Source organism: Peribacillus sp. TH14 (genome assembly GCF_016651145.1).
Taxonomy (GTDB): domain Bacteria; phylum Bacillota; class Bacilli; order Bacillales; family DSM-1321; genus Peribacillus; species Peribacillus butanolivorans.
Genome location: NZ_JAEKEK010000001.1, coordinates 5,783,643 through 5,830,573, shown reverse-complemented (window position 1 = coordinate 5,830,573; position 46,931 = coordinate 5,783,643). Strand labels below are relative to the sequence as shown.

Here is a 46,931-nt window from a genome sequence, read left to right as displayed (position 1 = left end):
TACATCAATTATTCTATTGATGTATTTTTCAAACTTGTCCATGTTTGTCTTTTCTATCTTTTTGCTTATATGTGCGTTAACATCAAAAGTTATAGCAAGGCTGCCATAACCTAATCTTTCCTGAATATATTTCATATCTGCTCCAGCTTTAAGTAGGGGCACCGTATGTGTATGACGTAAGGATAGGCAGAGAAGGCAACTCAGATTTTTTTAATATACGACTGAATGCATTAAATAAAATAGACTTTGGCATGAAGCTACCACCATCTATGCAAAGTACTAGATTTAAATCATGGTGGTGTAAATGATTCAAGGTTAGTTTTTATTGATTTTGATGCATATGATGATGTTGAATTACTTGAGTAAGTGTTTGGCTAATTTTTGGTTTACCCCTAATATAGTAATAGCATAGAAGTTTTGAAAGAGACCTCTAATATTATGGGGAATTATGAGATCGGAAAAGTGGGGATAATTACTAAATCTTTAAAAAAATCTGGGGGCAGGTTAAGAACTGATATAAGAAGTCCACTATCGTGGAACCGTTTTTCTAAAAATACTAATTTGTTAAAAATGAGGTGATGAGATGATGAAGCACATATTATTATTTGTTGTTTTATTAATGGTTTCCTATTTTATTTTAGACTTCACTTTTATTAAGGCTGTTCTTTATTCAATTATTATGGTGATTATTGTTAGTTTGATTTATTTTTTTGATAAGCATAGAAATATGGATTCGCATTAAAAAAATAGAAATTGAGATTAAAAGTAAAAATTTAGAGGGTGATACAAGGCATAGATAAACTTGTCTGTCCAAAATCCTCTAGCCATTGAAAAAACCCCGATTTCACAATTTACCTAATAAAGATTCTCCATTCACTCAAACATATTTGCTTAAGTGTGAACCGACGACTGGAAAACTATAACACACTGTAAAAAGTTATTTCTCTTTGCCTGTAAGTTGACCTCAATTAATGATCATGTTCTATCACCTAAATAAAATTCAAATAACTCCTCACATCTATTTCTCAATCAAGGGTTAAAACTAACAGGACCTCTCCTACCGAGAGGGGGTATTATATTTCTTGATAAATGTAGTTAGTAACAAGAAGTAAAACTCCACGAATGTACATATTTCTAGGTAATGAACCTAAACATCTTCTTTATCTTTACATAATCTAAATCAAATAAAGAATTGAGGGGGATTTACTAAAAATGTATGATTTAATAAAAAACGAAGATATAAATGCAATTGATTTAAGAAGAATTGGTTTTGGTGGTGGGGGTCACTTTGGAGGTTTTGGGAGACCATTTGGTTTTGGGAGACCATTTGGATTTGGGAGGCCATTTGGATTTGGGAGACCATTTGGTTTTGGATTTCCTTTTCTAGGAGGTCTTGCTGCAGGAGCGTTGCTTGCAGGGCCCTATTATGGTGGTGGATATGATGGCTATTATGGATATGATTATGGATATCCAGGATATGCTCCATACCCAGCCCCATATTCATACTACCCTTATTGAAAAAGAAGTTAGTGGCTAATAGAAACTTTGAGAGCGCCTATATGAAATTGTACAGATACTTCTTATTTTAAAGCCCTTATCTTTTAAGAAGGGCTTATTTTTATTTAAAAAGGTAAATCATCCTGAATTATAGGTGTAACCTTCTTAACTAACTCCGTAATATTATTATCTCCGTTAAAAACACTTTTTTTCCTGAAATCCTAACTAGATCCGTATTCACTTTGAATCTGCTGAATCCATTCGTAGGCGGTAATTGCAGCTGTACAATCTGGATCATTCTTGTAGTGTGAACCGACGACTGGAAAACTCCACTCTGTAAAAAATATTTCCCTTTGCGTGTAAGTTGACCTCAATATTAATGTTCATGTTCTATCACCTAAATAAAATTTTAATAACTCCTCACATCTATTTCTCAATCTAGGATTAAAATAATTATGTATTTCTTCGTATCCATACCGACTAATTAGACTAGTGATCTTACGAGAGATATAGCTATTTATAATGCTGATCAGTAATTTGATAGAGCTGTCAGGAGGAAATAAGCAGGAAATTATCTCCTAATATCGAACTGTTAGATAAAGGAGATGGTAAAAATGAATCTGAGAGTTAAATATAGGCTTTTTATTCATGTTGACGGAGGTCTTACTCCCGAGAAATATGACCGATACGAGATACTAAACGTCAGAGAAGATATTGATCCTGATGATACTAAGGATTACCAAGAACTTAATATAAAGTTAGGAAAGTCGATTAATCGGCCTGTAAATGAATTTAAAATGAAAAGCTTTGAACCAATGTAGGAGCATCCTTGCGATGGTGTTTTTTACTTGCAGGAAATTATCTCCTTTAGTCGAAATGTTGTTTGATTAAGGCATAGAAAATTTATAATAAGCAAAGGGACGGCACTCATGAAGAGAGAGTCGTCTTTTTATGGATAAAGAAGGAAATAACCTGTCGTTTGGAGAATATGACGAGAGGGGGTGGGATAATTGCGACAAAATAGTGAACTGGTTTTAACTAAAGAGGATATTTTAAGAATGATTGTTAAACACCTTGATGTATTCCCGTTAACTAGTCTAGAGGCTATTAGAGAAGTGATTAGGAGTTCTTTAAAACAACAAGGCTTAATATTTGGGGTAACTGAACATTCAGGTGGCGGTACTATAACCAATAGAGAAAGAATATCAGATGAAGATACCCTTTTAATTAATGATTGTATTTATGACCTTTTATATACTCGTGTTATCACGCCTGGTATTAATGATGATAATCTTGATTTACCTTGGATTCATGTTTCTGATAAAGAGAAACTCAAAACATACCTAAATGAATAGTAATCATTTTAGTTCAAAGCACTCATTTCATTGGGTGCTTTTGCCTTTTTTAATAAAAGGGGATTATCTCTTTTGTCAAATTGAGTAGGCGACAGGAGTTGATGACACGAATACATTGAAACTTATTTATGTAATATTAAATGATCTTGAAAAAAACGAGGAGGAACGACCAAACTTAATAAATTATTAATGTTGCGTGAATCAGTAATAATCAAACTTGGTGTCGGTTTGGGCTAGGCTATACCTACGTTAAAAGGATGCAAGTCTAGAAGAGAATATTTAATAAATTTAAAATTATGGCTAGAGAAATGAGAGACTTTTTAAAATGATAATTCGAAAGCATAATAATGGGTGCTTTTCATTTGCAGGAAATTATCTCCTTGTGCCGAATTTATAGGACAAAGGGAGTTGATAAAATGGATAGTAGTCAATTATCAATTTTTACATTGGAAACACTAAAAAATCACAAAACAAGTACAGGTGTTAGTGTAACCCAATTTTTAAAACAAAAACATCCTAATGGTGATTGGGTAGTAAATAAGGATGAAATAGGTTATTACGTAAAAGTAGCACATTTAACAATGAAATATCGATGGAAAATAGTTGGTGAAGTTATAGAGGCTATTAATGGTAGAGCTGTACAACTTACACCAGATTTACATCCAAATAAAGTTAATATAGACGCTAAAAGAGAAAAGGTCCAATTAATGATCTATGATTTTGTTAGAAATACCTTTGGAGAGATTGAAAGCATGGAAGAATCCATTAAAAAAGCTTCTGTAAAATTCAATCTTACTGAAAAAGAGGTTGAGGCAATATATCTATCCAGAGAGGTTTAAACTTAAGTTATACTTATACCTTTTAGAAGCAAGTGCAATTATAACTAAATAAAACTGCTCCCTAAGTAAGGGAAGGTAAAAAGATGTAGGATGATTTAGTCTATGTTTTCACAAACTTTTCTAGGAACCACTTAGAATTACAAGGTGCTTTGTAAGTACTAGCTAAGGAAAAATCGAGATTGCAAAAGCTCTAAATTCAAAGGGGATTTCGAAATAGTCAATGGATTAAACCAAGTACACTAGAAGTCTTCTTAGCAACAATGAATCTAATGTGAAATGAGATTCACAAGCAGTTCGCAGCTCATACATCCCGATTTCATTTATAAGCGACCATACTAATTGGGTATGGCCGCTACTATTCCCTTTTTATTTTTTAGGGATTGTGAAGGGTGGTTAATGTTTTGTAACCCGTAATAATTCTTAAAGCTCTTCAATTTCCACTTCAGAGTAACCTCTAAAGATTAAAAATCTTCTTTTCTATTTGAATTTTTACAAGTATCTAATATCGGCTTTTTCCTTTATAGCAGGTTTTCAATAACTCTTTAGCGCGTTTAGCAGATATCTCATATTCAAATTCACATACATCAATATCATCTTCAATGTGTTCGTAGAGGTAATTAATCATTTCTATGAAAGACCTAAAGATTACAGTTGTTTTATTCGCTTCGATGTCTTATAAAAGTTATTTCTGGTTTAATTTTATTTTTTCTATACAATCCACGTATGTCTATCTCCCGAGATGGTAAAGAAATTTTCTTCTTTTATCTCCCATTTGTTTAATAAATATTTTGATTCATATATTCCTTCATTCTTTTAAATTCAGTATAAAAAATCAATGGCAATATGATCATAAAAATATACGAATTTGCATGACTATTATTCATGGAGGTATCAAAATATGGAGGGAATTACCACTTAAAAGAACTACACTAGAAGACTTTCCCTCTACTAAGTAAACAAAGCTTAGGTCTTCTCGTTCTCTAAAGTCGAGGGTGATTTTTTAAGAATACTAAATTGTATTCCATCATAATATGCATTAGTTAAAAATATGGAGTAGGTGGCCATGTAAATGGGTTTTGTGGAGATGATACCAGGACGATTGTACATTGGAGGACGAATTTCTTCCGATGATTGGGGTTTTGTTCAGAGAAATATATCAGTCATCGTGAACCTACGTACGAAACCTGATCGTCCTCCATTTGATTTTTCAAGAAGAATAATGATATGGGTTCCTATTACTATATGGGTAACTCCTAGTTTAGAATTGGTCGATAACTTGATCAAACAGCTTAATCAATTGTTTGACCAGGGCTATCGAATATTAATTCACGATACTTTAGGAATACAACGATTGGGCTTTATCATTACTGCATTTTATATGCAAAAATATAGATTAAATCGAGAAGAGGCCCTTTACTTGGTTAAACAAAAAAAACCTGATATAAAACCCACTGAAAACTATCTGCAATTGCTAACTCAGTATGAAAATTATTTAAACCTGTAAGAAAAAGACCCATGTATGTACTTATCACTGTCAAATAGACAGTTATAAAAAAAGACTATATTCAATCGGAGCTCGATCATTTAGTCGTTTTTGGAACTTGTATGATAAAAAACTAGAAGCTCTTGGTATTATCCGCCAGATAGCAATGAGGAGAAAAAATATGCTGCAGATTGCTAATGCCATTATTATTCAACCAGTGAAAGTTGAAATGTCCGGTCTTTAAAACAACTACACTTGTGAATCTTAATTTAGATAAATCTTTAGATGCAGCTTTTTTCACACTGAAGCTGCCTTATTTACTGTTGATTTCCCATGCTTTTTTATAGCGTTTTGTATATCAATCAGGCAATTGCAAATGAAAACTAAAGATCTTTCATAAAAGTTGAATAAAATATAGGGATGGGATTTTTTTATTCATAAAAGAACGTTTGTTCGTGTGTGTATTTGATGAAATTCAGCATTTTTTCATTAGAGAAAAAGAGCTAAATAGCAAAAACTCCTTATGAAAGGAGTATAATAATTTATTAAATATATAAAGGTTTTTTAGGGACGAAATATAATTGCTATATACAAAGGGAACTGCCCATTATGTCGAATATTCATTATAAATTTCCTACAAACTGATAGCTATTTATATTATCACGTTTTGTTGAACACAAAATGATTGTTATTGGTGATAATTAGGATAGATGACGTTTTGTAAGAAAATCACTTCTCTTTTTAGGGATTCGGAAACTTGGAGTAATGAGTTCACATCCTTTTGCAATGAGGTGATTTGATTTTCCATTTTCCTCATTTTCCTACTTTGTTCCTTTGCTTCTTGTTCTTCTTTTTTTTCTAATATAGCGGATTGTTCTATTTCAATCGCGACACCACTTGATGAAACTAAGTCACCAATTGTAATTATAATGGCACCTATTAAAGCTAATGCAAAGCCTACATTTGATTCTGAACCTGAATCTGAATCTGAATCTGAACCTGAACCTGAACCTTTTCCTTTTCCTTTTCCTTTTCTTGAACTTGTTCCTGAACCTGTTCCTGCTCTTGATGTATCGGGGTTTTCTAAACCCTCTACTTCTTCAATTTCTTCTACCTCTTGAGCTTCAACTGCAATCCCAAGAACAGTAAGAATGTTTCCTATGTTAACAATCAATGAACCAAATAAATCAATCTTATCTCCAATATTAGTAGGTAAGGAATTTAAAATATGATCTTCTTCGGGTTTCCACTGGTTCAAAACTTCTCACCTTCTTGGCTGTTACTTTATTTTTTTAAATAAGCTCAATGTTGCCACATTTAGCTCTTGTTCGATGTCTTTTAATTTGGAAATTGCATTTTGTATATCGTCTTCATTCAATTCTGTTAGGGTTTCATTATCAATTCTCCATAATAAATTATTCAAACAATCTAAAATTTCCTTGAATGATTTTATTAATAACCCATGTTCCCCATCCAAAATATATGGGGGAACAATAGTCTCTAGAGATTGGACACTACACTGTCCTACACTAATCGCATTTTTTAAATCTATACAGTACTGGTCATAATCAGAAATTATTCCATCAATATAAGTAGGATGTACCATATTAGAGATATAAACTAAATTTCCTCCCACCAATTGTAGAGTTTGCCCGTATTTCTTTAAATTTCTTCTCATATAATTTCCTCCTGATAACCAAAACACATTGGGCTTTTATCTTTGATAATGTATGCGATGGAAATAAAATGGTTCAAATAAAAATAAGGGTTCATTTGTATAAAATAATGATAAAAACTCTTCTCATTTGTGAGGGCTATTTATGCTAATGTTCCCCTGTAAAAATGGGGATTTTCCCCCTACAGCATGTTAATACCTTTCATCACTGTTTGAAACATGGATGGGGAGTTTTCAAGGAATCGCGACAAAGTATTCGGATAACTGCTCCTATTGATACCGTTGGCCCGAATTGGGTAAGAACTTGGTTTTCATCAGTTAGCTAATGCAAATTCAATGGGGTATGTTCGTTGATGCGATAAATAAATAATATTGGGCACTGGTTTAGATACATTTAAGAAAATAATGAATATTGGATGTATACGATAGGTGGCAAATGAAGTATTAATTCATTTGAACGAAGCTAAAGAACATTGGGAAAAAAGTAGTTTTTGAGACAATTCTTATTCAGTTAACGGGTAGCGTAATTAAATAAGGAACACGAAAATTATCAATCTTTTTTATTAAAGAATATTCGATTAAATATTATAAGAGCAGGTTTTGAACAATCATTTTTCAAAACACGCTCTTTTCTATGTTCGTTTATTAAGGGAGCATTAATTTAAAATAAATTTTATTTCAAAACTAAAAATTTTACTCACTTACATTAGTAATATATGGTATTATTTAAAATGGTATTATTTTCTAAAATATGCAATCTGGGGTGGAATTTACATGGAGTTTTTTACTAAGTGGTCGTTTAAGAACAAGGCAGCTGTTTCATTAGTAACCATTTTTATTTTGTTGATAGGAGTTGTTAGTTATTTTAAACTGCCTATGGAATTTTTACCATCTGCTGATAATCCACAAGTTACGATTGTCACAATGGGGCAGGGCACTGATTCGAAAACGATGGAAACGCAAGTTACAGATCCGATAGAAAGGGTTGTTACAGGAGTAAAAGGAAAGAGTTCAGTATACTCCACTACTGGAGATGGATTTTCAAAAGTAGATCTATTCTTTGAATCGGGATCTGATATGAAACAAGCAAAACTTGATGTTCAAGAGGCTTTAGACAATGTAACATTGCCTCAAAATATTGCAAAGCCTACTGTTACACAGCTTAATACCTCAATGATTCCTATTTCATTTATTGCTGTGACTTTTAAGGAAGGATTAACAGCTGAAAATCTAGACTTTGCTAAGAAAGAATTAGAGCCTCTATATAAAGATATTAAAGGAGTTTCAGATGTACAGACATTTGGAGTTTCTCAATCTGTTCTTTCAGTTAAAGTGGATAATAAACAATTGGCTAAAAAGAAAGTCTCCATTCAAGATGTAATGAGCGTCCTTAACGGTCAGAATACAGCTCTAGCCGTTGGCGAGAAGGTGATTGATGGGAAGACAAGTAATATTAAGGTTATCGGTGATTTAACGAGTATTGAAAAATTAAAAGCGCTAAAGGTCACTTCAAAGGTCACGCTAGGAGAGATAGCAAAAGTTGACGAAGCGAAGAATGGTAACCTCATTAGTCGTTTTAACGGAAAAGAAAGCATTGATATAAGCATTATTAAGGACAGCCAATCAAATGCTGTCACAATCAGTAAAGAAGTTGAAAAAGTATCAAAAGAAATTAATGAAAAGTATCCTGACCAGAAATCAACTATCTATTTATCTACAGCTGATATGGTGGAGACTTCTGTTCAGACGATGGTTAAAGAAGTGCTACTTGGTGCACTATTCGCCACTATTGTGATTATGGTCTTTTTACGAAATGTACGGTCTACATTTATTACAATCGTATCCATACCGTTATCTCTTGGCTTCACGTTATTTTTGCTGTCATTGTCAGGAGTGACGTTAAATATATTGACGCTAGGCGGTGTCGCTGTAGCGATTGGTCGCTTGGTGGACGATAGTATTGTTGTTATTGAAAATATTTTCCGGAAAATGCAACAAGAGAAGATTTCAATCCAATTGGTTATGGATGCAACAAAAGAAGTAGGAGTGGCGATAACAGCTTCAACACTTACTACTGTAGCCGTCTTCTTGCCAGTAGCTTTATTGAACGGAGGGCTTCAAGAATTTCTACTGCCTTTTGCTTTAACGGTCACTTATTCTTTGCTAGCTTCTTTAATTGTAGCATTAACTGTTGTTCCGTTAATGAGTGCAGGATTGCTGAAGAAAGCGAAGTTGCCAAAACATCGACCAGCTAAGCGTTTTACTAAGTTGGTTACTTGGTCATTAAACCATAAATGGATGGTCTTGATTGTTGCATTGCTGTTGTTTGTCGGTTCAATTGGCACATATTTTGCTATGCCAAAAGGAGCAATTGATAATTCTTCAGCTGACTATGTCTCCGTGACGTTAACTTATCCAAATGATCAGCCCTTTGATAAAGTAAAAGAAAAAGCGATTGAACTCGAAGAAACGATTCAAGATATGAGTGAAGTGGATAATGTGTTCATGCAATTAGGAAACTCTGCCGAAGCGGCTCAATATGGCGCTGTCACATCACCTACAGAAGCGACTTTTGGTATCTTAGTGAAGGATAAAGCAAACATAGATACAATCTTGGGGGAAATCGAAAAGCAAAAAGAAAACTATCCTGATGCGAAGCTTACTGCCACCGCTTCTTCATTTATGATGGGGGCATCAAAGACGAACATTACGATAGACGTGATTGGCAGTAATGTTGAAGATTTGGAATCGACAGCCAATAAGATCAAACAAAATATTCAAGATATTAAAGGAATTGAAGATGTTACAACGAACCAAGACGAAAAGAAAACCATTTATTCATTCAAGGTAGATCCGGCTAAAGGCAACACAGAACAAATAGGGCAACAACTTGGTATCATGCTTAATAGAACCCCAATAGGCAATATTACCTTGGAGGATAAGCAGACACCTGTAGTCCTTGAACCAATCTTAGATCCTAAAAAACCAAAGGATTTAAAGAATATTCCTATTATGACAGATGGTGGTTTAGTCCCGGTGTCAAAAGTTGCTTCTTTAAAGAGTGAAGAGAGTGCAACTACCCAGTTCCATAAAGACGGAGAAACGTATCTTCAATTAACTGCAACCGTAGATCCGGCTAAGCTTTCTGATATTGCAAGCAAAATAAATCTTGAGATTTTTGGAGACAAGGAGAACAAAGGCCTTGCTATTCCGAAAGATGTAGATATATATGTTGGAGGAGCTAGCGCTCAGCAAACAGATGATTTTACTGATTTGTTCCTTACCATGTTAATATCTATAGGCATTGTCTTTCTAATCATGGTTATAACATTTAAATCAATTAAAGCACCGGTCGCGATTTTATTTTCATTGCCGTTCGCTGCTATTGGAGCAGTGTTAGGATTGGTTATCAGTCGAATTCCAGTGGATATTACAGCACTGTTGGGTGCGCTTATGTTAATTGGAATTGTGGTGACAAACGCGATTGTGCTTCTGGATCGAGTCAAACAAAACGAACAAAAAATGATTATTCGTGATGCAATTATTGAAGCAACGGCTACAAGATTCCGTCCGATTATTATGACGGCTGTAGCAACCATTTGTGCAATGCTGCCTCTTTTATATAAAAAGGCAGAAACAGGAAGTCTGGTTTCACAAAGCTTAGCCATCGTTGTCATTGGCGGGCTAGCTGTTTCTACACTGCTCACACTTATCGTCATTCCATGTATATACGAATTGCTACACTATAAAAAATCGAAAAAACAGAGAAAGAAAAAGAGAGAACCCGTTAACGAACACATCGAGATGTAAGGAAGCTTAATAAAAAAGTTTGTAGAGAAAGCGACGCTTTCTTTACAAACTTTTTTTTCTGTAAAATGGATATAAAACTTACAGTTACAAGAGCCAGTCAAAGAATAGGGAAGATGGCCTTTAGATTCTTTGTCTGTTTTTCCTGTAGTCCTTTAGATTCAGCGTAGATATATATCAAAATACATATGATCATCTCATGCTTTTTAAATTTTATTTAAAAAATAGTTGACTTCCGTTCAACCTGTAACTAAAATAGTTACAGCAGAGGTGATAAATAAAACAACCGCAAGAAGCAATGGAACAAGTAGTTACATCACTACTAAATCAAATAATGCTGCACAGTGAATGTGTAGTTAATCAATTGCATTCTATATTGTAGAGAAAGCATATTTTTTTACCTTTATTGTAACTAATTAAGTTACAAGTGGAAACTATTGATAAAAAGAGAGGAATATAATATGAATGTAAAAATTAAAGCTTATTCTGATTTCATATGTCCATTTTGTTTTTTAGGAAAAGGTCCTTTAGATGAAATCGTAAAGGAAAAAGATGTAGAAGTAGAATGGATGCCATTTGAATTGCGTCCGAGTCCATATTCCAAAATTGATCCATGGCAAGAGCCTGAAAAATTGAATTCATGGGATTCTTATATTCTTCCTACTGCGAAAAAGCTCGGAGTCGATATGCGTTTACCACGTGTTTCTCCACATCCATATACACATTTGGCTTTTGAAGGGTGTCAGTTTGCAAAGGAGCATGGAAAAGGGAATGAGTTCCACAGCAGAGTGTTTACGGCATTTTTTCAAGAGGAACAAAATATTGAAGATATTGAAGTATTAACAAAATTAGCAGGTGAAGTTGAACTGCCTGAGGATGCTTTTAGAGAAGCGTTAGTGTCACGTAAGTATCGCGAAGTGCATCAAGAAGCTCTAAAGCATGCTTACGAAGAAGCTAACATTATGGCTGTTCCAACGTTTATTATTGGTGATGAAGTTATTCAAGGACTAGCTAGCAAAGAAAGGTTAGCACAAGCCATTGAGAACGAAGCAGAAAAAAATAAACAAAATGAATTTGATGGCTTGCAATGTGATATGAAGGGAAATTGCTAATAACGGTTTAAACTATTAGAAAAAATCTATGAATATATAATTTTAACATTAAACATAATTTGGAGGAATCAAAATGTCAGTAACTAAAACAAATTTAAAAGACGCAATCATCAATCGTCGTTCCATTCGAAAGGTGAAAAAGAACGAAAATATTACGAAAGAAAGAATCAATGAAGTATTAAAAACCGCAATACATGCACCATCTTCATTTAATATGCAAAGTGGACGTATAGTGGTAGTGATGAATGACGAGCATGAAAAGTTTTGGGATATTGTTAAAGAAACACTTCGTTCTCGTGTTCCAGAAGAGAACTTTGGAGCGACTGTAGAACGATTACAAGGATTTCGTGATGGAGTAGGTACAATTCTATTCTTTGAAAACCAAGAAACAATAGAGCAAATGCAAGATAAAGCACCATCATATAAAGAACAATTTCCATATTGGTCCCATCAAGGAAGTGCAATGTTGCAGTATGCAATATGGATGTCTTTATCAGCAGAAGGTATTGGGGCATCTTTACAACACTATAATCCAATTATTGATGAAGAAGTAAAGAAAACTTGGGATATTCCAGGAAAATGGAGTTTAGTAGCCCAAATGCCATTTGGTGAGCCGAATGAACAACCGGGAGAAAAAACCTTCTTACCTTTCGAAGATGTTGTGAAATTTTATTAATACAAGCAAGTATATGAAGGAAAAAACATGTCAAATTTACAATTTGAAGTCTTTACAGAATCTACGTCAGCATATCAAGCAGATTTTGGTACATGTTTAGGAACTTCAAAATAAGAAAATAGTGAAATTTAATCAATATGTGGATAGTCATGTTGTTCAAAAGGCTATTACAGTCTAAAAATATCAAGTTTCTTAATTTAACATTCCAACCATTAAATAAAAAGAGCCTGTTTACTTTTAACGTAGTAAAAACTGGCTCTTTTTTTGTCGGCATTTGCTAAGCTGGATAGTAAATTAGTAGGGAATTTTAAGAACTGGTGATCTATCAGCTGAAGAAAGGCATCTCATAATTAAATTAATAGTAAACAGACCACCATTTAAATTTTAGATGGTGGTCTGTGCTTATCATTGATAAGAGTTATTATCCAAATTTTATATAGTTAGTTTCAATTGTCTGAGATATATCGTATGGCCCCTCATCTTTATTTGAAGGTATGACCGTTGTAATTCCAGACTGCGGATAATAAGAAGAGTTAAAACTGACACCTGGGTCATAACCCATGACATGATATTTACAAATTGTATTATCCTTCTTACTTATCCAAATCCCGTATCCATAATATTCTTCGTCCTCCTCACAAATGTGAGGGGTCAAAAGTAGATGGGTTGTCTCTTCATTTAAAAGTTTATAGCTAAGTAGAGCTTCCCAAAACTTCATCATATCAGGAGCCGTAATAAATGCTCCTCCATCTGCCCCACCTTGAATTGGGACGGCATAATTATTGGTTTTCCATGTTCCAGCGTCCTCTAAATCTATATAACCAATTGCGGTATTTTTAGGTAGTCTATCTAAAGAGAAATAACCAGAATCATGCATATCACACTTTGTAAAAAGATTCGTTTCTATATATTTAGTAAAACTTATACCTGTTTGTTGCTCAATAATTAGTCCTAATAGAATATAGCCAGCATTATTATAATGAAACCTTTCTCCAGGAGTAAACATCATCTTATTATTTTGAAACATAGGTAAAAAATCAGATAAACTTGTTAGTAGGTACATCGGTTTATCTTTCCAAAGGTCTTCAAAATTCTCCATTACAGCTTCATCAAAATAATCAGGTATCCCTGAACTATGTGTTAGAAGGTGGTGGATCGTTATATCTTCATCGAAATTTGGAAAATTAAGGTCTAAACAATCTTTAAGCCTTGTTTCGAAAGCAATATCTCCTTTTTCTACTAACTGACAAATCGCTACCGCTGTAAACAATTTGCACCCAGAAGCGATTCCAAACTTAGTGCTAATTTTATTTTTTATTTCATCAGCTCTGTTAGAAAAACCAAAGGCTGACCTCATAAACGCAATTATTTTTATTATTTATTAAAATAACACCAGAAAAGTCTATCTTACTTGTTAAATCTACTATATCTTTATTTATATTTATCATAAAAACACATCCTATATCTGATTTACCAATCTTTTTTACTGAGTAATTATTAGCTACTATTTTAATTAACTGTTCCAGGACTCCTAATAATTTTATCACATTATTTTTATCGAATGGAATTATTTACTAAATTAATGAGATATCCTAGCGATTTAACTAATACTAATAAAGGAGGGTTTATTGAAAAGTTCAAGTGAAAATCTACTAGGATTGCTTGAGGTGGTTGAGTCTGTGTTGCACCATGATAGTTGAAGCCAGACATATTTTTAGTTGTTATCGTAGTTAACCTATTGTCCATTGATGATACTTTAGCAAAGAACCTTGAAGATCATGGAGTGTTATGTCTTCCTTTTTTTGTTGTAGAAATATTATTTCAGTTTTGATGTTCTTTCTGCATAGAATTAGTTTGGAGATAAATAATTGACAATGAGAATCATTTTCATTTATATTAAGTGTATACTGAAAGTGATTCTCAATTAGGTTGGTGATATAGATGAAGGTATTCATTGGCTACGTAAGTTTATCAGATAATACCGAGAAAATGGCTGTAATCATAAAGTTTATAGAATGAAGGCTGCAGGCTGTAAGGTATATATGGAAAGATTGGATACGGTAGAAGTAGATACCTTAAAGGATTTTGATTTGGCCATTATTGGATTATATACATGGAATAAAGAAGATTTGCCATATGAAGCAAACGAACTTTATGAAGAAATAGAACAAGTAGATTTTCAAGAAGTAAAAGTCGCATTTTTGGGTGCCGGCGACTTGACCCAACAAAACCTTGCGCCGCAATAATTATTCTTTCCGATAAAATGAAGGAATATGGTTTTCATGTATTTGAGAAAATATTAAAAATTCATCAAGAAAGCTCTACATATGATCAAATAAAGAAATGCGAAGATTTTGCAGTTTATGCTTTTATATGGGGAAACAAGAGGAAAAAATGGCGATTTCTCTCGTGGAATCGGGTGCTAAGCATCCCGAAATGCCAAAAGTCTGCATATTTGTAAAGGAGGCCGCTTGATGAATACGCAATTAAGTATAAAAGGAGAAGTAAAAAAAGATCAGCTTATACAAGAACTTCTGAAATTTGGGATATTTAAAAAATATAATAAACAACTATATGAACTTCCAATTGTTGTCCTCCAAAAAGAATTCAATCACTTAAGAGGTGAATAAAAAATGTCCAGAAAAAGGAAATCTTTTAATGAACTACTCAAGGAAAACCGCGAACATTTGTTGCATGACAAAAGTGAGTTGGAACGAATTTTTACAAAAATAGATCAAAAAGCGATTGTTGAGTTAAAAAAAGATCAAGTACAATCATAATAGACAATGACTTAAACATCGTTTGATAAATAGTTAAACAGTTTATAAAAATGATTAACCGAAATCAAAATGTGATTTCGGTTCTTTTACTTATCGTGCATTTTTTCATGAATCCTAATACATATACCAACTGCTCGATAAATCTCCGGAAAAAATCCTCTATAAATTATTTAAGGGCTAACTGAGTATGTCGTTTAGGATCTTTTTTAACTACGTATCAGTTACGTCGTTAAATCAAAAAATCATTGTTTAAGCCTATCTCTTTATAGAAAGCGTTCCTCTCCTACGAGCACAAAGGGTGACTTCATCCTTGCATATGTAAAAAGAATTACAAAGTTAAAAGAGTATAAAAATGTGTAAGTGGTTGTTAAATTTGAAGATGAATAGAGAATAAAAACTGTGAGAAAAGAATGAGAAAACTAATAAAAAACCCCAAATAGGGGTTTATATAGTTAATATCTGAATGGTCTTCGCGGACAACAAGGAGGTTGTGGCACTCCACCAACAAACCTTTGAGTGTAACACTCATTCACTACAGATACATTATTTGGAGAATGATGTATATACTTTTTCACATGTCTATTAACGATTGTAGTATGTGTCGGATGAACAACAGGTATTACTGTGTTCGTGACATTGGTTTTAACAAATTGTTTTGTGGGTGAAATTTGAGGTGGACTATGCTGAATAGGAAAAGTTTGTGACGGACAATATTGTGGTGGACATTGACCATTGTGTGCATTAGCCCATGTTCTATTATACATTTCAAAACCTCCGATTCTTATTTTATAAGTCATTGATAGTTTATGAAATGCAATAATAAATGGACTAGTATAAATGCCTCATTTCAAAACAATAACATCGAAAAGGTTAACTTTGAAAATTATCAAAAATATATAATTTTCATCTTGGTAATATTACTCAGTACGGCTAAAGCATAATAAAAAATAACTATTCCGGATAAGAAATAGTTACAAAAGTTAATCGGGGTCTAAGGGAAATGCAAAAGAAAATTCTATCTATTGTCAGTATAAGTAGTGATCCAAAGGTGGTTCCAATGAACACGATAGACCAACTAACATCTATACTTTTTCAAAAAGCAGCCGTTTTGCATCTTTGGTTCTAGAAACAGAGAACATGTACATCCACATCTGTTTATTATGTGCCTAAAATGGAAGGGGTTATCGATGGAAGAGACGTAATTATAAGAGGGTGAATTTGTGTAGGATTATCAAATCTAGTCTTTTAAGTTTAATCCCCCTATAAGCGCAATGACATACGGAAAGCTATTTATTAGGCTAGCATTTAATTTGAATAGTGCCCTACTAAAACAGTAGACTAAGTTTCGAAACAAGTTTACGAATATGTAGAGCAAGATGCTGATATGGACACCTGGCCCCTTTTAATTTTTAGGTAATGTATGTAGGTTAAGGTGACCGATTTCTTGATTAATTTGTGGAGGGAACCAAAGAGGCAGTAATACTGTTACAGGTTTAAGCGATAATATACATCTTGCCTAAATTTTTCATGAGCAATCTAAAGGCTGTGGAATGGCTTTGAGCGAGTGATTAGCTCTGTCTTCATTAGCAAGCTTTACCCTATCCGTGTTGATGTGGTCACTCTACATTAATCAAAAACCCCACAGGAAGTCATTGATCGACTTCTAGTGAGGTTAGAATCGTTTGTTTAGCTTAAAAAACAAAAATTATGAAAAAATTATCATTTAAATATATTTATACTGATAATTGGCATAGCAAAAACATAAATTAGAAACGCACCTACTATAGGAACGATTAAGAACGCTTTACTTGAAGGCCCATATTTAGCAGAGATTGATCTCGATCTCGATGGTCATATTATTATTTCTTGTCTACGCACATGAATACTTCATTTATTAGGTTAGCAGCTAGTTTTACCGTGCGATTATCATAATCTAATGATGGATTTACTTCACAGATATCAAATGAAATAGTTTTCTTATGTGAAGTAATTTTGCGAATTAATTCTCTAACTATTTTTCCAGAGAGACCAAATGAGGAAGGTGCACTAACACCTGGTGCTTCAGAAGCGTTTATAACATCCATACAAAGTGTTAATATAATACAATCATTTTGATTTATAAAATTTTGAATTTTCTCTTCATTTTCATTGGAAATCTCATTTACTAATTCTTCTTCATAAATCCAGGAACAATTAAGTGAGGTAGCGGTGTTAAATAATTTTTTTGTGTTTCCATAACGTTGAATACCAATAGGTAAATAACTTGCTTGACTATCATTGTCCAATATTTGTTTAAACATTGTTCCAGAAGAAGTCATTTGGTCATAAGAACGTAAGTCAAAATGAGCATCGATGTTAAGGATCCCTATTTTAACATTTGGTCCAACATGCGACCTTACTCCTAGATAATGTCCATAAAAGGTTTCATGTCCGCCTCCCAAAATAACAGGAAACATATTTTTAGTTAATATTTTCTCAACGTGACTTCCTAATTCAGCTTGAGCTGCTTCTAACTGTTGATTTTCACAAATGATATTTCCAAAATCAACTAGACTATCTGTTGATTGGCCGTGCCAAGATAAAGAAGATAAGGATTTACGTATTTCATTTGGAGCTTCTTTGCTTCCAAGTCTTCCTTTATTCCTGCGTACGCCTTCATCACAAGAGAATCCTATTATCCCGCATGAATCATTTGTTGATGTTCTTGAATGATCACTAACTATTTGATGAATTCTAAATTCATCTTTATCTATTAAACTATCTGTTCTGCCTTTCCATAAATCCATATTTGGTACTTCATACATTTATTATCCCACCCTAGAAATTATTTATTTATTAGAGTATATCTGCTATTATTTATAATATCCAATACGTATTTTCAATATATTAATATAAAAAAACTATAAGTGGGGTGCATTTTTGGATATTAGGCAACTAACTTATTTCATTTCTGTAGTAGAAAATAAGAGTTTTTCAAAAGCAGCAAAAAAATTGCACCTTTCTCAACCCTCGTTAAGCAATGCAATTACAAAATTAGAACATAATATTGGATTTCCTTTACTTGAACGGTCTACTCGTTCTGTTCGACTATCAGATTCAGGAGAATTATTCTATCAAAGAGCAATTGAAATATTAAAAAAATTCCAACAATTTGAAATAGAATCGGCAGAAATACAACAAGTTGGAAATAAGCGACTGTCTATCGGAATTATTGAATCAACAAAACATTGGATATCTCAGGTAATTAGAGATTACAATAAACATCAATCAATAACTCATTATCAATTAGACGAAATATTAAGTAAAGAAAATGTAATTAACGCATTACTAAATTATAAAAATCATCTTGTTTTAACAAATCAAGAAATTACTCACCAAGAATTAAATGTACAAAAATTATATTCTGAAAAATTATGTTTAATTGCAAATGTTAATCATGCACTGTTCAAGATACCGAATATTTCATTATCGGATATTCAGCCATACCCTTTTATTATATGTTCAGATGGATTTGAAACGAGGAATAACATTTTCAAAGCCTTTGAGGCCGAAAATCTTTCTCTAGATGTACAATTTTCCGTCGAACGCTTTGAAACAATTTGTGAACTAATTTCAAATGACTTAGGCATCAGTATCTTACCTGAACGATATTGTGAAAGTATAAATGATTCTAGATTGCATTTTGAATATTTGGATTCTTCATATTTTAACCGTACTGTGTATCTAGTTACATGTAAGAATCGTTTTGTTGCTCCACATGTTAACTTATTTATTAAACATATTTTTGATTTTCACAATCTCGAAGTCCCAATAGAGTAAAGCCTATTGGGGCTTTTTTGTCGTAAGAAAGCTATAATCCGAGGGTCCCATATGAAGTTCACATAATAGGGGTGGAGGATTAAGCACCTATAGAAGTATCTCGTTTGTAAAATGTTATTCCTGAAAAGTATGATTATTATCCCCAGTGATCTTGAAAAACACCAGTTTTTTCATGTTTCTTTATATCACGAAACAATAATCCGAAGGGGGTAACTGGGATTTTTCGTATGTTGTCTCTAACAGCCCAAAATTAAAAGAGTAGCAATTGCTATTCTTTTAATTTTTAACCAGTCCTATTTTAATTTAATTCTAATTGAATTGTAGTAACAATATTAGCATCATCGATCCATAAATAAACATTCTTACATTTGTGCGTGAAATATCTAATCGCAAAAGTATCTTTTAAAGAATCTTCTAAAGTCCAACTGGATAAGGCAAGAGAAATTATAGGACCCTGTGATGTGTTTTTTAAACAATCTAACACCTCATCGAACTCCATATCTTCGTATTTCTCTATAAATTCAGATAATATCTTGTATGATTTTTGAGGTCTCCATTCATATTGTGTGTTGTTAATTGTCCCATATAGATTTTTTATTATTGGATTTAAATTATTCAATCTGATCAAAGAGAGAGATTCTTGATTCGGCTTACTTAACATTATTTCTGATGGTAATTCATTTTCTAATACAATTTTCGTGTTGTCAAAATGCATAATGATTTCTTCGATTACTTGATTATCAATTCTATTATCGACAAATAACGAAGTAACACTCTTATCATCTTGAGAACCCAACAATAAAAAGAATTGAGTTAATAGTGAATATTTTTTTTGGATATTTGATTCGGGAATACATTCCCTGATCTTGAAATCCAAAAGACTGTTTGTATTGTCTTCAAACTGATTATTTGCTTCAAAAGGTTTCATCCATTCTAATATAGAAAACCACCTAGTATGTTTTTATTTTACCTCAAAATAACTATAACCATTTGCAATTGCTGAATAATGACCATTTTTTACTGTCATGAACGTTCCATCTAGTTTTGCACGATATTTTCCAGCAGACAATCTGTCAGATGATATTGTTTAGTAGCTTCCAATAAGGTCAATTATGTTAATTAGAGTTGCAAACGTTATTCAGAGTAGATTTATTCTATTCGAATATTAAAGAATCCCCAATATTATATTGTTTTTCATCAATAATTTTATCTTTTTTGTAAAAAATAACCTTGACCTCTTTTTCTTCAAAAGCTTTTATGATGGTATCTTCCGTTATCCCCTTAGAATAGAATATAAATTCGCTCTTGTATATATCAGAATTATCACTTTCTTTTTCGGAGGAATTCCCGAACCAATATCTCTGCTGATTATCAATTGTATTAATTACTTTCTTAAAGTCTGGTATATTTACTCTCTTCTTACTAGAACCATCTATCTGGAAGGTAAGAGAAAATTTTCTAAAGTCATCCTTTTTTTAGGGTCTTTAAGGTAATTCACCTGTACTTCTTTAAATTCATCATCCGTTAATTTATCTATTTGAACATTCAAATTTACATTTTCCTCTTTACTAGTACTTTTATTACTACAAGCCCCCATAATAGCAATAATTAAGATTAATAAAATCTTTTTAATAAATAAAGTTTTTTTCATGTGATATCTCCTCTTAATTTATTTTTAACCATTATAAATAATCTAATGAACTGTTTCCCTTTTAAAGGGATTGTAAATGGGGGAATTGTTAAAATGTCTGTGTCTTAACTTTCCTCTTTAGAAGGTACTAATTTTAAAGCTTTTGTATTATCAAGGACACCATATCCATATTCATGAGGATTCCCAATTTTTATGTTGCACCTGCAACATATGGTGTCGCCACAGAAGTTCCGTTTATATATATAATGATTGTCAATATACGTACTATAAACATTTTCACCTGGAGCCACTATATCCAACTCTCTACAGTATGCTTCTTGATAAAGTAGGATCAGCTGACAATAAATTAAGGCTAGCTCGGTGGAATGACGCGGTTCAGATCATTTAATAATCTATACAATTAGCATATGTCAATGCCACATATGTTAATTGTATAAAGAGTAATCGAAATGATAATTAAGGAGTATCGAAATGTATCCTTCCAGCTTGTCTTCCCCGGTAAGTGATGGAATAGGCTACCCGTTTATTTTGATTGGTGTTGTTTTCATAGTTTTTCGATTCATTCCATCTTATTAATACATTTAGGACTAAAGCTGATTCACTAAACGTGATTAGACCCTAATTGTTAAATTATATTTTTAACATCTTTATGGATGTATTTCCAAATATTTAAAGCTATTCAAATCATTGTTTCCAGAAATAATAAGAAAAAACACAATGGAGAAATCAAATGAAAAACAAAAAAATTTATCAAGTATTTATCGTTACTTTTTTATTTGTGTTAATGATTAATCACACTGTTTATGCAATTGAATGGGAAGATGAAGATGTACCTATAAGCTTTAAAATTGAGATGTTGCCTTGGGAGATTGTAAATAACATTATTCCTAATAAAACAAATTTCACCATTATAGATATTGAAACTGGTTTATCATTTAAAGTACAACGAAGAGCAGGTAGCCATCATGCCGATGTACAGCCACTAACCAAGGAAGATACTCAAATCATGAAGAAAATTTATAATAATAAATGGAGTTGGAATAGAAGAGCTATTATTGTATTAATCAATAATCAAATGATTGCTGCATCTATGCATGGAATGCCACATGGCGCTGGTGCTCTTCAAAATGGTTTTTCAGGTCACTTCTGTGTTCATTTCTCTGGAAGTATAACGCATCGTTTGAAAAACGAAGATCTTTCTCATAAATTAATGGTATTGAAAGCGGCTGGTAAGCTTGACGATTATATAGAAACGGTAAGTCCCTATGAACTTATTCGTATTTTTACCATTTCCATTAATCAAGGAAATCAGAAATTATTAGCACTGACCTTATCAAATCCGAGTCATCTTAATCGTGTCAATAAACTTATTGAAGATATTACATATTTTGGTGTGGTTGACCCTTTAAGACAACCACCTGAGCAACTAAATGGGGTATTTCTCGTGGATGTACCCGTTCAAGTAGCTATCTATAAGAAGAGAGAGGGCAAAGAAAAAAAGGTTATGCATTTTATGATCCGAAGGGACAGTTTGACTGATCGTTGGTTTATTGATCAAGATTCGCTCTATGAAGACTTAAAATAGGATATGTAAAATGAGGAATACATGAAATGATAAATTCCAACCCATATTAAATTAATGTGGGGGTGGTTTCACTGAGATTAACATGGATTGCCGGCCTTTTACTATTCGTTCAACAAGTGTATATTCCTGACAGCTTATCGGTAACCCAGCAAGGGCAAACGATTGCTGTTGTCAAACGCGCTGATGTTTCTATGCCATTTCTAGATGTTCCTATGATGGACGTGGATAAATACAATCAGCTTATCGAAAAAATAGACCGTCATGTGTATCAAGAGCCTGTAAATGCCACAATCGACAAGAATGGTAATATTCTTCCTGGGCGGGTGGGTTACAAGTTATACCATCAAGCATTTAAAGAGCAATTTTTTTCCTTTCTATACGGACGTAGAGAACAGAAAGTTGAAGTTCCCTTACTTGCCATTCATCCAAAGGTTGATAACGAACTACTTGCTCAGATTCGTGTAAATAAGATTGGTGAATATAGAACCTATTTTAATGTGAATAATAAAAATCGTTATAATAATATTTCGCTCGCTACAGACGCCATTAATAATTATGTCGTGTTTCCAGAAGAGACGTTTTCTTTTAACCAAGCCGTTGGTAAGAGAACAGTGAACAAAGGATATTTGCCCGCTCGCGTTATCGTCAAAGGAGAGTTTTCTGAAGGGGTCGGTGGAGGGATTTGTCAGGTTTCATCCACTCTGTATAATGCCATCGACAATGCAGGGTTACAAATTATTCGCCGCTATTCCCATACTAGGCATGTTCCTTATGTTCCACCAGGCCGCGATGCCACGGTAAGCTGGTATGGTCCTGATTTTCGCTTTAAAAACAAGTACAATCAACCAATCCTAATCCGAGCTACAACACAAGAAGGCACAGTAAGTATCAGTGTTTACTCTTCAGATATGATAAATAATGAGACACGGAAAGTTCCCTATGCTTCAAGTCAGATATTAAAGGAAGCTTTGGATTATACGAATGTGAAAATTGTTGATTAAACAAGGGGCCCACCAATCTGTGCGGCCATATTCTCTCGTTTTTTTAGCGGTATGGAAGTAGCGGAAAATGGTGATTTGGCAAACTGGATGATCCCAGACAAGGTCTTCAAAGGACTTGAGTGGAGCGATGGATCTTGTCAACGGAGCGAAACACGTTATCGGAACATGTGAGTAAGCATAGCAAAAATACACATTGAACAAATGAAAGAAGCAGTTGGTGATGGTGTTGAATTAATAAGATATCGAGACATCAGCTTTTGTTTATTTAATGGCTTGCGCTGTTTTTACCATCATTGTAGCAGCGGGACTTAATTTGAAACAAGGTCTTTCCTTCAAAGATCCATTGGTAATTAGCAGCGGAAAACAAATGTGACCAAACAATAAAGTAATGAATATGTATATCAAACTTTCAACTTTGTTATTCAAGCGATGTTACGAGGCAATTCATCATCAATTTATCGCTAATACCTTTATACAGTAAATTCTTACTGAATCATGGTATTAGTGTTTATTCAACTAAAATTAAATTTTATAATCGATTAATAAAGAGCTGATAATAATAGATGAAACAGAAAAATTCTGAAACGTTCGAGGAAATACTGAGTGGAGGAACGGAATAGTTTAACCAGATTTTTCTTTTCATTATTCGATTTTGTGGGTATAATATATTAAATCATATTAGAAGGGATGATGGGTGGCCGATGAAGTTCTAATCTTATTTCAAACATTTGAGAAAATTTTTCAAATTAAAAAATAGGATTAGTCTGCCCATTTTCCATATAATTTTTTAAGCTATTCATTAAATAGCTTATTTTCATTATGAAAAATGCAACTAATCCTTCCAAATTCATTTGGGAGGATTTTTTCTCCCTTGAAAAAGAAAGGGTGATACGATGAAAGAAATCGTAAAATTAAATCAAATAAATTTAGAAATTATGGACCGTATTATATTTAAAGATCTTAACGCAACTATTGGTCGTGGAGAAGTGATTGGTCTAGTTGGCCGTAATGGTAGCGGAAAGTCCACGCTATTACAAATTTTACTTGGACATGTAAAACTATCTGAGGGACAGGTTGAATGGGAAAATAGCAAAACCGAAGTCTTTTTAGTGGATCAGGAAAAACAAACATACGCATCTGAGCATGTTACACAATTAGAAGCTACTCTAATGGCGAAATGGCATATTCCAGATGTTCCTTACGAAGTGTTAAGTGGCGGAGAAAAGCTCAAAATTCGTCTTGCAAAAGGTTTCGCGTTAGCACCGCATTTACTCTTATTAGATGAACCAACAAACCATCTAGATATAGAAAGTACGGAGCTGTTAGTTAATCAAATAGAAAATTATACGGGTACAATCATTGTCGTTTCACATGACAGATATTTTTTGGATACTGTAGCGACGAAAATTTGGTCGATTGAAAATACGAAATTATTCGAGCAAAAAGGAAATTATACACATTATATAAAGATTCGAGAACAAAGAAGATTAACTCAACAAAGAGAGTACGAAAAACAACAAAGAAAAATGGAACTCGTAGAAAATCAAATAAACGAACTGACATCGTGGTCGCAAAAAGCGCATGCACAATCGACTAAGCAAGAAGGATTTAAAGAATATTACCGCCTAAAAGCGAAACGAATGGATTCTCAAGTCAAATCTAAGCGTAAACGTCTTGAGAAGGAACTTGAGAAGACAAAGGTTGAACGTGTTGAGGAAGATTATCTTGTTCGATTTTCGTTAGAAGCGAATACGAAGGTCGGCAAAAGATTTTTAGAGGTGAAAAACTTAAAAAAGGATTTTGGGGAACGAATATTATTTGAACAGACGAATTTTACAATTCAACACGGTGAAAAAGTAGCACTTATTGGCCCGAATGGTAGTGGGAAAACGACATTTTTAAATATCGTAATGGGCAATGTGTTTGCTGAAGGGGACATTTGGGTTTCCCCATCTGCGAATATTGGTTATTTAACGCAGCAAGTATTTGACTTGCCTCTAGAGAAAACGCCTGAACAATTATTTAAACGTGAAACATTTAAAGAACGGGGCAAGGTTCAGAATTTAATGAAGCATTTAGGATTTACAGCAAGTCAATGGTCTGAGCCAATTGAACAGATGAGTATGGGAGAGCGCGTGAAGTGTAAGCTTATGCTATATATACTGGAAGAAAAAGATGTACTAATTTTAGATGAACCGACAAACCATTTAGATTTGCCTTCGAGAGAGCAATTGGAAAAAACGTTAGCAGAGTATACCGGTACGTTGGTCGTTGTTTCACACGATCAATATTTCTTGAGTAAAACGACTTCAGTTCAGTTGATTTTTGAAAATCACCGTATACAAAAGAAATTAAAGCAGTCAAATGAAAAGGTTGATTCACTTGCAGAACAGCGCTTAAAGCTTGAAACAGAACGACAAGAAGTATTAGGGAAATTGAGCTTTTTATCATCCAAAAGCCCAGAGTATATAGAACTCGATCAAAGATTCAATGAACTTACAAAAAAGATTAAGGGATTAGAAAATCTATAATTCAGTAACGAATGCACTTTAGTGGAAATTAAACGAATTTGATTTTAGTTTTATTAATTGTATTTACTCTGAACGAATCATATTAAAGAGCTTAAAAAGGAGGTACTACGTTTTAGATAGTATCTCCTTTGGGTTTCTTAAAGCAAAATAAAAGACTTTATTATCTCTATACAGCTGCCAGTTTATCTGCTATGTGTATTGCCATTCAGTTAGCTTTCCTTTATTAGGTCTTGATAATTTCAAAATGGAGTAAATTTATTACTTAGGGTACAACTTTGTATTACATCCACAACAGACTCTTTTAAATCCAAAAAAACCTGTAATCCTTGAGAGACAAGGATTACAAGGTTTATATAAGGTAATTCTGATTTGAACTAGCAACTGTCAATCCTTCCAACCTATTTGGAACAATTAAGAAGCTAATTTAGCTGATTTTGAAACTTTTTCAGGAAACCATAAACTCACTACAATACCAACAATAAGACAGATAAAGAAAGTGGCCGCTTTAGCAGTCACGATGGCTTCTAAAGGAGAAGTGGTCCACAGGATGGCACTGATAAACCCTGTAATAATAGTGGCTACTACGCCTGTACCAGATGTTTTTTTCCAAAAGAATATAAGTAAAATGACGGCAGAAAATGTATTGCCGACTCCTGCCCAAGCAAAACTGACCATATTATAAATAATGGAGCCAGATGCTAACGAAACAACAATACCTACAAGACCAGCTACAATGGCAATGCAACGAGATAATTTCACTAAGGTTTGACTCTTTATCGTCATACCCATTGCTTTATGAACAATATCTTCACTTACTGATGTTGTAATAACGAGTAATTGAGAAGAAGCTGTTGACATGATAGCAGCTAAAATTCCTGCAATGATGATTCCTGCAACCCATGGTGGCAACAAATCGAATACCATATGAGGCAAAATCATTTCAGAATCTTCAATCGTTCCTTGTTTATAGATAACGGAAGCAAAAATGGCAGATAAAAAGGCACCGACGTAGACAATTAATGTCCAAATAATCGCAACAATTTTTCCTGTTTTTAGTTCTTTTTCATCCTTTAACGCCATAAAGCGAGAACTTAATTGCGGCTGTCCGCCAAGCCAGCCAAAGAACCAAGAAAGGTTTGTAAATAGCATGGCTCCGATGGCTAGTCCAGATAATCCTCCGATCCAACTATCTGCACCACTTCCCATTGAACTTAAGGTATACGAAATCGATAAATCATTTTGTTGAATTTCAAAAAATCCTGCAATTGGAACGATAATAAACGCTAAAACCATTAAAAAACTTTGAATTGTATCAGTCCATACAACTGACATAAACCCACCCATACAAGAGTAGGCAATAATGATGAGGGCAACTACAATGGTTCCTACCGTAATATTAAGTCCAGAAAAAGAATAAAGAGTTTTACCAACACCGGAAAATTGAGCTGCTAAGTAGCAAGTAAAAAATATGACCATAATGATCGATGACAACCAACGAATCAAATTAGTGTGATTAGGAAATTTCACAGCTATATAGTCGGTTAATGTATACACTTTATATTTTTTTGTTTCATTCATAAATCTTTTGGCTAAAAAGAGCCAAGAAAAGAGGACGCCTATAAACATTCCCGATAAGACCCATATTCCTGACAAACCTGTTACATAAATAAAACCTACTGCCCCTAAGAACATATAGGCGGATTCACCTGTAGCTCTTTCAGAAAAAGCTAGTGCCCAACCAGGTAACTTATTTCCTCCGAGAAAATAATCAGCGTGGTCCAATTTTTTTCTACTAAAGAGCACACCCACTCCAAGCATTAAGAGAAGGTAAATGATGATTTCGGCAAAAACAATCGAAGATCCTGAAAAATTCATTTTATTATCTCCTTTATAAATTATATTAAACAAAGTTGTATAGTGAGAATAAATACAAAATTTTTTTCCCATCAGGGATTATTCATGGTTAACAACTAATTTCAAAAACATGATTTAACCCTTGATTTATATAAATAACAGAGCCAGATTTTGAAAGAGTATAATCATAAACAGGCTCTGAACATACTACAATGATATATTCTTTAGTTTTGGTCTAATTGTAGAATTGTTAAATATAAGACTTTAGCGGCTTTTTCAATATCTTGCTCTGAAGAAAATTCTCTTGGATTATGACTGATCCCATCTTTCGATCTAACAAAAATCATACCAATTGGGAATCGATTTTTAAACTGCATGGCATCATGTCCGGCACCACTAGGTAAAGAGACGATGGATTCACCTAATTCTTGAATACTTTCCTTTATGACATCTTGAATGTTGTCTTCACAACGAACAGGTGCAACACGTTGTAATACAGAGATTTCTAAGTGTAATTGTCGATCATTAGCTATCTTTTTCGCGAATTTTCTAATCTCTTGTTCGACTTGATCTCTGGTTTTTTCATCGATATCTCTAATATCAATTGTCCATTCCACCTCACCAGGAATGACGTTCACGCCGTTTGGTTTTACAGAAAGTTTGCCCACAGTAGCTACAGATGAAGGGGACTCCTTAGCTATTTTTTCAACCTCTGCAATAATTAAACTTGCTCCTACTAAAGCATCTTGTCTTTGATTCATCGGTGTTGCACCAGCATGCTCTGACAGTCCTGTTAATTTGAACTGAAGCCACACTGGACCAGCGATACCAGTTACATTACCTACTGCTGCTTCATTATTTTCAAGAATCTTTCCTTGTTCGATATGTACTTCTAAATAGCACTTTACGTTTTCTATTTTCGCACTTTGGAGATGCTGCTTTTCTAATCCATAATCCCTCATGGCTTGTTCAATCGATATCCCTTGATTATCTACTTTTTTTAAATCATTGGATGTCAATGTACCTGCGACAGCTCGGCTCCCAATCATACCAAAGCCAAAACGGGTTCCTTCCTCATCCTTAAAGGCAACAATTTTAACGGGATGTTTCAGTTCAATTTCTTTTTCTTTTAACGAATGTATGACTTCAATGGCGGTTAAGACTCCTAAACTCCCATCATACTTTCCGCCATTTGGAACGGTATCAATATGTGAACCTATTAAAATAGTGGGTAAATCATCCGTAGCCTCTTGACTCCCAATCAGATTGCCCACTGTATCATAATGGACGGTTAAACCAGCAGATTCCATATATTGTTTGACTCGTTCATTTGCTCGTCTCTCATCACTTGTATAAGAAAACCGATTTATGCCACCTTCCATTGTTTTTCCAATGATAGATAACTCTTCTAAATGGGTATTTAATCGCTTGATATTAATCATTTTTTTTCTCTGAATCTTTTAATTGAAAACGAAAATGACATTGTCCTTCTTTTAACACAAATTGATCATGTACGACGTTAAATTTATTGTTAAAACCATGAGCAATTGCATCATCTATCACCCTACAATAAACAAGTCCGTAAGAATGCATATCGTCATCAGCCCATTGTTGGCCTAATGGACATACTGTAAATGTTTGCTCGATTTCCTCAGGTTTATTCACCGTTTCAATGGTAAACAAATCACTTCGCCCCATATCGTAGTTTGTTAAGTATTGATCAATTGTGTTGTCTGCCCCATTCACTCTGGCTCTTTGTGCAATACCACGACCACGCTTTTCACCAAATTGCCATATACCTTCTTGAATAGCTTCTTCTCCTTCATCGCCATAAGTATCTACTATAGCTTTCGTAATTTGGGCAAATAATCTTGCAAATAGGGCAAAGGGTGTAAGATTTCCATACTTATTTTGACTGTTATGATCTTTAGGAATATAGTCAAATAACGTATGATTTTCTCTTTCTGTCGTTGCTTTTATCGCAATCTCTTCCGCGTCTTTATATCCAAAATTATCAATTCCTTGTTGCAGTAATGCCTTTCCATTTTCTTTATATTTCGAAACAATGATTTTTTCTATTTCTGTAAATAATTTAGCTGTCATGACTTCCATGGAATATGGTGGGATAACATGATTCGTTTTACTCAATATAAACACTCACTTTCTATTTTTCATTTTTTAGTATAATCCTAGCTTTCGTTTAAGTTAGTTTTCTAAATTTATAAAACCGATAAATTTACTAGCAATTGATTAATTGTTATTATAAATTCAATTCTTTATATAAATCAAATGAATAATTGTAATATAAAATATGAAAAAAATTAATAGTTGGAGTGACTATGAATGACACTGATCAAATATGAGATCTTTAGAACCGTTGTAGAAACAGGAAGTCTATCGAAAGCAGCGGAAGTAGTTGGATTAACTCAATCAGCTGTAAGTCATGCAATCGCAAGTCTTGAGTCCGACTTCGGTTTTTCGTTGATTACTCGGGGACGTTTAGGTATTCATTTAACCAGCAATGGAGAAAAAATGCTGCTTTATATGCGAGAAATATTAAAATGGAATGAGCTGATGATGCAGGAAGTATCTAAAATTAATGGACTAGAAACAGGTATCGTACGAATCGGTACACTTCCGAGTGTGTCTATTCAATGGTTGCCTATGATTATTAAGCAATTTAATAAAGATTTCCCGTACATTGAAATAAAACTATTTGAAGGAGATTACGATGAAATTGATCAATGGATCTCGGATGGAACCATTGATTTTGGTTTTATGTCCTTGCCAGTTTCAAAGGCATATGAAGTGATTCCGTTAAAAAAAGATAGACTATTGTGTATTTTACCTGATACGCACCCTCTAAATCAGCAGGATATCATTTACTTAGATCAACTCAAAGATGAATCTTTTATCATGCCTAAATCAAGCATCGATAAGGATGTTCGAAGAATTTTGAAAGAACACAAAATCAAACCAAAAATCAAATATGAAATCGCTGAAGATCAGGCGATCATTTCCATGGTGCAAAATGGTCTTGGAATCAGTATCCTCCCTGAAATGATACTGTATCGAATCCACGAGAGTATTCGAATAATCCCTTTGGAAGGTAATTATTATCGCTCCATTGGAATTGCAGCCACTTCCTTACGTTATATGTCACCAGGATCGAAAAAACTAATTGAGTTTATTCAGGAATGGTTAAAATGAAAACAGCTCTTTAGCACATAAACAAACTATTTGTCGTTGTCACACTTGTATTAATTGTATATTTTCAATAAATGAACAGAAAAGGTTTGCGGAAGCATCTTATATCAACTGAGGATCATGATGTTTTCATGATTCTTTTTTATTAATTAAAAGTTAATAGATGGTAAAAAAATTGTTTAATTGAATGATGATAAAAATATTAAATCTTTTATTATTATAGAGTCGATTCTAATCTACCAATCACATTAATGGCTAAATAATGATTATTTATTGGTTAAATGAGTGAATTGTTTCAGAATTACCTCTTTATCATGGGATTTTTCTTATAGGAAAATTTAAAATCTTTTTATAGTTTGTTTTAGTAGATGAGTAAAAAACTAAATCGATTTGAAGGAGTAGGCAATGTACAACACCAATCAGATAAGGTCTCGTAAAGCACTGGATAAACTTAAGCCGTATACACCAGGTAAACCATTATGGGAAGTTCAAAAAAATTAGGGCTGAAAAGGGTTATTAAATTAGCTTCTAATGAGAATCCTATTGGACCATCACCCAAAGCAGGTTTAATCAAAAACGTTCAACAAACTTATATTCTACGGCACATAAAAGAATCCATTTTGAAAAAAGGTTGATCAAAATGGATTCTTATCTTTTTGAATGAATATTCCGTTTTATAAATAAGTTTGATTAAAAATCACTTAGAATTCTTTATTCGAAAAGGAATGAAACGCCAAAAAGGTTATTTCAAAATTAAAAGAGCCAATGTTATTTTATATGCTAATGACATAGATAGAAAAAATGGCATGTACAGAGAATTCGAGATGAAGATTGATGGGGGAACAAGATATTTTCCTTATTGGGTGAATGTAACCAATCCTTCATATGCCCCATGAATCCTATACAATGACTTAAATCAAGATAAGAAGAAGGATTTAACTATTGTATTAACAAAGGGTTATGGCACAGAGGCTTTAGATAGTGAAGTCCATGTACTAAAAAAACCCAAACCAATATAGGCGAGATTTATGAAGAGGTTCTAGTAGACAATCCTATAGCGATTATTTTGAAAAATTAAAACAAAACTGACACAACATGAAGCTGTAGTGTCAATTGGCGAAAAGAAAACGGTAATTAATATCGAAAAGTTTCAAATCCCCCAGACCATTTGTTTAATGATGTTGCTTTTGGCAGTATCGTCAAATTTGATGTGGTTGATAATCATTTGGTGGCTTCTGTAGGTGGTCAAATTACTCCCGCCATGTTCATTGGTACGATTGAAATTTCTTATGAATTTCAAGATAAAATGTATCAAGCATAGAAGATTGAGTATAAATCAGAACAAATAAGTTGATACGAACTTTTTCAACTAACAGGTGCGTTAGCTTAAGATCGGAGCTGTCTTTAAGGCGACTTTTTCAATAATGATAAGTCGAAACTCCGCCTTAGTGAAAGGATGTTTACATCAACAGAATATTAAACAGTAAAAAGGAAACCTTAATGTTAATAAATTGAAATTAATAGTAGGATTATTATTTTGTTAAGACGCAGGTAATAAAATACAAGATTTTTATATTTACTAAGGAGGAAAGGAAAAGGATGAAACAAACAATAGCAGATTTACTGATTGATTCTTTGCTGAACGCTGGAGTAAAACGGATTTACGGGATAGTGGGTGACTCACTGAACGCTGTTTTAGATTCCATTCGCCGTTCGGGGAAGATTGATTGGATATCGGTGAGGCATGAGGAGGTTGCAGCCTTCGCTGCGGGTTCTGACGCATTATTAAGTAACAGTATCGCAGTTTGTGCAGGAAGCAGTGGCCCGGGGAATCTTCACCTAATCAATGGACTTTACGATTGTCATCGAAGTCGAATACCAGTGTTGGCTATTGCGGCACATATACCAAGTAATGAAATTGGAGGAGACTATTTCCAACAAACAAATCCTGAGCATTTATTCAAGGAGTGCAGTCATTTCTGTGAGGTTGTGACAAAACCTGAACAGATGCCCCGCATGGTTACGATGGCTCTACAACATTCCATTTCACGAAAAGGTGTCTCTGTCCTCGTTCTTCCTGGAGATGTTGCTTTACTCGCTGACAATGAAAGTGTTCCTGAACAGGTAATCCACATAACACAGCCGGTTGTTCGGCCATCTGATGAAGAGTTAAAACGCCTGTCAGAATATCTTAATAGTGGTAAACGCATCACATTATTGTGCGGGGCAGGATGTGAAGGAGCCCACGCTCAGTTGATGCAGCTTTGTGACAAACTTAAGTCGCCAATGGTCATTGCACTTAGAGGGAAAGAACATCTTGAGTATGATAATCCATATTTGGTGGGACTAACGGGTCTTATTGGATATTCATCTGGATATCATGCCATGATGGATTGTGATGTATTATTAATGCTTGGTACCGACTTCCCGTATAGGCAATTTTTACCCAAAAAATCTATTATTTTACAAGTTGATATTCGAGCGGAACATTTAGGCCGCCGAGCAGCTTTAACCTTTGGACTTTGTGGAGACGTTAAATATACAGTTGAATCACTTCTTCCTCTTTTAAGTGAAACACATGACACTCATCATCTAGATAAATTTGTTTCAAATTATCGGGATGTTCGCAGGGGATTGGATAAGCTTGCAATAGGGAAGCCAGGAAGGATGCCGATTCATCCGCAATTTCTTACTAAAGTAATAAGCAATCTCGCCAGTGAGGGCACAGTGTTTACATGTGATGTAGGTACACCAACTTTATGGGCTGCACGATACCTGGAAATGAACGGAAAAAGACGACTTCTGGGATCTTTCAATCACGGAACGATGGCAAATGCTTTGCCTCAGGCAATTGGAGCCCAGGCTGCGAGACCGGAAGTTCAAGTAGTGGCACTGTCTGGAGATGGAGGACTCTCAATGTTAATGGGTGATTTATTGACGCTTCGGCAGCATAAATTACCGGTAAAAGTAGTTGTATTTAACAACAATGCTCTAGGTTTCGTAGAACTCGAGATGAAGTCTTCAGGCTACCTAGAAACAGGGACAGGTCTTGAGAATCCAAACTTCGCTGATGTTGCCCAGGCGATGGGAATAGAAGGAATTCGTGTAGAAGACCCGGCAGATCTTGAGAATGCGGTGAAACGAGCGTTTTCACATAACGGCCCAGTTGTACTTGACGTGGTAGTAAACCGCCAGGAGCTTTCACTTCCGCCTAGTATCAAATTAGAACAGGCACAAGGATTCACTCTTTGGATGCTTAAAGCTGTGCTGAATGGCCAGGGTAATGATATTGTGGAGCTGGCTAAGACCAATCTCATCCGATAGTATGTAAGTAAGAGGCAAGTGTTAATAGAAAGCAAATAAGGTGAAGGTTAAAACATAAAAAAATGCAGGCAGGTTGAACATTAGCCTGCTCTGATACTGTAAAATAAAAGGGCTGTGTAAATCTGCATGAGCACAAATAGGGCCTCACATTCTTTTTTCTATGTCTTCTTAAAATAGAAATTATTTCTTTTGTGGGTTCTACGAGGGATGCCGAAATAATAAACGAGTCGCTACTTTTGGTGGTAAAAGAACCACATGATCATTATGCCTGATGCTGATTTAGATCAAACCGTTAATGCCTTCCTAGGTGCGACGGTATGGATTTAGCTAGCTTCCCAATTTTAAGACCTTTTGCTAAAGTGGCATGATATATATTCCTATAATATCTATTTCAAAGAAAACCTCGATAGAATATATGAATAATCTGTAATCCGTAAATATCTGTCCAACCCAATTTTTGTTTTTTTAAGACTTTCAAAAATTAAGGGTTAAAAATGAAGTATAGATAGACAAAGGGAAACGATCATACTGATGGAAATTAAACATGAAGATTGCAAAAAAGACCGCCTATCTGGCGATCTTTTGAATCTACGTATTAAAAAACTAAGCAAGCATCTTTTATCTCTCTTGTTTTGTTAGCAAATAGTTTTTCTATAAGAGTTGTCATAATATACCATACGCCCCATATCTTCCTGCATTTATATCAGAAACTAGTAAATACAAGGGGAGTAATTTATTAGTAATTTTTATTGGAGTCCTAATATGAGAGATAAATAAACGCATAGCACTAATAGGATACACATAAAAAAAGAAACGACAGCAGGGGCTTTCTTGGTGAATGAAAAAATGGTTAAAACTAAGAATAAAAGGGCTAACAAAATAAGAGACATACTTGTTGAGTTTAGAACAAGTTGAACAGTCATTTCTGGCTGAAACTGCCCTTGATAAAACATCGTAAATAATTTAGAAACCACTTCACTTGTTACAGTTGTTTCGTGTGGTGGTGATTGTTGTCCTAATGCTGCAGTTGCTGAAAATATAAGCAGAATTACGATACTTTCTACTCTTGCCCAAGGTTTTGGATTAAAGTTTATATCTTTCTCTAATTTCCTTTTCATAAGAATACTATTGATTAATGCGTAAACCATTAAAGGAATAATCAATATATGTTTAAACAATAGGGCTTGTCCATAAGGAATCATCCAAGAATTGGGATAATCCTTAAACTCAACAACAAAGGTCATTAGTATAAGACCTGTCACAATAGTACTTGCAAAGCAAACAATAGCAACAGGTGTAAACCATTTTAAGAAATTCAACCAATTAGAATGATTTTTTGAAAACCAACTAACAACGATTAGTATCCCTGTCCAAACACTAACAGCAGTAAAATGGGCTGATTGATTTAAAAAGCCCTTCACCTGATCATACGAACTGGCATGACTTGACCAACCAAGTGCAAGAATTAATATGAGCGTGAAGATAATCCCAATGTAAGAATAGAGAGCCCTTTTTCGATAATCAAACCAAACCACTAAAATAAATAATAAATTTGAGAAAATGTAAGTAAAAACCCACGCTTTTCCTACTTCAAATGTAAAAAGAACAGACTGAAAAGTTTGTGCAAATCCAATATCCTCATATAGGTATAAAATCAATTGTAAAACGGGGATAAACGAAAAGATGGCTATACCCCCTATAGCCATCATTAAATAACCCTTTGGTACGTTTATATCCGGTCGATAAGAGCTTGGCACAAGATATAAGAGAAAGCTACCGATGAGAAGAGCAAAGCAAAGATATAACAATGCCTCACTAATGATTCCTATTAAAAACATTTTATTTTTTCCTTCTCAATACCCATATGAAACTTCCAACAACGATCACAATTAATACACCAATGATAGATGGAATTATATAGGAGGGCAATTTGTTTTGTTCAATTTCTTCTTTTGGTTCATTTGCTGTTTTTGGTTTATTTTCTTCTACTTGTTTCGCATCTTCTTTTTTTGGTTCCTTTTGTACTTCTGCAGGAGTTTCAGTAACAGGCATATCTACCGAGAAGGAAAAATCTCCATCAATAGGATGCCCATCTGCTCCGATAATCTTCCATTTCGCTTGATATTTCCCATTCTCTAAAGGATTTGAAAAACTACCTATCATTTTATTCTCTGTTATAGAGATATTTTTAACAGGTATTGAATCTCCATTTAAATTTTGAATCTCAAATGTACTGTTCTGTTCTATCTTTGATTCAAAAGTTAATGTGATTTCTTGCAATTCCTCTTTAACGATAGCTCCATTTTGAGGAGATGAGCTTTCTAAACCAGTGTGAGCCAAAGCATTGTTTACAAATGCTAGGAAGAATATAAACGTAAATAAAAATAACTTTTTTATCATAATTAACCTCCAAATAGTAATAACGCACTCATTGTATCAGAGTGGGTATTATATTCAAACCATCATTACAACAAATTTTCGACAAATTGGCAAACTCGGCATAAACAAAATATTTGAATGTGGTGGAACAATAGGAGTGAAAAGATTTTATTTTCAACTCAAAATGACAATAGTGAGGACTTTTTGATAGGACGAGGAAAAGGGAAATCGAGTAAAAGAGGAATTGAAAAAAATTCTATCAACCTTTAATTGCACCCTTTTTTCAGCACCCCAATTCACTCACTTTTATAAAAATTTAATACTCGTTAACATCGCAATGTAAAAGGGAAACACAAGCAAAACACCTCAAAATAATCCCATCCATGCGCTTGTTTTTCGATAACTAACGAATAGATAAATTAAGAAAAGTATCGATAAATAGAAATATTGCTGATACAATTCTACAACTCAAATGTAAGAGTAACTATACATGCAATTTGGGAGAGAGAAGGTTTATCCCCTTATTCTTCAGAGGTCTTTAATGGATTAATTGATAACAGTTGTATCGCTCGTGGGTATGAATTTTGTTCAATAGTTGAACCAGCAGGAACTGTAATTACTAATTGCCCTACACCTGCACCTCCAGGAGTATAGGTTAATAGATCATCCATCTGCAGTACACAATTAACATAACCATTAAAGTAACTATTATGTGTTGCTAAAGCTGGTAGTGTAGAAGCATCTGCTCCTGTGTCAGTCCAGAAGTCTTCAACTGCAATTCTTAAATTCCCTGCACCTGTAACAGTGGCAGTAACTTCATTGAAGAACCTTACAACAGATGGAAACAACGCAACTTGTGCAATAGGAAGTGAAAGCCTCTGACGGGATTCGAACCCGCACTCCTTTCGTAAGCATAGGATAGGGGAGAACACGCTTCCCTACGGATTTTCACCGGCAGGAATTGCACCTGCCTCAGCTTATTTGCTTTTCGGTGCTTCTGAAACCCTTACCTTGCGACCCGGTGGCTACAATGTTTTCCGGCGCTCTTCCCTTCTAGAGCTACAGAGGCGAAATATAATACTCTAATTTTACGAATCTTATAAGTGGTTGTGAACGATAGTATAACCGAAATTAAAGAATGAAAAACCTGACTTGTTAAATATTAGAATCCTACGATAAAAAAGGGTTCTTCTTATTGTGCGGTAGATTTTGTGGGATTGCTGCAAAAATTAATAATGGTCCAACCTGGTTGATAGATGAAAATGACCAGGGCTTCCTTGATAGAGAAATAAATTAAATGACAAAACATCTAAAAGAGGGTGAACCTTCGCCCAACTTTAAATGCTCACGATTGGAATTATCAATCGTATATTTTTATTGCTTGAACTACTTTTCCTAATATTCGAACCCGATCTTTGTTGATATTATAAGTTTTTTCTTCATAAAATGGATCTGTGCTGGATGGAATCAGTGTGATGTTTTCTTCGAAAATGTTCACTTTTTTGACTGTAGCATCATGACCATTTACTAAGACCACACCAATTTTACCGCTTTCAACATAGGTTGTTTTTTCAACTAGGATAAGTGAACCGTCGCTGAATTCTTTATTCATGCTGTTGCCATTTACCTTAAGATAAAAATATTCTTTGTTTGTTTCAAGCATAGAATTTAATGTCGGCATATATGCTTCTATATACTCTCGGGCAAAATTGGGTTCACCAGCAGGGATATTGCCGTAAACACCAATTAATCTGACGTTCTTCTCGTTTAAATATTCCATTGAAGGATTATCTTCAACTGTAGGTGATCCTTCAATGAGGTGGGAAAGCGGTATATCAAAGCAAGTAGACATCAGGCTTAATTTATCCATTAAAGGTTTGTTACGCCCCGATTCCCAGGCTGATACTGCTGTAGGAGCAACTTTTAATATTTTTGCTAAATCTTCTTGGGTCATTCTTCGTTCTTTTCTTAACTTTTTAATTCGTTCTCCAATGTGCATATTTCTTCACCTCTACCTTGAATATACACTATGAGTGAATATGAGTAAACTTAAAGTGTGTGAATTTTACAACAATTTGTTGTTAACTATACTTCAAGTGTGATATTCTTTTTTTAGACAGGAGGTGACAAGATGTGACAAATGTAAAATTTACAATCAAACAGGCGAGAAAGTATAAAGGTTTAACACAAGAAGAAATGGCAAAAGTGCTAGGAATGGCCAAGAGAACCTATATCGATTACGAGCAATATAAAATTCCTTTACGTATTGATAAGGCTTTTTTGTTTGCAGAGTGTGTTGGTTTTTCGATTGACGATATCATTTTTTTTGACCCTAACATACACTTTAAGTGTAGTTAAGGGGCAAGTTTACTATCTGGCTTAACAACAAGTGATTGAGCAACCCTTTTTGAATGGGGTAATAAAACCACTCAATTATATGGAACAAATGCGAACATTTTAGGATACAAAAGAACATTGCTTCAAACATCTTTGGGTGAATGGACTATCTAACAGTTCGGAAAATAAAACACTTGTATAACAATATGGCTGATGGTCGTTTTAAAGGAATTAAGTCATATGAGTGATGTTATCTTTTGGTTAATGACTGAAGAAGCCGGCTTTATTATATTGAAAATCATCCGAACGTGCCACTGTGCCACTGGAAAACCAGACTAAAAATAGAGTTTTCTCAAAAATCCATACTTATGATGATTTGAGAAAACAATTGGGAGGGTGGATAAAGTGGAAAGAGAAATTAAATCATTTGAGGTAGTTTCAGGAGCCGTTGTTAATACCATTTCGATTGGTAGAGAATTTGGTGGAGAAGTTGTTGAGGACATTATCTTACACGATGGAGTATTCAAATTGTTTAATCGCAAGGACGAGCTTATCACAGAAATTAATTTACCTGTTGTTGGTGTGAAATACGAGTATAAAGGAGGCGAGTTAAGTGCCTAAAGAAATCAAACATCCAAAAATTTCTCAGACTCTAAAGATAGGTTTTCTTAGCTTTAAAGCGCAACCAGAACATGCAGGCATTGATTATTATGGCCATGGAATTTTATTGGGTGATTCAATTGTAATGGATCCATCCACAGGTGAAGTTGTGTTGAAAGTAAACCTAGATAGTTACCTTAGTGAAGTTTATGGTTTTTCATTTAAAACTGCTGATTAAAAAAGAACTCTTGGATCAAATCCAGAAAGACAATCTATTTGTTTTTGGAAGGCAACATGAGTTATCGAAAAGAAAGGATTTAATTACAATCTATGAAATGAATTATTTAGTACACTAAGACTAGGAGCAATTGGACAGTGGCGCATTCGAAGAAATTGCAAATTAAATTAATAAAAATATTTGAGCCCTCTTTCCTTTGTAGGAGATAGGGCTTGTTCCTTATAGAAAGACAAATATGAAGGAATGACAAAGTATTACACCCGTCAACTTGTGGAAAAGCACAAAGAAATTCATCAAAAAATTGAAGGGCTGAGGTATCCAAATGAAAGCCCAGTTGCGTTCCGTGGGAAAATTTAAAATCTCGACGAGCGAACGACACAACAGCTCTCAAAAGGTTCAAGGCGCTATTTAACGTGGGAAGCAAATGGAAAGAAAGGGGTTGGAATTTGCAGTGATATAACGGAATGCAATCGAAGGGAACTTCTGTACATATTGAGTGTTATGCTTGTGATTGGTTTGTGCCAAAACTTGAGTATTATGACGACTATAAAGCTGAGCAAACTCATTGGAAGAATGTTATAGATCAAACATCAAAAGATCCAAATCGAGCAGCTCATTTTGAAAATGCGGTACGCAATGCCAGTTATTTAGAGAGAATTATCAACATATGTGAAAAGGGTATTGAAAAATCCAAGGAAGAGAAACTTCAAAAGCAGGTCAGCCACCTGCTTAGACCACCTGAATGGGAGTGAAAATATGGCTAATGAAGGATTATTTGAAAAGCAGCAGATGCGTGAAGACAGTATTGAGGGTGTCAAATGGTAAGTTCAGTACTTGAGAGATTTAGAGGATACTAGAATTAGAGCATAGAAAATCGCGGATATTTCTGGACTAAGTCGTACGGTTTTATATAAATCTCATTTGCGCCCTTTATGGGGTAGAACGTGGAGCAAAAGTGAAAAAGAACGGCAAAAAGTAAACACGATACAAATCGTCAACTTCGGGTACAAAAGAAGTTAGAGGGCCAGATTGTTCTTTTAGAACAACAACTGCAGAAGAATGAACATCAAAAAGAACGCCTCTTAAATTCTCTAGAAAAGGAGAAATCACGTTCCAGCGTATATCGTCAGGATTATGAAGAACTTAAAGAGAGACATGCTAAACTCCTCCACCATAACCTGCGCCTCCTTCGAAAGCTACATCTTCATGGAGTAGACACAGATGAATTTGATGATAAAAAAAATGCTACTTTCGAGCCACAATAATTTTATCAGACAGTCAGTTCTTAATTACTGTCATGGCTGCTCTCAATCAATTAGAACAAGATCTTATTCTTATGTGACAACGTGAAGGAATTGTGCTTGCTGAGAATGGAGGACTGATATTGAGATTGTGAAGGTTGCTACTTAAACTGAGGGAGTGTTAGAAGAGGAATGAAAATACCTTTCTCTTTAATATCGCATTTGACCCATACTACGTAGTAGATAAGGAAGCTCATAAAAAAAGCGTGAAATACCACGCTTTTATGACTGTCGTTTTTTTAATTGTAAATTGCCTTTATTAAACATAATAAGTCCATTAATTCTCTCGTATATGGCATACAAAGGATATAGCAGACCAATAAACACGATAATGGAAGGTATTTTATCAATGACAGGTATTATGCCAGATAGCAAAGTTATTAATGTTTCTGTTAAGTAAATAAATAAAGGAATTATTGCGATCAAACCAATTAAAAGAAATGGGGTTACTTTTGTTTCTTCGACAATTCCAGCTCGTTTTCTTCCTTTTCGCGCAGCTGTCCGTCTGTATAGAGCGCCAAGATAGTTTTTGGAGGCTCCAACTGAATGAGCAGCTTCAGTTAAAGCAGATTTTAAATATTTATTTCCCTTTTTGCCTCTGGTTGATTTCCTTTTTCCTGCACTTTCATTGTGTCCTGGTACGAGGGCGGCCCATGAACATAATCTGGCTGCACTTTCGAACTGTTTTTCAACGTCCGTTCCGATTTCAGCTAGAATTTGTTCTGCCATTCGAGTGGCAATTCCAGGTATTGAATCCAGTCGTTCTATGTTTTCTTGATACACACTAACTCTTTGGGCAACCTCTTGATCTAGTTTTTCAATCTGCCAACGAAGTGAATACAATGAATGCACGTAGTCCGTCGGTATTTCTTCTAGCGACGTGTTCGTGATATATACATTCATGCCCATTAAACGTTTACTTTTATCTTTCATGACAATGCCTTTCTTCTTTTCACGTATCGCTTGATTTTTCAGGCGTGTTTGCGTTTGATCGTCGGTTAAACGATGGATAATGACACGTGCTGGAAGCTTCTGATTTTGTTCAATGTATGCCTCGGGTATTTTCATCGTGTCACCAGGGGTTAGACCAGACATCATTTGTGTCATATCAAGCTGGATGTATTCTGTTTGCTTTTTTAACGTGCTATTTTTGAAGTATTCTGGCTCAGGGTTTTTAATTTAAATGCGGGTATTCAGCTTCAACCGCGAGATATAGTAAGCCTCTTTATCATGAATGGCTTGTAAGTCTCCTAAATCGAAGTAACCAAGATCACGCAAACATAAATCGCCAGCCCCTACGGTTTCAAGACAGATGGTACCGTATGTTTTATCAATTCTTTCCTGGTCCAAGTTGCACGTTAAGAAATTGACCACTTAGTAAATCATATTCCAATTGAATTTTCACGCCTGCCGTATTACTACTCCCACCTGAACCTTGATAGTCAGTGGGAAAGAATCAGGTAGCTGAAACACAGTCGCATCTAAAATCCGAATACGTTCGAATGATGAAATCATGTGTGAAGATAGCGATTGTGTCGCACAAAGTTTTTGTGTTAGGAGTGAAGTAAAGACTTCTCGAAGGAATGCGACAGCTGCTGGATTAAAGCGTTAATTGAGTCCCTCTTGGCTCATTAGTACACCCGTCGAAGCCTCTAACCGACTACATAGTTGCGTAAGCGATGTACTAGCGACTTCTTGGCTGAGCCAAACGCAAAGGGCGATGAGTTCATTTGCTTGATACTTACTAGATCGTTGCACAAAATCAACTTGTTTGGCAGTTTCTTGTAGGACTATTGGAGATAGAAAGCGTTGTAATTCTTGTGCGAAAAGTGTCAGTTCACTGGAGTTGATAGGATTCATAAAAAACACCATCCTTTCTCGTAAACTTCTTATGATAAGCATAGCGTTTTTTCATTTATTTATCTCGATGCATTTGAAAAAGCATAGAAGAAGACAAAAAAAGTGGATATTGATATTTGGACATTAGAAGATCGAACTGCCACAGCCTTTTAGGTTGTGGCAGTTTTTTGTTTGTAACATTGCTGTCACAGAGGATTGTTACTATGTAAATGAAAGGAGGATACGATGGTTTTTTCAAGTCTTTTGTTCATTTATTTATTTCTACCAATCAATATAATACTGTATTACTCAGTGAAAAATAGAAGCTTTAGAAACATCATTTTGTTAATAACATCATTATGTTTTTATGCTTGGGGTGAGCCAGTATGGATTGTCCTATTACTTATTAGTAGTTGTGTTGATTATTGTCATGGATTGTATATTGAAAGATTTCATGGAACGAAATGGGCTAAATACGGTGTTGTTTCTTCCATTATATTAAATCTTTCTTTGCTAATAGCATTTAAATATAGTGCTTTCATCTATGGAAATATTAATCTTATTTTTAATACGTCGTTCCAAATACCCGATGTTGCATTACCAATTGGTATATCTTTTTATACCTTCCAAACAATCTCTTACACAGTGGATGTGTATCGAGGAAAAGTACAGGCACAAAGAAAATTTTCGACTTTCCTTTTGTATGTGTCATTATTTCCACAGCTAGTGGCGGGACCGATTGTTAGATATGCGGATATTGCCAAACAAATAGAGCATCGAACTACAAATATTAGCCAAATTAGTGATGGTGTGAATCGATTTATAATTGGATTAGGAAAAAAAGTATTGCTAGCTAATACAGCTGGTAGTTATGCCACGATGTTTATGGATCGTTCTTCGGAAAGTTTAACCGTAACAGAAGCATGGTTTGGTATTGCGATGTTTACGCTGCAAATCTACTTTGATTTTTCCGGATACTCAGATATGGCTATAGGGTTAGGAAAAATATTTGGCTTCGAATATAAAGAGAATTTTAACTATCCATATATTTCACGATCTGCTACAGAATTTTGGAGACGTTGGCATATATCTTTAGGTAGTTTCTTTCGAGACTATGTGTATATCCCACTTGGTGGAAACCGAAAGAATGAATTTTTTAATTTGATGATTGTATGGTTTCTAACTGGAATTTGGCATGGCACTAGCTGGAACTTTGTTGTTTGGGGACTATATTTTGGGGTTTTAATTTACTTAGAGAAAAAAATGATAGGAAGAGTTTTAGAAAAACTGCCGAGAATTGTTTCACACTGCTATTTACTAGTGGTTGTAATTATAGGATGGACTTTCTTCTACTTTACTAACATGAATGATGCTTTCTCTTATTTAAAAGTTCTCTTTGGTTTTGCTAATCAAAGCTTCGCTAGTACTGAGTTATATATTATTGTCACTAATAATATTTTCTGGATAGTGATTGCTATTTTATTATGTACACCACTAATCAAAGTCATTGGGAAAAAGGTTTTCAAAGGTGCTATGTATAAAGGTTGCTTGATTACTGGGAATGTTATGATTCTAATCCTGTGTACAGCTGTTCTGATTAGTGAAAGCTATAATCCATTTCTTTATTTCAGATTTTAAGGAGAGTAATGAATGAAAACCGGTAATAAATTCGAGATAATCCATATCGGTATTATGGTTGGAATTGTAATAGTGGGCTTTACATTATTCATTATATTACCAACAGATAACATTTCTGAAAATGAAAGACGTCAATTAACATCCTTCCCTACTTATTCAGCGGAAAACTTTCTAAATAAAAGTTATTCCAAACAAATAGATGTATATGTGAATGATGCATTTCCATTTCGTGAGCAGCTGATTGAGTTGAATTCCCTTTATAGTAATGCAAAAGGAATACGATTAGGAACAGATGAGATACAAATATACAATATAGAGAAATAAACAAAAGGACATTTAAAAACAATGAAAAAATATATGATAGTTTCAGCAATTGCGACCCTACTAGTTGCAGGATGTGCTTCTAAAGACATAGAAAATGAAAGTAAGGGGAGCATTGTTGAAGATAATAAACAAGAAGTTCCAGAGAATACCACTGCTGAAAAATCCGGCACCATTATTACACTCGGCGATCGAGCAGTCGAAATTTTTTACGGAAATGAAGAAACTGAAAAGCGATATTCCAATACTATTTCAAGTATGAAACAAGCTCTAGGAGAGCAAGTAGAAGTATATAATATGGTAGTTCCAACAAGTGTAGAATTTGCGCTACCGAAAAAGTATCAACATATGTCCAAACCGCAAAAACCTGTTATTGATAAAATTTATGACAATCTTAATAGTGAAATTAAGACAGTCGATGCGTATAAAGCATTAGAAAAACATAAAAATGAGTATTTATATTTTAATACGGATCATCATTGGACATCACTAGGTGCATATTACGCTTACGAACAATTCGCGAAAGAAGCAGGATTTAAAGCGAAGTCATTAGATGAATACGAAAAATATTCTAAGAAAGATTTTTTAGGTACATTATTTACACAAACTCAAGATACTAAACTAAAAGAGAATAAAGATGTTATTGATTATTACAAGATTCCCGTTGATTACAAGGTATTTCGTTATGAAAAAGGGAAAGAAGATACAGCAGTACCTTCAACGTTATATGCCGATTATGCAAATGGTGTAAATGCTTACTCTATATTTTTACATGGAGATTTTCCAATGATTAAAATTCAAAATAATGATAGTAATAAAGGGAGAAAACTAGTCGTTGTAAAAGAGTCTTATGGAAATGCATTTGTGCCATTTTTAATACCTCATTATGACGAAATATATGTAGTGGATTCTAGATATTACAATAGTAGTTTAACGAAATTAGTAAATGAAGAAGAGGTAAAAGAAGTATTATTCATCAATAATATATTTGCTGCTAATACGGAGAAAATTGTGAAAACACTTGAAGGATTACAGTGAAAAAGCAGAAGCCTATTCCAAGTGAGGAAACCATGTACGTCTTTGATTGCGGATGCGTAGATTACAAACACTTAAAAGATCGAACTGCCACAGCCTTTAAGGTTGTGGCAGTTTTTGCTTGTAACATTGTTGTCACACTGAGAATGTATGGTAGTAGTTAGTCTTCATACATAAGAGAGGTAGTGTGACTTTGAAAAGAGTAATTTGGAGAGTTATCAAATGCTTGTTCATCCTAAGCATAGTCGTAATAGGAATCATTGTTTCTGCATGTAAAATAGAGCCAAAACGTTTGGTGACAAGGGAATTTGAAGTAGAGCTGTCATCGGAAAGTCGGGAATCTATCAGAGTTGTTCAGTTTTCAGATGTGCATTTGGGTCCTAATTATTCATTACACCAGCTAGAGAAACTGGTCGATAGAATAAACGAGCTTGAACCTGACATCATCGCTTTTACGGGCGATCTCATAGATGTAGTATCTGAGTTCGAGGGAAGGTCAGAAATAAGTGGCATATTGGGTAAACTAAATAGTAGATATGGCAAATATGCTATTTGGGGAAACCATGATTACGGAGGTGGCGGGGTCAGGTTTTATGAAGACATTATGATAAAATCAGGATTTAAGCTACTTAAAAATCAGAATAGTGTCATTGAACTTGACGGTGGACAGTTAGTAACGATTATAGGGTTGGATGATGCGATGCTTGGACACCCAGATATTGAAAAATCATTTGCGGGTGTTAACAGCCAGGAAGCCAAATTGTTACTGCTGCATGAGCCGGATCTTGTAGACGAAATAGAGGCAGATCGTTTCGATTTAGCCTTGGCGGGACACAGTCATGGCGGGCAAGTGGTTGTCCCGTTATTTGGTCCTCTGGTGACACCCCCTTTTGCGAAGATATACACAAAAGGGATGTATCAGTTAGCGACGGACACATATCTGTATGTAAATAGAGGAATCGGCACGACGAAGATAGCTGTGAGATTTTGGAACCCTCCGGAGCTATCAGTGTTTGACTTAGCTATGTAAAACTTAAATGCCGAAGG

41 protein-coding genes and 4 pseudogenes are annotated in these 46,931 nt (G+C 34.3%); 30 read left to right on the top strand and 15 right to left on the bottom strand.

Annotated elements, in window-relative coordinates; all coding sequences use genetic code 11:
* Nucleotides 1-1,212 precede the first annotated feature (1,212 nt).
* The 5 genes from JFU50_RS27955 (at nt 1,213) to JFU50_RS27935 (ending at nt 5,195) form a co-directional block, all read left to right on the top strand.
* Nucleotides 1,213-1,518, top strand: coding sequence for a hypothetical protein (locus JFU50_RS27955; protein ID WP_201224979.1), 306 nt, complete (start codon nt 1,213-1,215; stop codon nt 1,516-1,518).
* 593 nt (nt 1,519-2,111) lie between these two features.
* Nucleotides 2,112-2,318: a hypothetical protein gene (locus tag JFU50_RS27950; protein WP_053345473.1), complete on the top strand. Its 207-nt coding sequence runs from the start codon at nt 2,112-2,114 to the stop codon at nt 2,316-2,318.
* 189 nt (nt 2,319-2,507) lie between these two features.
* Nucleotides 2,508-2,852 (top strand): hypothetical protein, encoded by a 345-nt coding sequence (locus JFU50_RS27945; protein ID WP_053345474.1) that lies wholly within the window; start codon nt 2,508-2,510, stop codon nt 2,850-2,852.
* Between the two features lie 416 nt (nt 2,853-3,268).
* The gene (locus JFU50_RS27940) at nt 3,269-3,691 is read left to right on the top strand and encodes a hypothetical protein (RefSeq protein WP_201224978.1); all 423 of its coding nucleotides are present in this window, start codon (nt 3,269-3,271) and stop codon (nt 3,689-3,691) included.
* 1,069 nt (nt 3,692-4,760) lie between these two features.
* On the top strand, nt 4,761-5,195 hold the full coding sequence (locus JFU50_RS27935) for a protein-tyrosine phosphatase family protein (RefSeq protein ID WP_201181267.1): 435 nt from the start codon (nt 4,761-4,763) through the stop codon (nt 5,193-5,195).
* A 667-nt stretch (nt 5,196-5,862) separates the two neighbouring features.
* On the opposite strand, the gene JFU50_RS27930 is transcribed toward JFU50_RS27935, so the two are convergent.
* The gene (locus JFU50_RS27930; RefSeq protein ID WP_201224977.1) at nt 5,863-6,432 is read right to left on the bottom strand and encodes a hypothetical protein; all 570 of its coding nucleotides are present in this window, start codon (nt 6,430-6,432) and stop codon (nt 5,863-5,865) included.
* A 21-nt stretch (nt 6,433-6,453) separates the two neighbouring features.
* The gene (locus JFU50_RS27925; RefSeq protein ID WP_201224976.1) at nt 6,454-6,852 is read right to left on the bottom strand and encodes a hypothetical protein; all 399 of its coding nucleotides are present in this window, start codon (nt 6,850-6,852) and stop codon (nt 6,454-6,456) included.
* A gap of 771 nt (nt 6,853-7,623) precedes the next feature.
* Here JFU50_RS27925 and JFU50_RS27920 point away from each other — a divergent pair.
* From JFU50_RS27920 to JFU50_RS27910, 3 genes are all read left to right on the top strand, one after another.
* Complete coding sequence (locus tag JFU50_RS27920) at nt 7,624-10,659, top strand: efflux RND transporter permease subunit (protein WP_201224975.1); 3,036 nt, start codon at nt 7,624-7,626, stop codon at nt 10,657-10,659.
* A gap of 458 nt (nt 10,660-11,117) precedes the next feature.
* Nucleotides 11,118-11,768 (top strand): DsbA family oxidoreductase, encoded by a 651-nt coding sequence (locus JFU50_RS27915; RefSeq protein WP_201224974.1) that lies wholly within the window; start codon nt 11,118-11,120, stop codon nt 11,766-11,768.
* A gap of 73 nt (nt 11,769-11,841) precedes the next feature.
* A complete protein-coding gene (locus tag JFU50_RS27910) occupies nt 11,842-12,444 on the top strand; it encodes a nitroreductase family protein (protein WP_056523889.1) in 603 nt (200 codons plus the stop codon).
* A 421-nt stretch (nt 12,445-12,865) separates the two neighbouring features.
* On the opposite strand, the pseudogene JFU50_RS27905 reads toward JFU50_RS27910, so the two are convergent.
* Nucleotides 12,866-13,892: pseudogene (locus tag JFU50_RS27905) on the bottom strand (serine hydrolase domain-containing protein).
* A gap of 567 nt (nt 13,893-14,459) precedes the next feature.
* On the opposite strand from JFU50_RS27905, the gene JFU50_RS27900 reads away from it, so the two are divergent.
* The 3 genes from JFU50_RS27900 to JFU50_RS27890 all read left to right on the top strand — a co-directional run bounded on the left by JFU50_RS27900 (nt 14,460) and on the right by JFU50_RS27890 (nt 15,224).
* Nucleotides 14,460-14,690, top strand: coding sequence for a flavodoxin domain-containing protein (locus JFU50_RS27900; protein ID WP_201254502.1), 231 nt, complete (start codon nt 14,460-14,462; stop codon nt 14,688-14,690).
* Between the two features lie 228 nt (nt 14,691-14,918).
* On the top strand, nt 14,919-15,074 hold the full coding sequence (locus tag JFU50_RS27895) for a Fur-regulated basic protein FbpA (RefSeq protein WP_083450699.1): 156 nt from the start codon (nt 14,919-14,921) through the stop codon (nt 15,072-15,074).
* Between the two features lie 3 nt (nt 15,075-15,077).
* On the top strand, nt 15,078-15,224 hold the full coding sequence (locus JFU50_RS27890; protein ID WP_152952254.1) for an FbpB family small basic protein: 147 nt from the start codon (nt 15,078-15,080) through the stop codon (nt 15,222-15,224).
* 452 nt (nt 15,225-15,676) lie between these two features.
* Here JFU50_RS27890 and JFU50_RS27885 read toward each other — a convergent pair whose 3' ends face one another.
* Both JFU50_RS27885 and hutG read right to left on the bottom strand, forming a co-directional pair.
* The gene (locus tag JFU50_RS27885) at nt 15,677-15,988 is read right to left on the bottom strand and encodes a CotD family spore coat protein (RefSeq protein WP_201224972.1); all 312 of its coding nucleotides are present in this window, start codon (nt 15,986-15,988) and stop codon (nt 15,677-15,679) included.
* Between the two features lie 1,095 nt (nt 15,989-17,083).
* On the bottom strand, nt 17,084-18,028 hold the full coding sequence (gene hutG, locus JFU50_RS27880; RefSeq protein WP_201224971.1) for a formimidoylglutamase: 945 nt from the start codon (nt 18,026-18,028) through the stop codon (nt 17,084-17,086).
* 115 nt (nt 18,029-18,143) lie between these two features.
* Between hutG and JFU50_RS27875 the strand changes: the two genes are divergently transcribed.
* Entirely contained in the window at nt 18,144-19,043 is a 900-nt protein-coding gene (locus tag JFU50_RS27875; protein WP_201224970.1) for a LysR family transcriptional regulator, read from the top strand.
* 298 nt (nt 19,044-19,341) lie between these two features.
* Here the strand turns inward: JFU50_RS27875 and JFU50_RS27870 are convergent, their stop codons facing one another.
* Entirely contained in the window at nt 19,342-19,971 is a 630-nt protein-coding gene (locus JFU50_RS27870) for a hypothetical protein (RefSeq protein WP_201224969.1), read from the bottom strand.
* 504 nt (nt 19,972-20,475) lie between these two features.
* Nucleotides 20,476-20,694, bottom strand: coding sequence for a hypothetical protein (locus JFU50_RS27865; protein ID WP_201224968.1), 219 nt, complete (start codon nt 20,692-20,694; stop codon nt 20,476-20,478).
* Between the two features lie 730 nt (nt 20,695-21,424).
* On the opposite strand from JFU50_RS27865, the gene JFU50_RS27860 reads away from it, so the two are divergent.
* The 4 genes and pseudogenes from JFU50_RS27860 (at nt 21,425) to abc-f (ending at nt 25,811) form a co-directional block, all read left to right on the top strand.
* Entirely contained in the window at nt 21,425-22,279 is an 855-nt protein-coding gene (locus JFU50_RS27860) for a hypothetical protein (RefSeq protein ID WP_201181253.1), read from the top strand.
* A gap of 71 nt (nt 22,280-22,350) precedes the next feature.
* The gene (locus JFU50_RS27855) at nt 22,351-23,280 is read left to right on the top strand and encodes a VanW family protein (protein ID WP_242486185.1); all 930 of its coding nucleotides are present in this window, start codon (nt 22,351-22,353) and stop codon (nt 23,278-23,280) included.
* 48 nt (nt 23,281-23,328) lie between these two features.
* Nucleotides 23,329-23,440 (top strand): annotated as a pseudogene (locus JFU50_RS31175) (CoA-transferase); the annotation flags it as partial.
* Nucleotides 23,441-24,173: 733 nt separating this feature from the next.
* On the top strand, nt 24,174-25,811 hold the full coding sequence (abc-f, locus tag JFU50_RS27850) for a ribosomal protection-like ABC-F family protein (protein WP_201224967.1): 1,638 nt from the start codon (nt 24,174-24,176) through the stop codon (nt 25,809-25,811).
* Nucleotides 25,812-26,222: 411 nt separating this feature from the next.
* Here the strand turns inward: abc-f and JFU50_RS27845 are convergent, their stop codons facing one another.
* The 3 genes from JFU50_RS27845 to JFU50_RS27835 form a co-directional block, all read right to left on the bottom strand.
* On the bottom strand, nt 26,223-27,686 hold the full coding sequence (locus tag JFU50_RS27845; protein ID WP_201224966.1) for a sodium/proline symporter: 1,464 nt from the start codon (nt 27,684-27,686) through the stop codon (nt 26,223-26,225).
* Nucleotides 27,687-27,889: 203 nt separating this feature from the next.
* A complete protein-coding gene (locus tag JFU50_RS27840) occupies nt 27,890-29,107 on the bottom strand; it encodes a Zn-dependent hydrolase (protein ID WP_201224965.1) in 1,218 nt (405 codons plus the stop codon).
* Nucleotides 29,100-29,777 carry an L-2-amino-thiazoline-4-carboxylic acid hydrolase gene (locus tag JFU50_RS27835; protein WP_201225212.1) on the bottom strand — a complete coding sequence of 226 codons (678 nt, stop codon included), beginning with the start codon at nt 29,775-29,777 and terminating at the stop codon, nt 29,100-29,102. Before JFU50_RS27835 ends, JFU50_RS27840 begins: the two co-directional genes overlap by 8 nt.
* A 231-nt stretch (nt 29,778-30,008) precedes the next feature.
* Here JFU50_RS27835 and JFU50_RS27830 point away from each other — a divergent pair, with 231 nt between their 5' ends.
* From JFU50_RS27830 to poxB, 5 genes and pseudogenes are all read left to right on the top strand, one after another.
* A complete protein-coding gene (locus JFU50_RS27830; protein ID WP_201181249.1) occupies nt 30,009-30,875 on the top strand; it encodes a LysR family transcriptional regulator in 867 nt (288 codons plus the stop codon).
* Nucleotides 30,876-31,277: 402 nt separating this feature from the next.
* A pseudogene (locus tag JFU50_RS31170) lies at nt 31,278-31,435 on the top strand (histidinol-phosphate transaminase); the annotation flags it as partial.
* A 162-nt stretch (nt 31,436-31,597) separates the two neighbouring features.
* Nucleotides 31,598-31,768, top strand: a complete 171-nt coding sequence (locus tag JFU50_RS27825) for a hypothetical protein (RefSeq protein ID WP_201181248.1) — start codon at nt 31,598-31,600, stop codon at nt 31,766-31,768.
* Nucleotides 31,769-32,040: 272 nt separating this feature from the next.
* Complete coding sequence (locus tag JFU50_RS27820) at nt 32,041-32,193, top strand: hypothetical protein (protein ID WP_201224964.1); 153 nt, start codon at nt 32,041-32,043, stop codon at nt 32,191-32,193.
* A 278-nt stretch (nt 32,194-32,471) separates the two neighbouring features.
* Nucleotides 32,472-34,196 carry a ubiquinone-dependent pyruvate dehydrogenase gene (gene poxB, locus JFU50_RS27815; RefSeq protein ID WP_201181247.1) on the top strand — a complete coding sequence of 575 codons (1,725 nt, stop codon included), beginning with the start codon at nt 32,472-32,474 and terminating at the stop codon, nt 34,194-34,196.
* A 746-nt stretch (nt 34,197-34,942) separates the two neighbouring features.
* Here the strand turns inward: poxB and JFU50_RS27810 are convergent.
* The 4 genes from JFU50_RS27810 to JFU50_RS27795 all read right to left on the bottom strand — a co-directional run bounded on the left by JFU50_RS27810 (nt 34,943) and on the right by JFU50_RS27795 (nt 38,574).
* Nucleotides 34,943-36,034 carry a CopD family protein gene (locus tag JFU50_RS27810; RefSeq protein WP_201181246.1) on the bottom strand — a complete coding sequence of 364 codons (1,092 nt, stop codon included), beginning with the start codon at nt 36,032-36,034 and terminating at the stop codon, nt 34,943-34,945.
* Nucleotide 36,035: 1 nt separating this feature from the next.
* Nucleotides 36,036-36,596 (bottom strand): copper resistance CopC family protein, encoded by a 561-nt coding sequence (locus tag JFU50_RS27805; RefSeq protein ID WP_201224963.1) that lies wholly within the window; start codon nt 36,594-36,596, stop codon nt 36,036-36,038.
* A 500-nt stretch (nt 36,597-37,096) separates the two neighbouring features.
* Nucleotides 37,097-37,423 carry a DUF4183 domain-containing protein gene (locus JFU50_RS27800; RefSeq protein WP_207198844.1) on the bottom strand — a complete coding sequence of 109 codons (327 nt, stop codon included), beginning with the start codon at nt 37,421-37,423 and terminating at the stop codon, nt 37,097-37,099.
* Nucleotides 37,424-37,935: 512 nt separating this feature from the next.
* Nucleotides 37,936-38,574: a LexA family protein gene (locus JFU50_RS27795; protein ID WP_116821842.1), complete on the bottom strand. Its 639-nt coding sequence runs from the start codon at nt 38,572-38,574 to the stop codon at nt 37,936-37,938.
* Nucleotides 38,575-38,708: 134 nt separating this feature from the next.
* Between JFU50_RS27795 and JFU50_RS27790 the strand changes: the two genes are divergently transcribed.
* The 4 genes from JFU50_RS27790 to JFU50_RS27775 all read left to right on the top strand — a co-directional run bounded on the left by JFU50_RS27790 (nt 38,709) and on the right by JFU50_RS27775 (nt 40,502).
* Entirely contained in the window at nt 38,709-38,933 is a 225-nt protein-coding gene (locus tag JFU50_RS27790) for a helix-turn-helix transcriptional regulator (RefSeq protein WP_309558928.1), read from the top strand.
* A gap of 384 nt (nt 38,934-39,317) precedes the next feature.
* Nucleotides 39,318-39,533 carry a hypothetical protein gene (locus JFU50_RS27785; protein WP_056523836.1) on the top strand — a complete coding sequence of 72 codons (216 nt, stop codon included), beginning with the start codon at nt 39,318-39,320 and terminating at the stop codon, nt 39,531-39,533.
* Nucleotides 39,526-39,750: a YqaI family protein gene (locus tag JFU50_RS31855; protein ID WP_313889159.1), complete on the top strand. Its 225-nt coding sequence runs from the start codon at nt 39,526-39,528 to the stop codon at nt 39,748-39,750. The genes JFU50_RS27785 and JFU50_RS31855 overlap by 8 nt, the downstream gene beginning before the upstream one ends.
* A gap of 518 nt (nt 39,751-40,268) precedes the next feature.
* Nucleotides 40,269-40,502, top strand: a complete 234-nt coding sequence (locus JFU50_RS27775; RefSeq protein WP_207198843.1) for a hypothetical protein — start codon at nt 40,269-40,271, stop codon at nt 40,500-40,502.
* A gap of 1,014 nt (nt 40,503-41,516) precedes the next feature.
* Here the strand turns inward: JFU50_RS27775 and JFU50_RS27760 are convergent.
* Nucleotides 41,517-42,911 (bottom strand): annotated as a pseudogene (locus JFU50_RS27760) (IS4 family transposase); the annotation flags it as partial.
* 225 nt (nt 42,912-43,136) lie between these two features.
* On the opposite strand from JFU50_RS27760, the gene JFU50_RS27755 reads away from it, so the two are divergent.
* The 5 genes from JFU50_RS27755 to JFU50_RS27735 are packed head-to-tail and all read left to right on the top strand — an operon-like array spanning nt 43,137 to nt 46,914.
* Nucleotides 43,137-44,528, top strand: a complete 1,392-nt coding sequence (locus JFU50_RS27755; protein ID WP_201224961.1) for an MBOAT family O-acyltransferase — start codon at nt 43,137-43,139, stop codon at nt 44,526-44,528.
* A 12-nt stretch (nt 44,529-44,540) separates the two neighbouring features.
* Entirely contained in the window at nt 44,541-44,852 is a 312-nt protein-coding gene (locus JFU50_RS27750; protein WP_201224960.1) for a DHHW family protein, read from the top strand.
* A 21-nt stretch (nt 44,853-44,873) separates the two neighbouring features.
* On the top strand, nt 44,874-45,887 hold the full coding sequence (locus JFU50_RS27745) for a DHHW family protein (protein ID WP_201224959.1): 1,014 nt from the start codon (nt 44,874-44,876) through the stop codon (nt 45,885-45,887).
* Nucleotides 45,884-46,048, top strand: coding sequence for a hypothetical protein (locus tag JFU50_RS27740; RefSeq protein ID WP_201224958.1), 165 nt, complete (start codon nt 45,884-45,886; stop codon nt 46,046-46,048). Before JFU50_RS27745 ends, JFU50_RS27740 begins: the two co-directional genes overlap by 4 nt.
* A gap of 29 nt (nt 46,049-46,077) precedes the next feature.
* Nucleotides 46,078-46,914 carry a metallophosphoesterase gene (locus JFU50_RS27735; protein ID WP_201181230.1) on the top strand — a complete coding sequence of 279 codons (837 nt, stop codon included), beginning with the start codon at nt 46,078-46,080 and terminating at the stop codon, nt 46,912-46,914.
* Nucleotides 46,915-46,931 lie beyond the last annotated feature (17 nt).

What these genes read in the sequence shown, in the direction of transcription:
- JFU50_RS27955 (WP_201224979.1), top strand. Translation starts at nt 1,213, where the DNA reads ATGTATGATTTAATAAAAAACGAAGATATAAATGCAATTGATTTAAGA.
- JFU50_RS27950 (WP_053345473.1), top strand. Translation starts at nt 2,112, where the DNA reads ATGAATCTGAGAGTTAAATATAGGCTTTTTATTCATGTTGACGGAGGT.
- JFU50_RS27940 (WP_201224978.1), top strand. Translation starts at nt 3,269, where the DNA reads ATGGATAGTAGTCAATTATCAATTTTTACATTGGAAACACTAAAAAAT.
- JFU50_RS27935 (WP_201181267.1), top strand. Translation starts at nt 4,761, where the DNA reads ATGGGTTTTGTGGAGATGATACCAGGACGATTGTACATTGGAGGACGA.
- JFU50_RS27925 (WP_201224976.1), bottom strand. Translation starts at nt 6,852, where the DNA reads ATGAGAAGAAATTTAAAGAAATACGGGCAAACTCTACAATTGGTGGGA.
- JFU50_RS27920 (WP_201224975.1), top strand. Translation starts at nt 7,624, where the DNA reads ATGGAGTTTTTTACTAAGTGGTCGTTTAAGAACAAGGCAGCTGTTTCA.
- JFU50_RS27915 (WP_201224974.1), top strand. Translation starts at nt 11,118, where the DNA reads ATGAATGTAAAAATTAAAGCTTATTCTGATTTCATATGTCCATTTTGT.
- JFU50_RS27910 (WP_056523889.1), top strand. Translation starts at nt 11,842, where the DNA reads ATGTCAGTAACTAAAACAAATTTAAAAGACGCAATCATCAATCGTCGT.
- JFU50_RS27900 (WP_201254502.1), top strand. Translation starts at nt 14,460, where the DNA reads ATGAAGGCTGCAGGCTGTAAGGTATATATGGAAAGATTGGATACGGTA.
- JFU50_RS27895 (WP_083450699.1), top strand. Translation starts at nt 14,919, where the DNA reads ATGAATACGCAATTAAGTATAAAAGGAGAAGTAAAAAAAGATCAGCTT.
- JFU50_RS27890 (WP_152952254.1), top strand. Translation starts at nt 15,078, where the DNA reads ATGTCCAGAAAAAGGAAATCTTTTAATGAACTACTCAAGGAAAACCGC.
- JFU50_RS27885 (WP_201224972.1), bottom strand. Translation starts at nt 15,988, where the DNA reads ATGTATAATAGAACATGGGCTAATGCACACAATGGTCAATGTCCACCA.
- hutG (WP_201224971.1), bottom strand. Translation starts at nt 18,028, where the DNA reads ATGTATGAAGTACCAAATATGGATTTATGGAAAGGCAGAACAGATAGT.
- JFU50_RS27870 (WP_201224969.1), bottom strand. Translation starts at nt 19,971, where the DNA reads ATGAAACCTTTTGAAGCAAATAATCAGTTTGAAGACAATACAAACAGT.
- JFU50_RS27865 (WP_201224968.1), bottom strand. Translation starts at nt 20,694, where the DNA reads ATGAAAAAAACTTTATTTATTAAAAAGATTTTATTAATCTTAATTATT.
- JFU50_RS27860 (WP_201181253.1), top strand. Translation starts at nt 21,425, where the DNA reads ATGAAAAACAAAAAAATTTATCAAGTATTTATCGTTACTTTTTTATTT.
- abc-f (WP_201224967.1), top strand. Translation starts at nt 24,174, where the DNA reads ATGAAAGAAATCGTAAAATTAAATCAAATAAATTTAGAAATTATGGAC.
- JFU50_RS27845 (WP_201224966.1), bottom strand. Translation starts at nt 27,686, where the DNA reads ATGAATTTTTCAGGATCTTCGATTGTTTTTGCCGAAATCATCATTTAC.
- JFU50_RS27840 (WP_201224965.1), bottom strand. Translation starts at nt 29,107, where the DNA reads ATGATTAATATCAAGCGATTAAATACCCATTTAGAAGAGTTATCTATC.
- JFU50_RS27835 (WP_201225212.1), bottom strand. Translation starts at nt 29,777, where the DNA reads ATGGAAGTCATGACAGCTAAATTATTTACAGAAATAGAAAAAATCATT.
- JFU50_RS27830 (WP_201181249.1), top strand. Translation starts at nt 30,009, where the DNA reads ATGACACTGATCAAATATGAGATCTTTAGAACCGTTGTAGAAACAGGA.
- JFU50_RS27825 (WP_201181248.1), top strand. Translation starts at nt 31,598, where the DNA reads ATGAAACGCCAAAAAGGTTATTTCAAAATTAAAAGAGCCAATGTTATT.
- poxB (WP_201181247.1), top strand. Translation starts at nt 32,472, where the DNA reads ATGAAACAAACAATAGCAGATTTACTGATTGATTCTTTGCTGAACGCT.
- JFU50_RS27810 (WP_201181246.1), bottom strand. Translation starts at nt 36,034, where the DNA reads ATGTTTTTAATAGGAATCATTAGTGAGGCATTGTTATATCTTTGCTTT.
- JFU50_RS27805 (WP_201224963.1), bottom strand. Translation starts at nt 36,596, where the DNA reads ATGATAAAAAAGTTATTTTTATTTACGTTTATATTCTTCCTAGCATTT.
- JFU50_RS27795 (WP_116821842.1), bottom strand. Translation starts at nt 38,574, where the DNA reads ATGCACATTGGAGAACGAATTAAAAAGTTAAGAAAAGAACGAAGAATG.
- JFU50_RS27755 (WP_201224961.1), top strand. Translation starts at nt 43,137, where the DNA reads ATGGTTTTTTCAAGTCTTTTGTTCATTTATTTATTTCTACCAATCAAT.
- JFU50_RS27750 (WP_201224960.1), top strand. Translation starts at nt 44,541, where the DNA reads ATGAAAACCGGTAATAAATTCGAGATAATCCATATCGGTATTATGGTT.
- JFU50_RS27745 (WP_201224959.1), top strand. Translation starts at nt 44,874, where the DNA reads ATGAAAAAATATATGATAGTTTCAGCAATTGCGACCCTACTAGTTGCA.